The following is a 50035-nucleotide window of genomic DNA, read 5'->3' on the forward strand; positions in this document are numbered from 1 at the left end:
CGCGCTCGCCGGCGTCGGGGGATACGAGGGCGCGCTGGCCCACGATCGCAGCAGTGCGGGCATCGCCGCCGTGCGCGGCTATCTCGGCGAACTGGCCGCCCTGCACACCGAACTCGTCGCCGCCGGGGCCTACTCCGGCCCGGCGATCGTGACCGCGGGTGGCAGCGCCTATCCCGAACTCGTCGTCGAGGAACTGGCCGGACTGGCCGACGCGACCACCACGGTCGTCCTGCGCAGCGGCGCCTACCTCGTCCACGACGACGGCTTCTACGCCGGCATCTCCCCGCTGGCCGCGCCCGCCGTCGACCCCGGCCTGCGGGCCGCGATGCACGGCTGGGCCCGCGTGGTCTCCCGGCCGGAACCGGAACTGGCGCTGCTCGACGGCGGCAAACGCGACTTCCCCTTCGACGAGGGCCTGCCGGTCCCGCAGCTGGTGGTCGGCGGGGCGCTGCCCGCGGGCGCGCACGTCAGCGCGCTCAACGATCAGCACACCTTCCTGTGCCTGCCCGGCGCCGATGCCGCCGATCTGCCGGTCGGCAGCATCGTGCGGCTCGGGCTGTCGCATCCGTGCACGGCGTTCGACAAGTGGCGGCTCATCCCGGTGATCGACGACGCCGCGGCGCAGCGCCCGCGTGTGGTCGACCTGATCCGTACCTTTTTCTGACCGATGACCATGACCGACTTGCTGTTTCGCGACATCGACATCGTCGACGGCACCGGCGACCCGCACCGTCGCGGCGACGTCCTGGTCCGGGCCGGGCGCATCGCCGAGGTGGCGGCGCCGGGATCGATCGATGCCACCACCGCGCGAGTGATCGCGGTGCGGCCTGGCTCGGTGCTGAGCCCCGGATTCATCGACATGCACGCGCATTCGGACCTCTACCTGCTGACCCACCCCGAGCACTTCCCGAAGATCACCCAGGGCGTCACCACCGAGGTGATCGGCCAGGACGGCCTGTCCTACGCCCCGATCGACGACGCCGCGCTCGCGGTGGTGCGCAAGCAGATCGCCGGGTGGAACGGCAACCCAGCCGACTTCGATTTCTCCTGGCGCACGGTCGGGGAGTACCTGGACCGGCTCGATCAGGGCATCACGCCCAATGCCGCCTACCTGGTGCCGCAGGGCACGCTGCGCCTGCTCGTCGTCGGCAGCGACCGGCGTCCGGCCACCACCGCCGAGATCGACCGGATGTGCGCGCTACTGGCCCAGAGCCTCGACGAGGGCGCGGTCGGCATGTCCAGCGGGCTCACCTACACCCCCGGCATGTACGCCGACACCGGCGAACTCGCCGCGCTGTGCGCGGTCGTCGCCTCCTACGGCGGCTTCTACGCCCCGCACACCCGCTCCTACGGCGCCGGCGCGCTGGAGGCCTACGCGGAGATGATGGGACTGGCGAAGGCCACCGGCTGCGCGCTGCACCTGACCCACGCCACGATGAACTTCGGCGTGAACCGCGGCCGCGCACCGGAATTCCTCGCGCTGGTCGCCCGGGCCCGGGCCGACGGCTGCGACGTCACCCTCGACACCTATCCCTACCTGCCCGGCTCGACCACGCTGTCGGCGCTGCTGCCGAGCTGGGCGATGTCGGGCGGGCCGGATGCCGCGCTGGCCCGGCTCGACGACCCCGCCGAACGCGCGAGGATCACCGCGGACGTGAACGTCCACGGGTCCGACGGATGCCACGGCGTCACCGTCGAATGGGAGACCATCCAGATCAGCGGCGTCGGCGACGACGCGCTGTCGGCCTACGTCGGACGCACCGTCGACCGGATCGCCGCCGACGAGAACCGGGCGCCGGTCGAGGTCTTCTTCGATCTGTTGCGCCGCGACCAGCTGGCGACCACGATCCTGCAGCACGTCGGCCACGAGGAGAACGTGCGCGCGATCATGGTCGACGCGGGCCACATGGGCGGCAGCGACGGCCTGCTCGTCGGCGCCCGGCCGCACCCGCGCGCCTGGGGTACCTTCCCGCGCTACCTGTCCCGCTACGTCCGCGAGCTCGGCGTGCTCGGGCTGGAGGAGTGTGTGCACCACCTCACCGGCAGGCCCGCCGCCCGGCTGCGACTGGCCGAACGCGGGCTGATCCGTCCCGGGCACGCCGCCGACCTGGTCGTCTTCGACCCGGCGACGATCCACGACACGGCGACCTTCGACCATCCCCGACAACAGGCACGTGGCATCCAGCATGTGCTGGTCAACGGCGAATTCGCGCTGGAGAACGGCAGCGCGACCGGAGTGCGTGCCGGTCGCGCGCTGCGGATGGACGCCACCCGAGAGGAGACCCGATGAACCCGCTGCAGAGCTCGTCGTCCGAAGCGCTGGCGGTGATCCGCGCCGACCGCGCGCTCACCGTGGTGCGCGCACCGGCCATCCCCGACCCGGTCGCGCTCGCCGAAGCCCTGGCCGGTGCGGGCATCCGCGCGGTCGAGCTCACCTTCACCACCCTCGGTGTGCTCGACGCTGTGCGCAAGGCCTCGGCGGTGAGCGCCGCCGTGATCGGCGTCGGCACCGTGACCACCCGCGATCAGGCCGAAGCCGCGATCGAGGTGGGGGCGAAGTTCCTGGTGACGCCCGCGCTGCGCCCCGAGGTGGCCGAGGTCGCCATCGCGCACGGCATTCCGGTCGTGATGGGTGCGTTCACCCCGTCGGAGGTGCTCGCGGCCGTCGAGATGGGTGCGGCCGCGGTCAAGATCTTCCCGGCACGCGCGCTCGGCCCCGCCTATCTGAAGGATCTGCTCGGTCCGTTCCCGCACGTGTTCCTGATCCCCTCCGGTGGCGTCAACTCCCACAACGCCCGCGATTTCCTGCGGGCGGGAGCGATCGCCGTCACCGCGGGCACCGAAGTGGTCGCCCCGCTGGACGTCGCGAGTTCGCGCTGGTCCCACATCGGCTCCAAGGCCGCTCGCTTCGTCCATTCGCTTGATTGAGAGGTATCCCCATGGGCGCCACTGTCGACTGGTTGCGCACCACCACCCCCGGGTTGCTGGTGCTGTGCGGTCTCGCGATCGCCGTGCTACTCATCGCCATCATCAAGGTCAAACTGGAGCCGTTCGTCGCGCTGCTGCTGACCGGTCTGTTGCTGGCACTGGCCGCCGGACTCCCGGTTTCCCAGATCGTCGGCACACCGCTGAAAGCCGGTGAGTCACTGCTGGAAACCGGCTTCGGCGGCATCCTCGGGCACATCGCCGTCATCATCGGTCTGGGCACCGTGCTCGGCGCGATCCTCGAACGATCCGGTGGCGCCGACGTGCTCACCGACAAGCTGCTGAAGACCTTCGGCGAGAAGGGCGCTCCCGTCGCGATGGGTCTGCTCGGCCTCATCTTCGGCATCCCCGTCTTCTTCGACATCGGCATCTTCGTGCTCGCGCCGCTGGTCTACGTCGCCGCCAAGCGTGGCGGGCGCTCGCTGGTGCTCTACGCCATGCCGATGCTGGCCGGTCTGTCGATGACGCACGCCTTTCTGCCGCCGCACCCCGGTCCGGTCGCGCTGGGCGGTCTGCTCGGGGTGAGCCTGGGCTGGCTGATCGTGATGGGATTCGTCTGTGGCATCCCGGGTTTCCTCGCCGCCGGCATCGTGTGGGGCACCTGGATCGGAAAGCGCGTGCAGGTCGACGTGCCCGCCGAGTTCCTGCCGCTCGAGCCGCCCGGCGCGGGCACCGGCGACGGTGCCGACGGTGCCATCGGCGCCGATTCCGTCGGCGGATCCGGCGGCACGGCCGTGCTGACCAAGTCGCCGCCCTCGGTCGCCCTGATCGGGTCGATCATCGCGATCCCGCTGGTACTGATCCTCGGCGCCACCTTCGGTTACCAACTGCTGGACAAGGATTCGGCGCTGCTGCAGGTCCTCACCTTCTTCGGCACGCCGGCGGTCGCGCTGCTCATCACCGTGCTGGTGGCGTTCTATCTGCTCGGTATCCGGCGCGGCTCGACCGTGCAGGAACTGAGCACCATCACCGCCGAATCGCTCAAGCCGGTCGGCATGGTGCTGCTGGTGGTCGGCGCGGGCGCCTTCTTCGGCAAGGTCATCTCCGCCACCGGTATCGGCACCGCGCTCGCCGACACCATGTCCGCGGCCGGGTTGCCGGTGATCGTGCTGTCCTACCTGATCAGCTGCGGTCTGCGGATCGCCCAGGGGTCGGCGACGGTCGCGATCGTCACCACCGGTGGCATCGTCGCGCCCCTGGTGACCGAGCAGGGCTACTCGCAGATGTCGATCGCGTTGATCGCCATGGCGATCGCGGCGGGCTCGATCATCGCCAGCCACGTCAACGACGGCGGCTTCTGGATCATCTCGAAGTACTTCAACATGACCGTGAAGCAGACGTTGCAGACCTGGACCGTCCTCGAGACCATCCTCTCGGTGGTGAGTTTCGCGGTGGCGGCGGTGCTGTTCGCCGTCGTCAGCTGACGGTCAGGGCGCCGACCAGTCGGCGCAGCGCGGCGCGGGGATCGGTCTCGGTTCCCGCGCCGCCGAGCCGGTGCACGACGACTCCGTCGAGATAGTCGACCAGGATCGACGTGTCCCCGGGGTCGATCCCGACCTGCGCCGCCATCCCGATCGCCCATTCCCGGAGCCGGTGATGCCCGCGCTGCAGTGATGCGTGCAGTGCGGGCATCGTCTGCGCCTCGCCGAACAGTGCGAACCTGGCCAGGGTGCGGGTCCGATCGGGGCCGGTGGCGTGCAGGATGAACAGGGCGAGGCCCTCGACGAGGTGCTCGATCGTGGCGGGGCCGAGCAGGCGGTTCAGCGTCGTCCAGTCGGTGCGGTCGCGTTCCTCGAGCCGTTCGGCGACCCCGACCAGCAGCGCTTCGCGGGTGCGGAAGTAGTTCGACGCCGATCCGCTGGGGACGCCCGCCGCTTCGTCGGCCGCGCGGTGGGTGAGTGCTCGCGGCCCCCGGGTGCCCAGCACCTCGATCGCGGCGTCGAGTATCTGTTCGCGTTTCGTGGCCACCCGGAGAGACTACACCCGTAGTGATGAACACTACATCGGTAGTCGAAGTCACTACGGCAGTAGTACGGTGATCCGGTACCTGCAACGAGGGGAGAAGGCGATGTCCACGGCAATCGTCGTCGGGGGTGGAATCGGGGGACTGGCCACCGCGCTGGCGTTGACGCGGCGGGGCTGGTCGGTGGAGGTGCTGGAACGCGCGCCGGAGATCGCCGAGGTCGGCTCGGGAATCTCGTTGTGGTCCAACGCTTTGCGCGCGCTCGACGCGCTCGGCATCGGGTCGGTCGTGCGGGCGCAGGCGATCGGGGACGTCTCGGCCGGAATTCGCGATGCGCGGGGCCGCCGGCTCTCGCGCACCGACGCGGCGACCCTGCGCGAGCGTTTCGGCGCTCCGGTGATGATCCACCGCGCCGCACTGCTCGACATCCTGCGCGACGCGCTGCCCGGGGACGCCGTGCGGACGGGCGTCTCGGTGTCGGCGGCCGAGCCCGGCGGAACGGTGGTCCACTCCGCGGGGGTGTCGCGCGCGGATCTGGTCGTCGGCGCGGACGGCATCCACAGCGTGGTCCGGCGCGCGGTCTGCGGTGAGGTGCGGGCCCGGTACGCCGGGTACACCGCCTGGCGCGCCGTGGTCGACCTGCCGGAGCGGCTGACCGAGTTCGGTGAGACCTGGGGTCGCGGAGCGCGGTTCGGGATGGCTCCGCTCGCCGACGGTCGCGTCTACTGCTTCGCCGTCTACAACGCGCCCGAACACGCGCCGGGCACCTTTGCCGAGGTTCGTGCCCGCTTCGCCGACTGGCATCACCCGATCCCCGCGCTGCTGGCCGCCGCCGACGCGGACACGGTGCTGCACAACGACATCTACGACATCCCCGCACTCCCGGCATTCACCGCGGGTCGCATCGCCCTGATCGGCGACGCGGCCCACGCGATGACGCCGAACCTCGGCCAAGGCGGCTGCCAGGCACTCGAGGACGCGGTGGTGCTGGCCCGTCTGGCCGGCGAACCCGACGGCCTGACCCGCTACGACCGGGAGCGCCGCCCCCGGACCCGGATGATCGCCGCCCGCTCCGCCCGCATCGGCACCGTCGCCCAGCTCTCGGCGGCGCCTGTGGTCGCGCTGCGAGACACCGCGTTGCGGCTCACGCCCGCCTCCGTTTCGCTGCGGGCGATGGGCGAGATTCTCGACTGGACGTGCTGACCGGCCCGACCACCCGTGATCGGCCGCACGGCCGTCGGCCGATCGAGTTCGGACGGCGCTACGTGGACAGCGGGGCGTCGACTGCGCTCGGTCTCGGCGGGCGGCGCGCCATGTCGTCGCGCGCACGCTCCTTCTTCGCTCGGGTGCTTCGCGTCAGCGCGATTCGGTGGCCGATGCGGGGGCGACGAGGGTCTCAGATCGATGCTTGGTAGCGCGCGTGCATGGCGGCCGCCGTGGTGGCCAGCGCGGTGCGGAGTTCGGGTGGGGCGAGGACTTCGAGGTGTTCGCCGAGGGGGAGGAGGGCGTGGGCGAGGATGTCGTAGGACTCGCCGGGAATGGTGATGTCGACCCAGCCGGTCTCGTCCGGCGGGCTCGCCGACGCCAGTGCGTCGCGGACCGCGGCCGCGTCGTTCATCAAGCGCAACAGGCTCAGATGGTCGGCCGAGACGCGGCACCGCGCATGAACGCGCAGGATGGAGCGGGCGAACTCGTCCGCCGCCGCCGCCCAGTGCGCGGTGAGATCGAAATCCGCAGGGCGGGTGAAGGATTCGCCGGTAGGCGTGGCCGAGACGATGCGGCTCGCCCGGTAGGAGCGGATGTCGGTGCCCTCGCGGGCGACCAGGTACCAGGTGCCCGCCTTCATGACCAGGCCGAGCGGATCGACCGTGCGCTCGACGATCTTGTCGCGGCGCCGGTAGCTGATCGCCAGGCGGCGGTCGTGCCACAGCGCGTCCGCGACGTCCGCCAGCGCGGGGGTGTCGTCCGGGCGGTGGAACCAGCCGGGCATGTCGATGTGGACGCGCTCGGCGATGCGGGTGGCGCGACCGCGCAGTTCGGGCGGCAGCGCGGCCAGCATCTTGAGCTGGGCGGTGGCCAGCACGGTGCCGAGACCGAGGTCGGCGGCGGCGCCGGGCAGTCCGGCCAGCAGGACGGCGTCGGCCTCGTCGGAGGTGAGGCCGGTGAGCCGGGTCCGGTATCCGTCGACCAGCCGCACTCCGCCGCCGCGGCCCGGCTCGCTGTACACCGGCACCCCGGCCGCCGAGAGCGCCTCGACATCGCGGTACACGGTGCGCACCGACACCTCCAGCTCCCGCGCCAGCTCGGTCGCGGTCGCCCCGCCCTTGGCCTGCAACAGGAGCAGTAGCTGCACCAACCTGCTCGCTCGCATGTTCTCGACACTAGCCGCAAACCTTGACACAGGATGTCAAGGTTGCGTCGTACTGTTCGACTATGACCACATGGAGCCAGTTCACCGAGGAAGCACCGCGAATCTCCGCCCTGTTCCTGCGCAGGCACCAGGCGACCGGCAATCTGTGCATGCTCGGCACCGTGCGCGCCGACGGGTCGCCCCGGATCAGCCCGATCGAGCCGACCATCTTCGAGGGCATGCTGGTGCTGGCCGGCATGCCCCACACCAGGAAGTTCGACGACCTCGCCCGCGACCCGCGCTTCTGTCTGCACACCGCCACCGTCGACACCAAGGTCACCGACGGTGACGCCAAACTGTTCGGCACGGTCACCGACATCACCGACGAATCCGTGCACGCCCGCTTCGCCCAGAAACTGTTCGACGACAGCGGTTTCGACATCCGCGGCGAGAAGTTCGACCACTTCTTCGTCGCCGACCTCACCGGAGCCTCCACCGTCGAGGTCGACGACGACCACCTCGACATCACCGTGTGGAAGCCCGGCGCGGGCGAACAGGTGGTCCGCAAACACTGACCGCGCTAGTCGGTGTTCGCCGCCGCGAGCAGGGCCTGGATGCGTCGGTAATCGGGTGGGGTCGACGGTTCACTGAGGTCGCCCCTGACCGTGCGGGCCAGCCCGACCGCTGCGCCGAGGGCGGCCCGGTACAGAGCCGACCCGGTGCTGATCCGGCGGACACCCAGTGCCCCGAGGGTATCGATATCGGGGCCGGCCGGTGCGTACAACGTGTTCAGCGGGAGCGTCGTCGCGGCGACGAGCGTGCGCAGCGTGGTCGGGTCGGTGACACCCGGAACGAACAATCCGTCGGCGCCCGCCGCCGCATACAGCCGTGCCCGATGGACCGTCGAGTCCTCGTCGATGCCGAACCAGTACGTGTCGACCCGGGCGTTGACGAACAGGTGTGGTGTCCGGTCCTTGATGATGGTGATGAGGTCGGCGTGCTGGTGCGGCGCGGCCAGCCGGGTGTTGTCGCGCCCGTCCTCGATATTGATTCCGGCGACACCGAGGTCGGCCAGCCGGGCGACATAGTCGGCCACCTCCGCGGGATCCTCGGCGAACCCGGCTTCGATATCGACACTCACCAGGACCGGCAAACGCGTCAATCGTGCGGCGAGGGCGAAGGTTTCGTCCGCCGATGCGGCCTTTCCATCGGGCAGGCCCGCGGCCGCGGCTACCCCGAGACTGGTGGTGGCGATCACCGGGAATCCCGCATCCACGAGCAGGGCGCCGGAGGTGAAGTCCCAGGCATTGGGAAGAACGAGGGGACGCCCGCCGCGGTGGAGGGCATGGAAGGCATTCGAAGACACCGTGTTTCGGCCTCGCGATCGGTGTTTCGTCGCCCCGCCGTTTCCTGTGGCGACCGAGGTGTTGCCCGGGCTTGCATTGAGCGAATCGTGTGTGTCGGCGGGATGGTGTGGCTCGGCGGAGTGACGCGGGTCGGCCGGGTGGCGTGCGGTTTCGGATGCGAGGATCCCGCCGGCGAGGGCGACCGCGAGTTCGCTCCCGGGGCACCGGTGCGGTCCCGCGCCGAAGCCCAGGCCTGGGTGCCGCAGATCTAGTTCGGTCACCACGCCGTCGACGAGACGCCGGGTGGCGCGCAGCGGCGGTGTGGTGGCCATGATCAGCGCGGGCCGGTCCGCCGGGGCACCGAGGTGTGACGCGCGGGCGGCCGCGATCAATTCGCCGGTGGCCGCGCACGCCTGGACCAGGATGCAGATCCGTGCCGCGATTCGCTCGTCCTCGGTCGGGGGCTCGCTCCCGGACTCCTCGTCATCGCCCGGGCCTCGGTCCGCGTGCACCGGACTCGCTGTCCGGTCCGGAAAGGCCTCGTCGTCGACCACCGCTGCGCGGGCGGCGACGTGTGCGCGGACCGGCTGATGCAGCGCTCCGGCCGGCGATGTGCCGGTGTGTGGGGAGGCATTCGCCGGCTCCGCGCACAACGCCACGAGTTCCCCCACCGCCGCATCCGCCGCCGGGGTGATCGGTTGGTGGGGTTGATAGGCGTCGGCGACGGCGCACACCGCCGTGACCGCACTCTCCGGGATCCCCATCGCGGCGAGCAGCACTCGGACATGGGCCAGTGGCTGCCCGGCCCTGGCCGCGGCCTCGGCGCGGAGGACTAGGGGATCGAGTCGATCCAGCTCGCGTTGCAGCGCTGCCCGGCGGCGCCGATGGACGGGGCCGTCGCAGAACCGGGGCACGTGCGCCCGCAGCCACGCGATGCCCGGTCCGGGCGCAACGGGCACCGGCGGCATCGGCGCGGTGGACAGAAGTTCGCGGACGAGCTCGGGATCGCTGATCACGCCGTCGACGGTAGGTCCGCGACCTTTCGATGGCCGCCGAACAATCGCGGTCGCATGATGGGGAGATGCCTGCCCGCGCCGCCGTCCTCGCCGACTGGGCCGCCGTCCTCGCCGACCGGACCAGAGCCCACATGTGCCTGGCCCTGCTCGACGGCCGCGCCTGGACCGCGGGCGAACTGGCCCGCCTGACCGGCGTCGCGCCCTCTACCGCCACGGCCCACCTGGACCGCCTGAGTACCGCGGGTTTGATCACCGAACGCAAACAGGGCAGGCACCGCTATGTCGAACTGGCGAGCCCCGCGATCGCCCAACTCCTGGAAACCCTGCTGGCGGAACTCGATCCGACCCCCACCCCGCCGAAGAACCTGCGCGCCGCGACCGCCGACGCGGCGCTGGCCCGCGGCCGAACCTGCTACAACCACCTGGCCGGTCGCCTCGGCGTCACCATCACCGACGCCATGACCCACCGAGGCCTCCTCGACCCGGACAGCGCCCACACCCTGACCCCCGAGGGCATCACCTGGCTGACGGAAACCCTCGGCATCGACGAGCCCACCCTCACCCGCGCCCGCCGTCCCCTCACCCGCCCCTGCCTGGACTGGACCGAACGCCGCACCCACCTGAGCGGCCCCGCCGCGGTCCTCCTGCGCCGCCGCCTCCTGACCCTCGGCTGGATCGCCCCGTCCGGCACCGGCCGCGCCGTCCGCGTCACCCCCGCCGGAGAAGCCGGCCTGGCCGAAACCCTCGGCCTGGACCTCGCCGACCTACGCTGACGCCCCGGACCCGGCTTCTCAGTCGAACACCTGCTGATCGCGCCACGCGGAGACTCGCTCGGCCGCCTCCGCCGGTACCTGAACTCCGCGACACCGAAGAATCAGCAGCACATCCTTGGCCCGAGCAGCACCAAACCTTCGTCCCGGCCTACTTCTCGCAGGGTCTGAGCAAGGGGTCCGTGGAAGCTAGACGAGTTCGATGAACCCGCACCGTACTCGCGATCGAGCGGCTGATCACCGGTGTTCACCGAATTCCGGCGAGCCGGGCCGACGACGCGCTCAGGCATCGCGCAGGGAATCTCGTCGGTGGCGGAGGTAGTCGCGTTCGATGTCGTTGGGGGTGAGGGCCAGCGCGGTGTCGTAGGCGGTGATGGCTTCGGCGAAGCGGCCTGCGCGACGGAGGAGGTCGGCGCGGAGAGCGTGGTAGAGGTGGTGGTCGGGGAGGTCGATGGTGGTGAGTTCGGCCAGGGCGGCGGTGGGGCCGTGGACTTCGGCGAGGGCGACGGTGCGGTGCAGGGCGACGACGGGGGTGGGGGTGAGGGTGTACAGGTGGTCGTAGAGAGTGAGGATCTGGGGCCAGTCGGTGGCGGCCGCGGTGGGGGCGTCGGTGTGGACGGCGTTGATGGCGGCTTGGAGCTGGTAGGGGCCTGGGGCGTTGCGGCGCAGGCATTCTCGGAGCAGGGCCCGCGCCTCGGCGATGAGATCACCGTCCCAGCGGGTGCGGTCCTGGTCGGGCAGCGGGATCAGGCGCCCACCGTCGGTGCGCGCGGCCCGGCGGGCTTCGGTGAACAGCAGGAGCGCGAGCAAGCCCATGATCTCCGGCTCGCCGGGCAGGAGATCGGTGAGCAGTCGAGCGAGCCGGATCGCTTCGGCGCACAGGTCGGCGCGGATCAGATCGGGGCCCGCGGTCGCCGAATAGCCTTCGGTGAACACGAGATACACCACGGCGAGCACGGCGGGGAGCCGCGCGGGCAGTTCGGCGTCGGCGGGCACCCGGTAGGGGATGCGGGCGTCGCGGATCTTGCCCTTGGCGCGGACGAGCCGTTGCGCCATCGTCGATTCCGAGACCAGGAACACGCGCGCGACCTCGGCGGTGGTGAGTCCGCCGAGCAGCCGCAACGTCAACGCGACCCGGGCGGTGGGAGCCAGCGCCGGATGACAGCAGGTGAAGATCAGGCGTAGCCGATCGTCGGGGAATCCGTCGGTGGGTCCGGCCGGGTCCGCGTGCAGCAGAGCGGCTTCGGCGTGCCGGTCGGCCCGGGTCGCCTCGCGGCGGAGCCGGTCGATCGCGCGGTTGCGGGCCGTGGTGATGATCCAGCCCGCCGGGCTCGGCGGCACACCGTCGACGGGCCAGCGCACCACCGCGGCGGCGAACGCCTCCTGCACTGCGTCCTCGGCGACGCCGATGTCGCCGAAGACGCGGATCAGCGACGCGACCGCGCGCCCGTAGTGCTCGGCGAAAACCGCCTCGATGTCCATCTAGCCGCTCGCCACCGGCCGCACCTCGATCGGCAGAGTGAGCACCGCGGCCAGCCGGCCCGCCCAGTCCAGGGCCTCGTCCAGGTCGGCGGCCTGGATGACGGTGAAGCCGCCGATATGTTCGGTGCCCTCGGCGAAGGGGCCGTCGGTGATCAGTACCTCGCCCTCCTTCGCTCGTACGACGGTCGCGGTGCTCGCCTCGTGCAGGCCGACCGCGAACACCCAGGCGCCTGCCGCCCGCATCTCCTCGTTCAGCGCGGACAGTTCGTCGAGGATGGCGTCGATGTTCGCGGGCGCCGGTCCGTCGGGCTGGTAGACGCACAGCAGGTATTGCTTCATGATCGTCCTTTCGCGTGGTGGGGCTTCATCTCCTAGACGAACGGGACGACGCCGTTTCGACAGGCGCGGGTGATCCGATTCTCGTCCGGACCTCCAGCGAGGTGTCCCGGTTCGCCCGACTCGCCGTGCCACGATGAGGCGCATGGAGCTGCTCGCCGCCGCCGACGGCCCGTCGCCGATCGTCTCGCTGTTCTGGATCGCGCTCGTCGCGGTGCTGGCGCCGCTGCTGTCGCGGGCGCTGCGCGGGTTCGTGCCGGATGTGGTGATCCTGCTGGTGGCGGGCACGGTCCTCGGGCCGTTCGCGCTCGGCTGGGCCACCGCGGACGGCGGGGTCGACCTGATCAAGGAACTCGGGCTGGGCATGCTGTTCCTGCTCGCGGGCTACGAGCTGGATCCCCGGTTGCTCGGCGGCAAGTCCGGGCGGGTCGCCTGGCTGGTGTGGCTGGCCGGTCTCGTCTTCGCGTTCGGACTGGTCACCGTGCTGGCCGACAGTGAGTCGACGACCGAGCACATCGCGGTCGCCATCGCGATGACCTCGACCGCGCTGGGCACCCTGCTGCCGATCATCAAGCAGGCCGGGCTGCTCGACACCGCGCTGGGCCGGGCGGTGCTCGCGCACGGCGCCGTCGGTGAGCTCGGCCCGATCGTGGCCATGTCGGTGCTGCTGAGCAGCCACGATATCGGCGCCGCGCTGGTGGTGCTCGCCCTGTTCGTGCTGGCGGCGCTGCTGGTCGGGGTGATCCCGGTGCGGCTGTTCGGGCGCATCCCCGACCTCGGGGCGGCACTGGCCAGGATGGACGGCGGCACCTCCCAGCTGCCGGTACGCGGGTCGATCCTGTTGCTGCTGGTGCTCATGGTGGTGGCCGAACGCTTCGACCTCGATGTGGTGCTCGGTGCGTTCGCCGCGGGCATGGTGCTGCGCAGGCTCATCGCCGCGGGCCACCCGCGGGTCGACGAGCAGCTCGAGACCATCGGCTTCGGGCTGCTGATCCCGGTGTTCTTCGTGGTCTCGGGCATGGCGATCGATCTGTCCGCCGTCGCGGACCGGCCGCTGCTGTGGGTGTCGTTCGTGGCGGCCATCGCGGTGGCTCGCGGGTTGCCGGTGTGGTTGAGCGAGCGGTTCGTCCCGCACGGGCGCAATCTGGCATCGCCGCACGAGCGCGCCCAGCTCGCCCTGTTCGCCGCCACCGGCCTGCCGATCATCGTCGCCGTCACCCAGGTGGCGGTGTCGACGGAGCTGATGAGCGCGGATACCGCGTCGGTCCTGGTCGCCGCCGGCGCGACGACAGTGCTGCTGTTTCCGCTGGTCGCGCGGCTGATCGGGGGGAAGGCGCCGCTCGCGACCGCACCTGCCCATGAATGAGCTTGCATAGTCGTGCATAATCATCACATGGTTGATTCGTCGGGAGGACCCGCACTGCGGGTGGCGGTTGCCGGTGCGAGTGGATACGCCGGTGGCGAAGTGTTGCGTCTGCTGCTGGCCCACCCCGAATACCGAACCGGGCGCCTCGAGATCGGGGCGCTGACCGCCGGATCCAACGCGGGCACCGCCCTGGGCGCGCTCCAGCCGCATCTGCTGCCGCTGGCCGACCGCGTCCTGCAGGAAACCACCCCCGACGTCCTGGCCGGGCACGACATCGTGTTCCTCGGCCTGCCGCACGGCCAGTCCGGCGCCATCGCGCAGGCACTGCCCGAGTCCACGGTCGTCATCGATTGCGGCGCCGACTTCCGGCTCACCGATGCCGCCGCCTGGGAGAAGTACTACGGCAGCGCCCACGCGGGCAGCTGGCCCTACGGCCTGCCCGAGCTGCCCGGTGGCCGCGCGCGGCTCACCGGCGCCCGGCGCATCGCCGTGCCCGGCTGCTACCCGACCGTGTCCAGCGTCGCGCTGGCGCCGGCCATCGCCGCGGGCATCATCGAGCCTGCCGTCAACGTCGTCGCCGTCAGCGGCACCTCGGGCGCGGGCCGCAAGCTCGATATCGGCCTGCTCGGTTCCGAGGTGATGGGCAGCGTCCGTGCCTACGGCATCGCCGGCGCGCACCGGCACACCCCCGAGATCGCGCAGAACCTGAAAGCCGCGGGCGGCGTGGATGTCTCGGTGTCGTTCACCCCGGTGCTCGCCCCGATGCCGCGCGGCATCCTGGCCACCTGCACCGCCCCGGTGAAGGTCGACGCCGCGCAAGCGCGGGCCGTCTACGAGAAGGCCTACGCCGACGAACCCTTCGTGCACCTGCTGCCCGAAGGCGTCCTGCCGCAGACCGGTGCGGTCCTGGGCTCCAACGCCATCACCCTGCAGGTCGCCGTCGACACCGACGCGGGCCTGCTCGTGGTGATCGGCGCGATCGACAACTTGACCAAGGGCACCGCGGGCGCCGCGGTGCAATCGATGAATCTGGCCGTCGGATTCGACGAGACCGCAGGACTTTCCACCGTAGGAGTGGCACCGTGACGACCCCTGATCCGCACACGACGGACCACGGCAATTTGATCCACACCCAGGGCGTCACCGCCCCGCTCGGCTTCCGCGCCGCCGGTATCGCGGCGGGCATCAAGGCCAGCGGCAAGCCCGACCTCGCGCTGGTGCTCAACGAGGGCCCCGAGTACGCGGCGGCCGGCGTGTTCACCAGCAATCAGGTCAAGGCCGCGCCGGTGCTGTGGTCGCAGCAGGTGCTGAAGTCGGGTCGCGTGCGCGCGGTCATCCTGAACTCGGGTGGCGCGAACGCGTGCACCGGCCCCGGCGGTTTCCAGGACACCCACCGCACCGCCGAGGAACTCGCCGCGGCACTGAGCAATTGGGGCACCGAGACCGGCGCGGGCGAGATCGCGGTCTGCTCGACCGGCCTGATCGGTGACCGGCTGCCGATGGACAAGCTGATCCCCGCCGTCACCGAGATCGTGCACGAGATGGGCGGCGGCATGTCCGGCGGCTCCGACGCCGCGCACGCCATCATGACCACCGACACCGTGCCGAAGGAATCGGCGTTCCATCACGAGGACAAGTGGAACGTCGGCGGCATGGCCAAGGGCGCGGGCATGCTCGCCCCGTCGCTGGCCACCATGCTCGTCGTACTCACCACCGATGCGGTAGCCACCCCCGAGCAGCTCGACCAGGCGCTGCGTAAGGCCACCAAGTACACCTTCGACCGGCTCGACGTCGACGGCTCCTGCTCCACCAACGACACCGTGCTGCTGCTGGCCAACGGTGCCAGCGGCGTCGCCCCGTCCCAGGAGGACCTCGAGGCCGCCGTCTTCACCGTGTGCGACGACCTGGCCGCCCAGCTGATGGCCGACGCCGAGGGCGTCACCAAGCGGGTACGGGTCACCGTCAGCGGCGCGGCCTCCGAGGACGAGGCCCTCACCGTCGCCAGGGCGGTCGCGCGCGACAGCCTGGTCAAGACCGCGCTGTTCGGCTCGGACCCGAACTGGGGCCGGGTGCTCGCGGCCGTCGGCATCGCCCCGGTGACGCTGGACCCGAACCGGATCGCGGTGTCGTTCAACGGCAATCCGGTGTGTGTCGACAGCGTCGGCGCGCCCGGCGCGCGCGAGGTCGACCTGTCCGGCGAGGACATCGACGTGCTGATCGAGCTCAATGTCGGCGAGGGCACCGCGATGGTGCGCACCACCGACCTCTCGCACGCCTACGTCGAAGAGAACTCGGCGTACAGCTCATGAGCAGCGGTGTGGTGCAATCCCTGTCGGCGCTGGACAAGGCGCATGTGCTCGCCGACGCGCTGCCGTGGCTGCAGAAGTTCCGGGACAAGGTCGTCGTCGTGAAGTACGGCGGCAACGCCATGGTCGACGACGAACTCAAGGCCGCCTTCGCCGCCGACATGGCGTTCCTGCGCACCGTCGGCGTGCACCCGGTGGTGGTGCACGGCGGCGGCCCGCAGATCAACGCGATGCTGAAGAAGCTCGGCATGGCGGGGGAGTTCCGCGGCGGCTTCCGCGTCACCACCCCCGAGGTGATGGACGTGGTGCGGATGGTGCTGTTCGGCCAGGTCGGGCGCGAGCTCGTCGGGCTGATCAACGCGCACGGCCCGTACGCGGTCGGCATCTCCGGTGAGGACGCGCACCTGTTCACCGCGACCCGGCGCACCGTGACCGTGGAGGGCGTCGCCACCGACATCGGCCTGGTCGGCGACGTCACCGAGGTCAACCCCGGCGCCGTGCTCGACCTGATTGATGCCGGGCGCATCCCGGTGGTGTCCACCATCGCGCCCGACGCCGACGGCGTGGTGCACAACATCAACGCCGACACCGCCGCCGCCGCGCTGGCGGAGGGGATCGGCGCGGAGAAGCTCGTCGTCCTGACCGATGTCGAGGGCCTCTACACCGACTGGCCCGACCGCTCCTCGCTGACCAGCGAGATCGACGCGACGGCGCTGGCGGAGTTGCTGCCGCGCCTGGATGCGGGCATGGTGCCGAAGATGGAGGCGTGCCTGCGCGCCGTTCAGGGTGGGGTGCCCAGCGCCCATGTGATCGACGGCAGGGTGCCGCATTCGGTACTACTGGAGTTGTTCACCGGAGAAGGAATCGGAACGATGGTGACCGCATGAGTGAAGTAGAGAAGCTGCAGCAGCGGTGGTCGGCCGCGATGATGAACAACTACGGCACCCCGAAGGTCGCGCTGGTGCGCGGCGCGGGCGCGGTGGTCTACGACGCCGACGGCAAGCGCTACGTCGACTTCCTCGGTGGCATCGCGGTGAACAGCCTCGGCCACGCCCATCCCGCCATCCTGGAAGCGGTCACACAGCAGCTGGGCACGCTCGGCCACGTGTCGAACATCTATGCCAGCGAACCGGTGATCGAGCTGGCCGAGAAGCTGCTCGCGCACTTCGGTGACGGTGAGGGCAAGGCGTTCTTCTGCAACTCCGGCACCGAGGCCAACGAGGCCGCGTTCAAGATCGCCCGGCTGACCGGCCGGTCCAAGATCGTCGCCGCCGAGGAGGCCTTCCACGGCCGGACCATGGGCGCGCTCGCACTCACCGGGCAGCCGTCCAAGCGCGAGCCGTTCGCGCCCATGCCGCCCGGTGTGGTGCACGTGCCCTACGGTGACGCCGCCGCGCTGGAGGCCGTCGTCGACAGCGACACCGCCGCGGTGTTCCTGGAGCCCATGATGGGCGAATCCGGGGTGGTCGTCCCGCCGTTCGACTATCTGGCCCGGGCTCGCGAGATCACCTCGCGGGCGGGCGCGCTGCTGATCCTCGACGAGGTGCAGACCGGAATCGGCCGTACGGGAACGTTTTTCGCGCACCAGGCGGCGGGCATCGTGCCCGACGCGATCACCCTGGCCAAGGGGCTCGGCGGCGGTCTGCCGATCGGTGCCGTGCTGGCGCAGGGCCGGGCCGCCGAGCTGCTCACCCCGGGCATGCACGGCACCACCTTCGGCGGCAACCCGGTGTGCGCCGCGGCGGCGCTGGCCGTGCTGCGCACGATCGATGCCGAAGACCTGCTCTCCCATGTGGAATGGGTCGGCAAGAAGCTCAGCGACGGGATCGCGCTGCTCGAGCATCCCGAGATCGATCACGTCCGTGGCGCGGGTCTGCTGATCGGCATCGTGCTGCGCGACGACATCTCCGCCTTTGTGGACGAGCGGGCGCGGGAGGCGGGCTACCTGATCAACCCCGCCAAGCCGAACGTGATCCGGTTGGCACCGCCCCTGGTGCTCACCGAAACCCAGGCCGACAACTTCGTCGCCGACCTGCCCGAGATCCTCGACAAGGCCGCCGCCGATGCGAAGGGAGCCAGCAAGTGACCCTGCGCCACTTCCTGCGCGACGACGATGTGACCCAGGCCGAACAGGCCGAAATCCTCGCCATCGCCGCGGATCTGAAGAAGAACCCGTTCGCGCACCGGCCGCTCGACGGTCCGCGCGGGGTCGGGGTGATCTTCGAGAAGAACTCCACCCGCACCCGGTTCTCGTTCGAGCTGGGCATCGCCCAGCTCGGCGGGCACGCGGTCGTCGTCGACGGCCGCGACACCCAGCTGGGCCGGGAGGAGACCCTCGGCGACACCGGCAGCGTGCTCTCGCGCTATGTCGAGGCCATCGTCTGGCGGACCTTCGAACAGTCGCGCCTCGACGAGATGTCGTCCACCGCGACGGTTCCCGTGGTGAACGCGCTGTCCAACGAGTTCCATCCCTGCCAGGTGCTCGCCGATCTGCAGACGATCAGCGAGCGCAAGGGAGCCCTCGCCGGGCTTCGTCTCACCTACTTCGGCGACGGTGCCAACAATATGGCGCACTCGCTGCTGCTGGGCGGGGTCACCGCGGGCATGCACGTGACCGTCGCCGCGCCCGCCGGTTTCGAGCCGTTGCCGTGGATCCTCGAGGCCGCCGCCAAGCGGGCCGCGGAGACCGGCGCGACGGTGAGCGTCACCGACGATCCGGTGGCGGGCGCGACCGGCGCGGACGTGCTCGTCACCGACACCTGGACCTCGATGGGCCAGGAGAACGACGGCCTCGACCGGGTCGGCCCGTTCCGTCCGTTCCAGGTCAACGACGCCTTGCTCGCCGCCGCCGATCCGGAAGCCATTGTGATGCACTGCCTTCCGGCGCACCGCGGTGAGGAGATCACCGACGAGGTGCTCGACGGCCCGCACAGCGTGGTCTGGGACGAGGCCGAGAACCGGCTGCACGCCCAGAAGGCGCTGCTGGTCTGGCTGCTCGCGAAAGCCGCCGCATGAGACCGCGAACCGGGGCCGGCGTGGGGGTCGGTCGATGAGCGCGCCCGAGAAGGGGTCGCCCGCCATCGCCCGCACCCGCGCCGGCCGCCAATCGCGCATCGTGGAGCTGCTGTCCGCGCATTCGGTCCGCAGCCAGACCGAACTGGCGACGCTGCTGGCCGCCGAGGGCATCGAGACCACCCAGGCGACCCTGTCGCGTGACCTCGACGAACTCGGCGCGGTCAAGCTGCGTGCCGCCGACGGTGGCGCGGGTGTCTACGTCGTGCCCGAGGACGGCAGCCCCGTCCGCGGCGTCACCGGCGGCACCGGCCGCCTCTCCAAGCTCCTCGGCGACCTGTTGGTCTCCACCGACGCCAGCGGCAATCTCGCCGTCCTGCGCACCCCACCCGGCGCCGCCCACTTCCTGGCCAGCGCCCTCGACCGCGCCGCCCTGCCCTTCATCGTCGGCACCATCGCCGGCGACGACACCATCGCCGTCATCGCCCGCGAGCCCCTCACCGGCGCCGAACTCGCCGCCCGCATAGAAGAATTGGCCTGATCCTTCTCGCCCCCGCGCGATCGACTGCTCGCGCACGCGCTGGCCGTCGGCCTGGCCCGTTGCCCAGGCAGTCCGCGCAGATGCCGAACCGGTTGCCCGGATAAGCCGGCTATTGCCTGGATGCGCCGTCCGGCCAGACGACGTCCACCGGGATGCCGTGGGCGCGGGCGGAGGCGACGACGGTGGCGGTGCCGCCGCGTTCGCCATCGTCGCCGTCCCAGACTGCGAGGAGGCGATCGCAGTCGGCGACGAGGATCTGGTTGGCGGCTTCGTAGGCGCTCCTGCCCGCCGTCTCGAAGTCCATCACCCGCACCGTGCTCGCACGGTCGATCAGGGCGTCGAACTGGGACGCGTGGTCGGGCTTCACCTCGGCCGAGCGGTAGTCGCGCGAGGGCAGGACGACTTCCAGGCGGCCGCCGGCCGCCAGCACGGCCTCGGCGAAGATCGAGTCCGCGCCGCGGGCCAGGCAGGTGATCCCGATCAGGTCGGGGCAGTCGGTGAGCAGGGCCGAGATCGCTTCGCGCACCAGGGTTTCGGTGGTGGGCGTGAGGTTCATGTGGCCGGTGACGCTGATCCGCATCAGGTCATCCTGCCGGCGCAGCCGGGGCGCGCAGGCCGGCCAGGGCGATCTCGGTGAGCAGGGGAGCCGACTCGGGGGCGGCCTGGCAACCGGCGCCGATGCCGTGGCCGAGCCGCAGGATGTCGCGCGGGCCGACGTCACGGCGCACGAGCCCGGCCTCCTGGACGGGGACCAGGACGGATTCGGCGGACTCGGCCAGCAGGGTCGAGCAGGCGGTGAAGACGTCGGAGGTGCGGTCGATCGCGGCCTTGAGGGTGGCCGCCAGGCCGTGCCGGTGCAGGATGTAGGAGACCAGCTCGCCGAACCACTCGGTGAAAGCGTCCGGGGGAGTGCGGGTTTCGCGCAATTCGGCGGCGCGGGCGGCCAGCGCCTCGATATTGGCGCGGTAGACCGCCTCCATCAGCGCCGTGCGACTCGGGAAGTGGCGGTACAGCGTGCCAGGGCCGACGCGGGCGCGGCGGGCGATGTCGTCGAGGGGCGCCTCGATGCCGTGCTCGGCGAAGGCGTCGCGCGCGCATTCGACGATGCGTTCGTAGTTGCGGCGCGCGTCGGCGCGCATCGGCCGCGACGGTGCGTCCACTCGATCCTCCACTGGAAACGGATGAAGTCTCCGTTTAGGCTTGCGGAAGCGGAGACTTTCTCCCTATGCTAGCTCTGTCATAAACGGAGACTCTCTCCGTTTAGCTTCCCCTTCGATGGAGCTCACTTGACCACCACCACACTTGCTGCGAACGCCCAGGTCGCGCGTGCCCGGCCGGGCATCGTCCTGGCCACCCTGCTGACCTGCCAGCTCATGATCATTCTCGACGTCACCGTGATGAACGTGGCCCTGCCGCGCATCCGCACCGACCTGGAGTTCAGCGCCACCGGCCTGTCCTGGGTGATGAACTCCTACACCCTCGTCTTCGGCGGTCTGCTGCTGCTCGGCGGCCGCGCGGGCGACCTGTTCGGCAGGCGCAGGCTGTTCATCGTGGGCACGACGCTGTTCACCCTCGCCTCGCTGGCGGGCGGGCTCGCGCCCTCGGCGGGCTGGCTGCTCGCGGCCCGGGTCCTGCAGGGCATCGGCGGCGCGATGGCCGCGCCCAATACCCTTGCGCTGCTGACGACTACGTTCACCGAGCCCAAAGCACGCATCCGCGTCCTCGCGTTGTTCTCCGGCATGTCCAGCGCCGGATTCGCCATCGGGCTCATCGTCGGCGGGCTGCTCACCGAATGGGTCGGCTGGCGCTCGGTGCTGTTCATCAATGTGCCGTTCGGACTGCTCATCGTGCTGCTCGCGCTGCGCTATCTGCCCGACGCGCCGCGGCGAGCCGCCCAGCTCGACCTGCCCGGCGCGGTGACCGCGACGGCCGGTGTCGCCGCGCTGGTCTACGGGTTCATCAGCGCGGCCGCGGAGGGCTGGGGCGCGCCGGGCACCGACATCTCCCTGGCGGTCGGCGCGGCACTGCTGGCGGCGTTCGTGGCGATCGAACTCCGTGCGCCGCAGCCCTTGCTGCCGCTGCACCTGTTCGCCGACCGCAACCGGGCCGCCGCCTATCTCAACATGTTCCTCGGGCCGATGGCGGGCATGTCGATGTTCTTCTTCCTGACCCAGTATCTGCAGGATGTGCGCGGGATGAGCGCGCTGGCAACGGGATTCGCCTTCCTGCCGACGGCGGGACTGATGTTCGCGATGATCCGGCTGATTCCCCGGTTACTGGCCCGCTTCGGCCCGAAACCGGTGACCGTGACGGGCACCATCGCGATGACGACCGGGCTCGTACTGCTGACCCGGCTGTCGGCCGACAGCGGCTACTTCCCGCTGCTGTTCGTTGCGATGCTCGCCATGGGCTGCGGTATCGGGCTGGCCTTCTCGCCGCTGAACGTGATCATCATGTCCACGGTGTCACCGGAAGAGGCGGGCGCGGCAGGCGGTGCGTTGCAGACCATGCAGCAGACCGGCGGCGCGCTGGGTCTGGCCGTCCTGGTGACGGTCTTCGGCACCGCGGCCCGCGAGGCGGGCGGTTCACCGACGCACGCCCTCGTCGGCGGGATGACCGCCGCGTTCGGCGCCGCCGCCGTGATCGCGGCCCTGACCTTCGTGGTCGCCCTCACCTTCCGCAGTATCCGATCATCGCAGTAGACCGAAAGCCTTGATCCACCTCGACGAGCGGGACGCGCGACAGGTGACCAGTGCTCGACCACGAAACCGGCTGTCTGCGTGCGGGAGTCCTAGTCGAGGTGGGTGAGCGCGCCGAGGAAGAGGGCGACGAGCGGGCCCCGCGGCCGACGCGCCCTACCGGGTGGTGGCCCGCCCGTCGTCGAGGTCGCGCGCCGGGAGTGTCAGAGCCGTCGCCAGGTCCAGGCCACGTGGACATCCAGCGGCGTGTCCGGCGTGACCATCCGGGGATCGGTATTCAGGCCGTTGGGCGGACCCGACTGGGCCTCCACCGACAGCGACTCCGTCGGCAGGGTCCACACGACGACATCGGTGACGGGCGCGGCGATCGTGAATTCCAGGAAGCCGGGCCAGGTGAGGCGCGCGAGGACACCGTCGGGCATCCCGAAGCAGTCGTCCCACGGCGGGGGAGACGGCGGGAGGCGGCGGCCCGTGGGCAGATAGTCCGGCCCACGCTCGTATTGCCACCCCGGCTGGAACTCGAGGACCAGCGGCCCGGACGCCGCGGCGACCTCGCGCAGGAACCACGGATGCCAACCACCCTGGGCGGGAAAGGGATCGGCGTCGGTGGTGATGCGCAACTCGAGGGTGAGGCCGGTGTCGGTGAGGGCGAACCGCTGGGTGACGGTACCCGCGAACGGCCACGGATCGGTCAGCCGGTGCCGCAGCGTCGCCTCGGTCGCCGAGGCGGACACGACATCCCACGCGCCCTCGCGCGCGGTGCCGTGAATGCTGTGCGGCGGATTGTTGATCGGCATCCGATAGGTCCGGTCACCGACGGTGAAGGTCCCGTAGCCGAGCCTGCCCGCCCAGGGCGCCATGACGAAACACCCGGTCCCTGGGTCCTGGCGGAGCAGCTCGGTCCCGTCGACGGTGAGGCTGTGCAGCGCGCCGCCGTCTCCCGGAGCGATGGTCAGACCAGCGGTGCCCGCGTGGAGACGCACGTCGTCGGCGGCCATGCCGGGGAGGTTAGCGGCGCGCTCCGCTCAGCGGCGGGAGCCCACGCCGGGTCAGTTGAACGGATACTGCCCGCCGCCCGCGCCGCCGCCCGGAGAGTCCGGAGTGGCGACGTCGATGATGTCCTGGACCAGGGCGACGAGGGCACGGCCGACATCGAGCACACCGTTGCCGAGAGTGGAGAATTCCTGTGCGACGTAATGGAGCATCTTGTTCGTCCTCACGTTGGCGAGCCGAATAGTGCTCTCCCAGAGTGCCACACACCGCCGGCAGGGGCACTACATTGCACACGTGCCCGAGAGTTCCGCGACCGTCCGATTCCAGCCCGTGCCCGATCCCCGGCCCGACGACAAGCCCTGGCCGGACATGGTGTGGCCGGTGCCCGACGGCGCCCGGTTGCGCGGCGAGACGGTGCGGCTGACCACGGTCGATCCGTCGGCGGACGCCGGTGAGCTCTTCGCCGCCCTCGACGCGGACGCGGTCTGGGCGCACCTGCCCTGGCGCCCACGCGCGGCGAGCGAATTCGCCGATCATCTCCGGGAATTGAACGCCCACCCCGACTGGCATGTCTGGATCGTCCGCGCGCGCACCGAGATCGGCGATCGAGCGGCGGGCGCGGTGCTCGGCGTCACGTCCTACCTGGATGTCCGCCCGCGGGACGCGGCGCTGGAAATCGGATTCACCGCCTACACGCCGTCGGTCTGGGGCGGTCCGGTCAACCCGGAAGCCAAACTGCTGCTGCTGGAATACGCGTTCGACGAGCTCCACGTGGGTCGGGTGCAGCTGAAGACCGATGTGCGCAACCACCGTTCGCAGCAGGCGATCGCGCGGCTCGGGGCGCAGTACGAGGGCACGCTGCGGCGTCAGTTCCGGCGCGAGGACGGGACCGTGCGCGACAGCGTGCTGTTCTCGATCACCGCCGAGGACTGGCCGCGGGTGCGGGCCGGGCTCACCGAGCGCCTGCGCGCGACCGGGCGCTGCTGACCGCGCGGCGGCTCAGGAGGCGAGGAAGTTCAGGATGGCGAGCGCCAGCGGGGCGCTCAGGTCGAACAGCACGCGGCCGACGTGCAGGCCCGCGGTGGCACCCGCTTCGTAGTTGTCGGACAGGAACTGCAGGATGGTGTCGACCATGGATGCTCCCGGGGTGGTGAGGGCGGGGATCAGGCGAAGAAGCCCTGGAGGATCGGCGTTCCGAGGTCGATCACCGTCTTGGCGACCGTCAACCCCAGATTGCCCAACCCGATGACGACGGCCCCGATGAGGTCGTAGTTCGCCTGGGCGAAATCACGTAGCTGCTGCATGTCCACTCCTCGACCCCGACCGATGGGTAGTTGGTGTGACCAGCGTCTCACAGTTGATGCTTGCTGCCAAGTTGCTGACGCGATGTCACCGCAGGTAGCAGGCGATTTCGTGGGAATCGGACGAGGTCGGGCGCGACGTCACTACCCCCGGGTATGAATGAGATTGCATCATCGTGCATAATCATTTGCAGCAGCGGCGCGAGCCGACCGGCGGCCGGAGCATTCATACTGCTCCAGGCAGCCCGTGCAGCGGAACGACCACACACTTCGAGGAGCACAACAGACATGTCCGATCGCGTCGTACTCGCCTACTCCGGTGGGCTTGACACCTCCGTCGCCATCAGCTGGATCGCGAAGGAGACCGGTGCCGAGGTGGTGGCCGTGGCCATCGACCTGGGCCAGGGCGGCGAGGACATGAACGTGGTGCGCCAGCGCGCCCTGGACTGCGGCGCCGTCGAGGCCATCGTGGTCGACGCGCGCGACGAGTTCGCCGACGAGTACTGCCTGCCCACCATCCAGGCCAACGCGATGTACATGGGCCAGTACCCGCTCGTGTCGGCCATCAGCCGCCCGCTGATCGTCAAGCACCTGGTCGAGGCCGCGAAGTTCCACAACGCGACCACCGTCTCGCACGGCTGCACCGGCAAGGGCAACGACCAGGTCCGCTTCGAGGTCGGCATCGGCGCGCTCGCGCCCGATCTGGAAGTCATCGCCCCGGTCCGCGACTACGCCTGGACCCGCGAGAAGGCCATCGCCTTCGCCGAGCAGAACAACCTGCCGATCAACGTCACCAAGAAGTCGCCGTTCTCCATCGACCAGAACGTGTGGGGCCGCGCGGTCGAGACCGGCTTCCTCGAGGACCTGTGGAACGCGCCGACCAAGGACGTCTACGACTACACCGCCGATCCGACGGTGAACTTCGAGGCGCCCGACGAGGTCATCATCACCTTCGACAAGGGTGTGCCGGTCGCCATCGACGGCCGCCCCGTCACCGTGCTGCAGGCCATCGAGGAGATGAACACCCGCGCCGGACGCCAGGGTGTCGGCCGCCTCGACATGGTCGAGGACCGGCTCGTCGGCATCAAGAGCCGCGAGATCTACGAGGCCCCGGGCGCCATCGCGCTGATCACCGCGCACCAGGCCCTGGAGAACGTCACCATCGAGCGCGAGCTGGGCCGCTACAAGCGCCAGGTCGAGCAGCGCTGGGGCGAGCTGGCCTACGACGGCCTGTGGTTCTCCCCGCTCAAGCGCGCGCTGGACGCCTTCGTGCAGGACAGCCAGCAGCACGTCACCGGCGACATCCGGATGGTGCTGCACGGTGGTTCGGCCGTGGTCAACGGCCGCCGCTCCGAGCAGTCGCTCTACGACTTCAACCTGGCCACCTACGACGAGGGCGACACCTTCGACCAGTCGCTGGCCAAGGGCTTCGTGCAGATCCACGGCCTGTCCTCGAAGGTCGCCGCCCGCCGCGACCTCAACCAGAAGTAGTACGAGAGCACGTCGTAGTCTCGACACCGGCCGGTCCACGCGGACCGGCCGGTGCCGTGCCCAGCCATGCCCGCCAGCCGACCGGAGGAAACCGCGACCATGACCCATAGTGGAACCAACGAAGGTGCGCTCTGGGGTGGGCGATTCGCGTCCGGCCCGGCCGAGGCGATGGCGGCGCTGAGCAAGTCGACCCATTTCGACTGGGCGCTGGCTCCCTATGACATCCGCGCCTCCAAGGCGCACGCCCGCGTCCTGCACAAGGCCGGGCTGCTCTCCGACGACGACCTGACCGGCATGCTGGCCGGCCTGGACGCCCTCGCCGCCGACGTCGCCTCGGGCGCCTTCGGGCCCGCCGAGTCCGACGAGGACGTGCACGGCGCGCTCGAGCGCGGCCTGATCGAGCGGGTCGGCACCGAACTCGGTGGCCGGTTGCGCGCGGGCCGCTCGCGCAACGACCAGGTCGCGACCCTGTTCCGGATGTGGCTGCGTGACGGTGTGCGCCGCGTCGCCGCCGGCGTGCTCGATGTGGTCGATGCCCTGGTCGCCCAGGCCGCCGCGCACCCGGACGCCGTGATGCCCGGCAAGACCCACCTGCAGGCCGCGCAGCCGGTGCTGCTCGCCCACCATCTGCTCGCGCACGCCCATCCGCTGCTGCGTGATCTGGAGCGCCTGCGCGACTTCGACAAGCGCGCCGCGATCTCCCCGTACGGTTCGGGCGCGCTGGCGGGTTCCTCGCTGGGCCTCGACCCCGAGCAGATCGCCGCCGAACTCGATTTCACCGCCTCGGCCGCCAACTCGATCGATGCGACCTCCTCCCGGGACTTCGCGGCCGAGGCCGCGTTCGTGCTGGCCATGATCGGCGTCGACCTGAGCCGGATGGCCGAAGAGATCATCATCTGGAGCACACCGGAATTCGGGTACGTCACCCTCGCCGACGCGTGGTCGACCGGCTCGTCGATCATGCCGCAGAAGAAGAACCCGGACGTCTCCGAGCTGACCCGCGGCAAGGCGGGCCGCCTGATCGGCAACCTGACCGGTCTGCTGGCCACCCTGAAGGCCCAGCCGCTGGCTTACAACCGCGACCTGCAGGAGGACAAGGAACCCCTGTTCGACTCGGTCGCCCAGCTCGAACTGCTGCTGCCCGCCATCGCGGGCCTGGTCGCCACCCTCACCTTCCACACCGACCGGATGGCCGAGCTCGCCCCCGCCGGCTTCACCCTCGCCACCGACATCGCGGAATGGATGGTGCGCCGAGGTGTTCCGTTCCGGGTCGCGCACGAGGCCGCGGGCGCCTGCGTGCGGGCCGCCGAGGCGCGCGGCGTCGGTCTCGACGAACTGACCGACGAGGAATTCGCCGCCGTCGACGCGTCGCTGACCGCGGGGGTACGCGACGTGCTCACCGTCCAGGGCTCGATCGCCTCCCGCAACGCCCGCGGCGGCACCGCCGGTGTCCGCGTCGCCGAACAGCTCGACGAGGTCCGCAAGAACGCCGAAGACGCCCGCGCCTGGCTGAACTGACCGCGGGCGTGTCACCGCCGCGCGGCGGTTACCCTGCGGCCATGACCCTGGTCCTGCTGGCACTGGCCATCGCCTCCGAAGTCACCGCGACGGTGTCGCTGAAGCTCTCGGACGGTTTCACCAAGCTCGTTCCCTCGATCGTCGTGGTCATCGGCTACGCCACCGCGTTCTACTTCCTGTCCCAGGCGCTGAAGCGGGGCATGGCGATCGGGGTGGCGTACGGGATCTGGTCGGCGGTGGGTGTCGCGGCGATCGCGCTGATCGGGGTGCTGTTGCTGGGGGAGCGGCTGACCCTGGTGCAGGTCGGCGGGATCGGGCTGGTGATTCTCGGTGTGCTCGCGCTGGAACTCGGTGGCGCGCACTGACGTCGGTGCGCTACAGCTCCGCGCGGACCCGGAAACCCGCGTCGCGCAACGCCTCCAGGACGTCGTCGCGGTGGGCGGGGCCGCGCGTCTCGACGGTGAGCGAGACCTCCACCTCGTCGACCTCGAGCCACATCCCGGTGCGTGAGTGGACGATGTCGACCACGCTCGCCCCGGCGCGCCCGACCACCCCGAGCAATGCCGACAGCGCGCCCGGCCGATCGGCGATGGTCACTCGCATCGCCAGGTAGCGGCCCGCCGCGCTGAGGCCGTGCCCGATCACCCGGGTGAGCAGCAGCGGATCGATATTGCCGCCGGACAGGATGGTCACCACCGGGCCGGGCAGCGCGCGGTCGCTCAGCGGGGACAGCAGCGCGGCCACACCCGCCGCGCCCGCCGGTTCGACGATGAGCTTGGCCCGTTCCAGGCACAGCAGCAGCGCCTTCGACAGCGCGTCCTCGTCGACGGTCACGATCTCGCCCACCAGCTCCGCGACGTGCGCGAACGGCACCGCGCCGGGCAAGCCGACCGCGATGCCGTCGGCCATCGTCGCCATGCGCGGCACCCGGACCGGCTTGCCCGCCGCCAGGGAATCGGGCCAGGCCGCGGCCTCTGCCGCCTGCACCCCGATCACCGTGACCCGCGGCGCGAGCGCGTGCAGCGCCACCACCACACCGGCGAGCAGGCCGCCACCGCCGGTCGGTACGACGACGGTGCCGACGTCGGGCACCTGCTCGAGGATCTCCAGCGCCACCGTCGCCTGACCGGCCACGATATCGGGATGATCGAACGGGTGGATCAGCGTCGCACCCGTCCGCTCGGCGAATTCCTGTGCGGCGAGCAGGGATTCGTCGATGGTGTCGCCCACCTGATGCACCTCGGCGCCGTAGGCGCGGGTCGCCACCAGTTTGGGCAGTGACGCGCCGATCGGCATGAACACCGTCGAGGTGATGCCGAGCTCGGCGGCCGACCACGCGACACCCTGCGCGTGATTGCCCGCGCTGGCCGCCACCACCCCGCGCGCCCGCTCGGCCGCCGGGAGATTCGCGATCCGGTTGTAGGCGCCACGCGGCTTGAACGAGCCGGTGCGCTGCAGGTTCTCGCATTTGAGCAGCACCTGCGCACCGACCCGTTCCGACAGCACCCGCGACCCCACGGTCGGCGTGCGCCGGATCACCGGCGCCAACAGCCGCGCGGCCGCCTCGATCCGCTCGAGTCCGACGGTCTCCATGGCCACATCGTGCCAGCCGGGCGTGGGGACCGGTGATCACCACGCGCCGGTGGCGATGGCGATGACGGCTAGGCGGCCTTGGCGATGTTGTGGGCCATGGTGCCGAGGCGGGTGAGCCGGGCGTCGCCGAGGGGCGTGAGTTTGCCGCCGAGCCGGTTGGTGACGAAGGCCAGCGACATCCCGGTCTCGGGGTCGGCGAAGGCGCCGGAGCCGCCGAGGCCGAAGTGGCCGAAGGCCGAGATCGGTGCGGCCTTGGACGGTTTCATCGGGACTCCGTGGAATCCGAGGGCCCACGGAATGCGGAAGGCCAGCACGTAATCGGGAGTGAAGACCTGGCGGGTGGCGACGCGGCGGATCGACCCCGGTTCCAGGATGCGGGTGCCGTCGAGTTCGCCGTCGTGCGCCAGCGCCGCGTAGACCCGGGCCAGTGCGCGCGCCGAGAACACACCGTTGACCCCGGGCATGACCGAGTCGTGCACGCGCGGATCGACGATGAGGTCGGCGAACCCGCGCGGGGTGGTCTCCGCGGCCGCCGCGTACCTGGTGCGGGTGAGCAGATCCGAGCCCCGGTCCCAGTCCATGCCCGCGGCCCGCAAGCGCGGAAACGTGGTGGCGATGCGGTGGCGCTGGTCCGTCGGTACCCGGAACCAGAGTTCCTCGGCGCCGAGGGGTTCGGCGAGTTCGGTGCGGACCACGTCGACGAATTCGCGTCCGGTCACCCGGCGCACCAGTTCGGCGGCCAGATGCCCGTAGCTGATCCCGTGATAGCCGCTGGTGACCCGGTGCCGGGGATCGGGAGTGGCCGCGGCCAGCGCGGCGGTGACGGCCTCGTCGTCGAGGAAGCGTTCCACGGGCCCGGGCAGCAGGCCGCGCAACCGATGCAGGCCCGCACGGTGGGTGAGCACGTCGCGCACCGTGATGTGTCCCTTGCCCGCCGCCGCGAACTCGGGCCAGTACTCGGCCACCGCGGTGTCGTAGTCGAGGTGGCCGCGCTCGGCGAGCTGATGGATCACGGTGGAGGCGACGCCTTTTCCGGTGGAGAAGGCCAGCGCGACCGTGTCCGACGCCCACGGCACCCCGGGACTCGCGTACCCCGCCCAGACGTCGACGACCGGCTCGCCGTGCAGGTACACGCACAGCGCGCCGCCACCGTGCGACGGTTTGCGGAAGAGGCGGTCGAACATCGCGACCAGGCTGACGAAACGGCGATCCACCGACTGCGTTGTCGAAACTCCCATCGTTCGAGCATGCCACCCCGCACACAGGACCGGTCGGTACGGTGATCGTTTCCTGACCGTCACATAGCGGACAGCGCTCGCAATACATCGTCCATAGCATGTGGGTATGCCCCCGAGAAGACGATCGGCGCTGCTCGCGAGGCTCGTGGTGGACGAGCCCGGCCGCCCCCAGGTGATCCTCGGCGAACTGCGCCGGGTGATCCTCGACGGCGCCGTGCCACCGACCACCGTGATTCCGCTGCGTGAGGTGGCCGTGCTGTTCGGCGTGAGCCACATCCCCGTGCGCGAGGCGCTCAAGACGCTGATCGGGGAGGGGCTGGTCACCCATCGCCCGCAGCGCGGCTACCAAGTGGCCCAGCTCACGCCCCGGGAATTGCGTGAGATGTACATCGTGCGCGACACCTTGGAAACCGCCTCGCTCGCGGCCGCCGCGACCAACGCCGGCGAGGCCGAACGCGCGCATCTGCTCGCGGTGAACGAACTCCTCGAGCGTGCGATCCTCGACGACGACCCGGAGACCTATCAGCGCCAGTCGCGCAGCTTTCATGTCGCGCTGACTCGCCCGTCGCGGATGTTCCGGCTGCTGCACATGCTCGAAGCCGCCTGGAACGTCACCGAACCCGTGCAATCCATGGTCCACATCGATCGGTGTGACCGGGAGCGATTGCACTCCGACCACATCGCGATGCTCGACGCGTTCCTGGCCCGCGATGTCGAGCGACTGCTCGCGGTCGCCGACGAACACCATCGGCGCCTGGAATCGGTGATCGCGACCCTGCCGACCGACACCGGATTGCTCGCGCCCGAAGATATATCTTCCGTGCAATAGCCGGGAAATTGTCGGGAAACCGAAGGGCAACTGCTGATACTTACCGTCAGCGAAGCAGATTCACCCTTCGGATGGGAACGACCATGACCGATACCATCACCTCCTCGGCGGGTGTACCCGCCGGTGATCCACCCGCCTACGATCCCCGGCTGACCAACGAGGATCTGGCGCCGCTGCGCACGCAGAACTGGGGCACCTACAACATCTTCGCGTTCTGGATGTCGGATGTGCACAGCGTCGGCGGATATGTCACGGCCGGTAGCCTTTTCGCACTCGGCCTGGCCAGCTGGCAGGTGCTGGCGGCCTTGCTCATCGGTATCACCATCGTCTATTTCTTCTGCAATCTGGTGGCCAAGCCGAGTCAGGTGACCGGCGTGCCCTATCCGGTGATCTGCCGCAGCGCTTTCGGGGTGCTCGGCGCGAATATCCCGGCCATCATCCGCGGGTTGATCGCGGTCGCGTGGTACGGGATCCAGACCTTCCTCGCTTCGGCGGCGCTGGATGTCGTGCTGGTGAAACTGTTTCCGGGATTGGCGCCGTACGCCGTCACCGCCGACTATGGGTTCCTGGGCTTGTCGCTGCTCGGCTGGGGTAGCTACCTGCTGCTCTGGGTGGTGCAGGCGTGCGTGTTCTGGCGCGGCATGGATTCGATCCGCAAGTTCATCGACTTCTGTGGTCCTGCTGTGTATGTCGTGATGTTCGTGCTGTGCGGATATCTCATCGCGAAAGCCGGCTGGGGCGCGATCGACCTGAACCTGGGCGAGGTGACCTACACGGGCTGGGCGTCGGTGCCGGTGATGCTCGGCGCGATCGCGCTGGTGGTGTCCTACTTCTCCGGGCCGATGCTGAATTTCGGTGACTTCTCCCGCTACGGCAAGAGTTTCCAGGCCGTGAAGACCGGCAATCTGCTCGGCCTGCCGGTGAATTTCCTGGTGTTCTCGTTGCTGGTCGTGATCACCGCGTCGCTGACGGTGCCGGTCTACGGTGAATTGATCACCGATCCCGTCGCCACCGTCGCCAAGATCGACTCCACCTTCGCTATCGTGCTCGGTGCGCTCACCTTCACCATCGCCACCATCGGCATCAATATCGTCGCGAACTTCATCTCGCCCGCGTTCGATTTCTCGAATGTGAGCCCGCAGCGGATCAGCTGGCGCGCGGGCGGCATGATCGCCGCGGTCGGTTCGGTGCTCATCACGCCGTGGAATCTGTACAACAATCCCGATGTCATCCATTACACGCTCGAAGTGCTCGGCGCTTTCATCGGCCCGCTGTTCGGCGTGCTGATCTGCGACTACTACCTGGTGCGCAAGCAGAAGGTGATCGTCGACGATCTGTTCACCATGTCCGAGCAGGGGACCTACTGGTATCACAAGGGCTATCACCCGGCCGCAGTCGTCGCGACCGCCGTCGGCGCCCTCGTCGCGGTGTTCCCGGTGCTGGCCAACAGCCTGCCCGGCATGCATACCGCCGCCCAGTACAGCTGGTTCATCGGCTGCGGTCTCGGCTTCCTCGCCTACTACGCGCTGACCGCGGGCAAGCGCGCGGCGGCCGCCCAGCAGGTCGGTGCCTGATGCGGATCCGGGTCGTCAACCCGAACACCACGCGAGCGATGACCGAGACGATCGAGCAGTGCGCCCTGGCCGTCGTGGGCCCGGGCACGCTGCTCGACGCGGTCACCTCCGAGACCGGTCCGGCCTCCATCGAGAGTCACTACGACGAGGCGATGAGCGTGCCCGGGCTCCTCGCGGCGATCCGGCGCGGCGAAGCCGACGGCGTGGACGGCTACGTCATCGCCTGCTTCGGCGATCCGGGGCTGGACGCGGCCAGGGAACTGGCGGCGGGCCCCGTGATCGGGATCGCGGAGGCGGCGATGCACACCGCGAGCCACCTCGGCCGCGGGTTCAGTGTGGTGACGACCCTCGGCCGCACCCTCGGCCGGGCCGCGGATCTGGCCGAACGCTATGGCATGCAGCGGTTCTGCCTCGGCATCCACGCCTGCGAGCTCCCCGTGCTCGCGCTCGACACCGACCCGGACGCCCGCAAGATCGTGACCGAGGCGTGCCGGACCGCCGTGTCCGCCGACGGATCCGACGCGGTCGTGCTCGGTTGCGCGGGGATGGCCGACCTGTGCGCGCACATCAGCGCCGAGATCGGCGTCCCGGTGATCGACGGCGTGGCGGCGGCGACCCTGACCGTGCAGTCACTGGTGACGCTCGGCCTGCGCAAGTCGGGCAGGGGAGAGTTCGCCACGCCGCCGCCGAAGACCTACACCGGACTGCTGGAGTCGTTCGGCTCCTGAGCGCCGGGTCAGACCCCGATGGCTTCGGGGGTGAGCTCCGCCAGCACGGCATCGAGATCGTCGACGTCGACGACCAGGCGGGTGAAGTCGGGTCCGTCCAGGTCGATGCGGACGGCGCTGCCGCCGAAGGTGGTGTCCCAGAACTCTTTTCGGCCCTTGCCGCGATAGACGCCGGCCGCGATCACCCCGGGGATGAAGGTGCCGGGGGCGCGGACCCACGGCGGGCGCAGGTCGACCTCGGCGGGGCGGATGCCGGTGATGGCGGCGCGGTCGATCACGACCTGCTGGCGCAGGGCGAGCAGGCGATGCCCGCCGAGTACATGGACCGTCACCGTGTCGTCGTTGATCTCGACCTCGACCATCGCTACCTCACTCGCCGTCGGTGGAACCGTTCCCTGTTCAGGGTCCCCGTCCGGCCTGGTCGGCGACTGTGGCGAGCCTGTGATTTCACCAAGAACATAAAACATCGGCAGATATAGATATGCGCATCTAACTTTTGGATACCTCCTGGGAGTAGGCGGACAGCGTCCTGGCCGGACAAGCCGCAAGGAGGGGAGGGGTTAGGCCTGGCCGGCGGCGTGCGCCCGGTCGGCGATCTCGAGCACCTCGGCCAGCCACGGCGTGTACCGGCCCGGATGTTCGGCGAGGTCGGCCCGCAGGCTGCCCGGGGCGATCCACGCCCAGGTGGCGACCTCGGCCGGGTCGGGCTGCGGCGGCACCTCACCGGCCACGCCGATCAGGACGTGGTCGTACTCGTGCTCGACCCGGCCGGTGGTCTCGTCGCCGGCGCGATAGCGGAAAGCGCCGACCTCGGTGAGTTCGGCGGCCATGCCGAATTCCTCGCGCAACCGGATGGCGGCGGCTTCGAGCACCGGCTGACCGGGCGCGGGGTGCCCGCAGCAGGTGTTGGCCCACTGCAGCGGGAAGCGGGTCTTGACCGCGGCGCGCTGCTGGATCAGCACGTTGCCGTGGCGATCGAACAGCAGCACCGAGAAGGCGCGGTGGAGCGTGCCCGGTGGCCGATGAGCATCGGCCACCGAGCACGCTCCGATCGCCACACCCGCGTCGTCGACCAGCTCCACGGGCAGGGCTTCGCGGTCGGTCGACGGTTCGGCGAGCTGTTCGGTCACCTGGCCACCTTATCGGCGACGATCATCAGGTACTGGAAGCTCCCCTCGCGGTAGGCGGTGAGGAAGGGCTGCTCGACGCCGGTGGCGAGCTCGGAATGAGTGCGCAGCTCCCAGTAGGGGATGGTGTCGGGCGTGAGGTCGACCACGGTGGTGGGGACCAGACCGTTGTCGGACAGGGCGCGGAAATACTCGCTGCGCGGATGGATCATGCAGCCGTAGTGCGCGTCGATCCAGCTGACCGAGGCCGAGCGGCCCCCGGTCACGTCGTTGGAGCAGCCGGTGATGCACACGTACCGGCCGCCGGGTTCCAGCAGCCGGCTGAACTCGTCGTACAGATCGAACAGGTCGACGTACATGGTGGTCTCGTTGGTCCAGATGCCGCGCACCGATTCGTCGGCGAAGCCGGTGTCGAGCATGTTGCGGAAGTGGAACCGGACCCGGTCGCCGACGCCGCGGGACGCCGCCTGGTCGTTGGCGAAGCCCACCTGGTACTCGGAGATGGAGACCCCGTCGACCTGGCAGCCGAAGCGATCCGCCGCCATGAAACTGGTGCCGCCGCGGCCCGAGCCGCCGTCGACGAGGCGGTCCGCGGTCTGGATCGGACCGAGATGGTCGAGCAGGTAGTCGGCCTGGGCGGTCTCGAGCCGGTGCAGTTCCCGCACGATGCGGTCCTGCCTGGTCGACTCCGCTCCCTCGATGACCGACCAGTCGGGGGCGCCGATGCCGTAGTGGTGGTGGTAGAGACCATCGACCTCGCCCAGTTTGGTGTTGACCCGGTCGTCGTTGGGATTGTTGTTCCAATACGCCGCGACGGAGCGCTGGTAGGTGGTGCGCAGGACAGTGCTGTCGGTGCGGGGGTTCGCGATGGTCATCGGTCGTCCTCTCCTGGTGCGATGTCGTGGTATCGGCGGCTGCCGGCGTGCCAGGCGCGGTTGCCACCCATCCAGGCCCACAGGCCGGCCAGAAAGCGGCGCAGCTGGGGTGAGCCCGCGGCGGCGAGCGGGGCCGCTTCCCGTTCGAAGCGGTGCATGAGCTCGTCGTGGATCTGTGCGGTCCGCAGGACCGCCTCGGCGCGGCTACAGCCCTCCTCGGCGGCCAGGACCGTCGGCAGATTGAACTCCCTGCCGCCCGAAAGGTCCTCGCGCGCCATCGAATACAGGTCGTTCACCATCTGGGCGGCCAGCGCCGCGGTGGTGGTGACCCGTCGGACGGCCGGATCGGTGTACTCGGGGGCACCGAGCTCGTAACCCCCGACGACGTCGATCGGCGCCATACACGGCAGGAAGCTGTGCGGCTGCCGGTTGGTCAGGTACTCCCAGACCGGGGGCATCCGGTCCGCGGCGCGCCAGCCGGCCTCGGCGCCGAGCGCGATGAACCAACCCGCGATCTCGGTGCGTAACCTGGCCAGCTGCGCCGGGCTCGCGTACCCCGCCAGGCACGCGAAGGAGGTGCGGAAGGCGCGCAGGATCGGGTCGGTCTGCATGGCCTGTTCGAGCCGGGGCGCGTACCGCGCGGGCAGGTGCGCCGGGTCCATCGCGGCCGCGGCGAGCTCGAGCCGGGGGCCGAGTTCGGCGGCGGCGCTGGACGGGGTGCCGTCGGGTGCGGTGTCGCCAGGGGCGTCCTCCTCGCAGTAGTAGTCGTCGACCGACCATTCCGCGACCGCGCAGCGGGCGGCCCCGAGGAGCAGATCGGGGTCGTCGCAATCGGGATGGGCGAGCATGATCAGCCGGCCGAAGTCGGCCTTGCCGAGTTCGTCGAGTCGTCCTTCGTAGAGGCCGATCTCGGCGGCCCAGGCGAGCAGGCCGACATTGACGGCCTCGGCCAGGGCGGGGTCGTCACGTTCGGGTGGTGGACAGTAGAGAGCCGGAATCTGCTGTGGTGCGGTGGGTGTCGTCTCGACGGCGGCACTGCGCCAGAGACTGGTGGTGCCGATTCCGGTCGGGCCGGGTAGCCGGCGCGGACCTGCCGATGGACGCACCGCCGGTGGAACACGCTGCGGGAGAACGGCGGCCGAGGTGCCGAGCCGGGCGAACAGGACCGCGGGTGCGGTCGCGTCGTGGAGCAGGGCGGCCACCGTGCCCGCGAGCTCGGTACTCGCGTGGGGCGCCGCCGCCCTGGTGAGGATCGACACGGCGCGCGCCGCTCAGTCGGCCCGGCGCGCGACGAGGACGTCGTCGAGAACGCCGAGCGCGTCGGGGACCAGCACAGCGGCCGAGTAGTAGCAGCTCACCAGGTACGACATGATCGACTGGTCGTCGATCTGCTTGAACCGGACGTTCAGGCTCGGCTCGTACTCGTCGGGGATACCGGTCTGGTGCAGCCCGACCACACCCTGGTCCTTCTCCCCGATGCGCATCGCCATGATGGAGGTGGTCTGGGTGCCGCTGACGGGGATCTTGCCGCAGGGCAGGATCGGCACGCCGCGCCAGCCGGGTACGCGATGGCCCTGGAACTCCACCGGGTCGGGATACAGTCCGCGGCGCGAACATTCGCGACCGAAGGCCGCGATCGCCTTCGGGTGCGCGAGGAAGAACTTGGTGCCGCGGCGCATGCTCAGCAGCTCGTCCATGTCGTCGGGGGTCGGCGGTCCGGACTCGGTCGTGATGCGCTGCTTGAGATCGCAATTGTTCAGCAGGCCGAACTCCGGGTTGTTCACCAAGTCGTGCTCGCGGCGCTCGTAGAGCGCTTCGACAGTCAGCCGCAGCTGCTGGTCGACCTGGTTCATCGGGTCGTTGAACAGATCCGCGACGCGGGTGTGGATGCGCAGCACGCTCTGCGCCAGGCTGAGCTCGTACTCCCGGGGACTGGCGTCGTAGTCGACGAAGGTGCCCTCGAGCAGGGGCTCCCCGGAATGGCCCGAGGAGATCTCGATATCGGCCTCGCCCTTGGAATTCTGTGTCCGCTGCGGCGTCCGCGCGGCATCGGTGCGAATGCGGGCGAGGTCGGGATTCGTTTCCAGGAATTGTTCGAACGATTGTCTGGGCAGACACAGAATCGTCGTTCTGGTCACCGTTTTCACGGTGTCGGGCCAGATCGCCGACGGGTCGGTGAGCATGTCCTCGCCGTAGTAGTCGCCGCCCGACAGCATGCCGAGTTTGGTGGCCTCGCCGTATTCGCCGGAGCCGATCCTGGCGAGTTTTCCGTGGACTACCAGAATCACCTGATCCATCGGATTGCCGAATTCGGCCACCACGGCGCCGGGGTCGAGATCGTATTGGACGAAATTGTCGGCCAGCGGGCGCAGCAATTGATCGTCGTCGACATCGCGCAGCGGGGGCAGTTCGCGCAATTCCTGGGGGATCACCCTGGCGCCCGCACCGTCGACGATGAACTCGACCTCGCCGTTGCCGACGGTATGGGTGAGCCGGCGATTGACGCGGTAGATACCGCCCGCGACCTGCACCCACGGCAGGGCGCGGGACAGCCACCGGGAGCTGATGCCCTGCATCTGCGGCTCGGATTTGGTGGTGTGCGCCAGCTGATGCGCCGCGGTGGTGCTGAGGCTCTTACGGACGGAATTGTCTGTGGGCAGCGGCATTTCGATGGTCATGGAGATCCTCACCTCGGGACGGAAATCGGCACGGCCGATCGGCCTGTGCGGCGCGACGGTGCGCGACAGGCTGGGGGTGGGCAACGATGCGAATCGAATGGTCCTGCGCGGATGAAACCGGGCTTGTGAAACGGTGTTACACGAAATGAGAAGCGTGTCAGTGCGTTCCGGACGAGATCGATGGTAGGTGGTCGGTGGCGCGGTTCGCGAGTTATTCGCGAAAACATGGCTGTGACCGGGAGATCCGTTGCGGGGGAGGCGATTGCGGCGCACCAGATGTCCTGGGATGAATCGCGGATCGATGCCGGGATCGGATTCGGAGTAGTTATCGTCGGACCATGTTCACCTGGATATACGAGCTACCGATCTGGCTGGACTTCCTGCTCATCACCGGCACGGCCGTGGGGCTCACCGTGACCGCGATTCTGCTCAGCAGACAGGCGGTGCGGCGCGCGTTCGGGCCCGAGACCGGCTGGAACGAGACCGTCACCATGGTGCTCACCGTCGGTGGGGTGTTCTACGGGTTGCTGCTCGGGCTCATCGCGGCGGCGACCTACGAGTCCTACGACGTGGCGCAGAGCCGCGTCGCCGACGAGGCCGCCGCGGTCGGCACCCTGTATCGGGAGGTGAGTGCCTACCCGGAGCCGTATCGGGAGTTGCTGCGCGACGATCTCGCCGACTACACCCGCGACGTGCTCGACGTCGTCTGGCCCGCGCTGCGGGAGGGCGAGGAGCCGATGGGCGGCACCGCGCTGGTGACCAGGTTCCAGGGTCACCTGCTCGAGTTCCGGCCGGCGAGCAGTGCCGAGGAAATCCTGCACGCCGCCACCATCGACCAGTTCGCTCGCTTCGATTCCGACCGCAGGCACCGGATCAATGCCACCAAAGGCGGCATTCCGGACGTGCTCTGGTGGACGATCCTGGTCGGCGGCGCGGTGAACCTGGTGCTGCTGTGCCTGTTCTGCCTGGGGAAACACGCCCATCTGGTGCTCGGTGGACTGTTCGCGTTCTTCCTCGGTGCGATGATCTTTCTGATCGCCGCGCTGGACTATCCGTTCCGCGGTGATCTCAGTGTGAGCAGGGAGCCGTTCGACAGCGTCTACGTGAACGTGATGGGCCGCTGAACCGCCACGGTGTGACCCGAATCGCCGCAACATGCGGCCTGTCACAGCCGACACATAATGGAGGTCCGGTGTGGTTAGCTCATATGAGCACATCGGGGTGTGTGAGGTGTGTCACTTTCAGCAGGTAGGCCAGGTGGGAACGGTGGATATCAGTCCAAAAGGTGTGGTCGGTTCTATGCAGCGGTTGCTGGCTACCGCGCAGAACGGGCTGGAGGTGATCCGCTTCGGCGGATTGGCACACGACGTCGAGTCCTCGCCCTTCGAGGTCGTCGAGCGCCGACGTATGTACCGGTTGCGCCATTACTTCCCCGACGACATGACGCCCGGCCGTCCGGTGGCGCTGCTGGTGCCGCCGTTGATGGTGAACGCCGACATCTGGGATGTCAACGCCGCGGGCGGCGCGGTCGGCATTCTGCACGCCAGCGGAATCGACTGCTGGGTCATCGATTTCGGCTCGCCGGCCACCGAGGAGGGTGGCTGGGAGCGTGACCTGGCCGACCATGTGCTCGCGGTGGACTCGGCCATCGACACCGTGTGCGAGGCCACCGGCGCGCAGCTGCACCTGATGGGCTACTCGCAGGGCGGCATGTTCGCCTACCAGACCGCCGCCTACCGGTACGGCAAGGGCGTGGCCTCCATCGTCACCTTCGGCAGCCCGGTCGACATCGTCGCGGGCATGCCGTTCGGGCTGCCCTACGGCGTGGTCTCCGAGGTCGCCGACTTCCTGGCCGACCACGTGATGCACCGGCTGCCGATCACCGAGTCGATGGTGCGCATCGGCTTCCAGATGCTCGACCCGGTCAAGACCGCCAAGTCGCGGATCGACTTCCTGCTGCAACTGCACGACCGGGAAGCGTTGCTGCCCAAGGAACGTCAGCGCCGCTTCCTCAACAGCGATGGCTGGGTGGGGTATTCGGGCCCCGCGGTCGCCGATCTGCTCAAGCAGTTCGTCGCGCACAATCGGATGATGCTGGGCGGCTTCGTGATCCGCGATCACCCGATCTCGCTGGCCGAGCTGCGCTGCCCGATCCTGGCCTTCGTCGGCGAGGTCGACGACATCGGCCAGCCGGGTGCCGTGCGTGGCATCGTGCGGGCCGCGCCCAACGCCGAGGTCTACGAAGCCAGTTTGGTGGCAGGGCATTTCGGTCTCGTCGCCGGTTCGACGGCGACCAATCACACCTGGCCGATGGTGCGTGACTGGATCGCCTGGATGGACGGCAACGGCTCGCTGCCCGAGCAGATCGTGCCCATGCGCGAGCACGTCGCGAGCAACGCCCCGCGCACCGCCGCGACCCGGGTGGTGCACACCGCGGCGTCGCTGGCCGAGGCGGGCGCCGGCGTCGGCAAGGCACTGGAAGGCATCGCCGGCAACACCATTCGTGGTTCGCTCGAGATGGCGGGCGAGGCCGCGCGGGCGCTGCCACGCCTGACCCGGCTCGGCATGATCCAGCCGCACACCCGCATCTCGCTGGGCAAGCTGCTGCACGAGCACGCCAAGCGGGCGCCGCAGAAGGACCTGTTCCTCTTCGACGACCGGGTGCACACCAATGCCGCGGTCGAGGTGCGCATCGACAATGTGGTGCGCGGTTTGATCTCGGTCGGTATCCGGCCCGCCACCCGGGTCGGCGTCGTCATGGAGACCAGGCCGAGCGCGCTGGCCGCCGTCGCCGCGCTCTCGCGCCTCGGCGCCGTCGCGGTCCTGCTGGCCCCCGGCGCCGAGCTGGACCGGGCCATGGAGCTGACCGGCGTGCAGACGCTGATCACCGACCCGGAGAACCTGCGCACCACCGCCGCGACCGGGGCCAGGGTGCTGGTGCTCGGCGGTGGTGACGCCCGGCGGCTCGCGCTGCCGGCCACCGACCGGGTGATCGATCTCGAGCAGGTCGACCCGTCCACGGTGCGGGTGCCCGCGTGGTACCGCCCCAACCCGGGCCTGGCGCGCGAGCTCGCGTTCATCCTCGTCATCGGCACCGGTGACCGGCTGGAGGCGAAATACATCACCAACCATCGCTGGGCGCTGTCGGCGTTCGGCACCGCGAGCGCGGCCGACCTCGACCGCCGCGACACCGTGTACTGCCTCGCGCCGCTGCATCACTCGTCGGGGCTGCTGGTGAGCCTCGGCGGCGCGATCGCGGGCGGTAGCCGGATCGCGCTGGCCAGGCCGATGGACCTGGAGCCGGGCCGTTTCGCCGAGGAAGTGCATCGCTACGGCGTCACCGTCGTCACCTACACCTGGACGATGCTGCGCGACCTGCTCGACGCGCAGGTCTTCCCGGCCGGGCACAACCACCCGATCCGGCTGTTCATCGGCTCCGGTATGCCCGCTGGGCTGTGGCGGCGCACCGTGGAGCAGTTCGCCCCGGCCCGGGTGCTGGAGTTCTACGCCTCCATCGACGGCGACGTGGTGCTGGCCAATGTGCCGGGCGCCAAGATCGGCTCCAAGGGCAGGCCGGTGCCGGGCACCGCGCATGTCGAGCTGGTCGCCTACGACCCGGTCACCGAGCAGATTCTCGTCGGCGACGACGGTTTCGCGCGGCGCTGCGCCGACAACGAGCCGGGTCTGCTGCTCGGCAAGTCGGTCGACGGCGGTGACCTGTCCGACGGTGGGTTGCGCGGGGTGTTCCGCGCCGGGGACGCCTGGTGGCCGACGGAGAACCTGTTCCGGCGCGACAGCGACGGTGACTACTGGTTGGTCGACCGCCGCGACACGGTGATCCGCACCCCGCGCGGACCGGTGTTCACCCAGCCGATCGTGGACGTGCTCAACGACATCACCCCGGTCGACATGGAGGTCGCCTACGGGCTGCCGACGCCGTCGGGCGTCCTGGCCGCGGCCGCGCTGAGCGTGCGCAAGGGCTTCCGGATCGAACCGGGTGACGTCACCGAGGCGATGCGTGCGCTGGCCCCCGATCAGCGACCCGATCTGGTCTACGTCGTCGACGAGATCCCGCGCAGCACCAGCTTCCGGCCCTCGGCCACGGCGGTGCAGGCCGCGGGTCTGCCGAAGGCGGGGCCGAACACCTGGATCTACCACCGGGAGACCGACACCTACGAGGTGCTCACCGACGCGGCGGCCGCCACCCTGTTCGGCGGCCACTGACTCGGGTATCCGGGCCGATCGGTCGACTCGGGTAGATTGCCCGCGGCACTGATCGGCATCCCCGCGTTCCGGCGTGGGCGGACTCGGAGGTTCGGTAGTGATCGGTTCACGGACGCTCTCGGCACGACTGGCGGCCCCGGTGGCCGTGCTCGCCGCCATGTTCGCGGTCGGTGCGCCGGTCGCGGTCGCCCAGGACGGGCAGGCCGGGCCCGAGTTCTTCACGCCCGCGGCGGATCTGGTGCCGGGCGAGCACGGCTCGGTGATCCGGTCGCGTCCGCTCACCGGCGATCCCGGGGTGCCGGGTGCGCGCAACCACCTGGTGCTGTACCGCTCGGTGGACATGCGGGGCAACCCCGTCGCGGTCTCGGGCACCCTCGCGGTGCCCCAGGGCGAACCGCCCGCAGGCGGTTGGCCGCTGATTTCGTGGGCGCACGGCACCACCGGCACCGCCGACGTGTGCGCGCCGTCCCGTGACACCGGCGCGACGTTCCCCGCGCACGACTACACCGCCCTGGCCCGCGAGGTCCAGGCGCGGTGGGTGGCCGCCGGTTACGCGGTGGCCCAGACCGACTACCAGGGGCTCGGCACGCCGGGCCCGCACGGCTATCTGATCGGGGAGGCCGAGCAGCGCGCCGTCGCCGATATGGCCACGGCGGCACGGGTGATCGCGCCCGAGATCGGCAGCGGGTGGGTGGCGATGGGGCACTCGCAGGGCGGACAGGCCGCGGTGTTCGCGAACGCGCGGTCCCAGGAGTGGGCGCCGGGGATGCGGCTGCTCGGTGCGGTGGCGATGGCGCCCGCGTCGCACCTGGGGCCGGTGGTGCGTGGGCTGGGGCTGATCGGCCGGGCCGGTGCCGCGGCGGACGTGGTCCCGGCCGGGGCGGTGGCGTTCCTGCCGCTGTTCCTCCGTGGCGCCGAGACCGTCGCCGCGATCGATCCGGCGACTTTCCTTGCGCCGCAGGCCTTGTCGATGCTCGGACAAGCCGACGACCGCTGCATCGGGCAACTGCGGGCGGCCGATTCCTGGGGCGGACTCGACCCGGGCACGGTGTTCACCGAGGATCCGCGGGTCGACGCGCTCGCCGGGGTACTCGACGCCAACGACCCCAGCTCGCTGCCGCTGACCACCCCGCTGCTGGTGCAGCAGGGTTCCGGCGACACCGTGGTGCTGCCGCTCGCGACCGATGCCATGGTCGCCCGGCAGCGGGCGGCCGGTCACGCGGTGGACTATCACACCTACCCCGGCGTCGATCATCGCGGCCTGCTCGCCGCGGGCTACGGCGCCGCGCTGGCCTGGGTGAACGCGCGCTTCGGCCGCTGAGACCCGGCTGGTGCCGGGCGACTACACCTGGAACTCGGTGACCGCGTCGATGACGCGAGCCTGCTGCGCCTGCGACAGCAGCGGCCACAGCGGTAGCCGCACGATCGTCGCCGAGAAGTTCGCCGATCGGGTGCACGGCACCGGCGTGCGGCCGTACTTGAGCCCGGCCGGGCTGGAATCGAGCGGAATGTAGTGGAACGGCGCGACGATGCCGCGCTCGGCGAGGTGGCCGATGATGCGGTCGCGGCTCTCCTCGGTCGGCATCCGCAGGTAGAACAGGTGCGCGGTGTGGCCGCGGTCGGCGGGCACCGTCATGGGGCGCACATCGTTGCGGGCCGCCCACTCCGGCAGCGCCGCCGCGTAGGTGTCCCACACCCGGTGCCGCTGCCGCTGGATGGTGTCGAACTCGGCCAGCTGGGCGTCGAGGACCGCCGCGTTGAGCTCGCTGGGCAGGTAGCTGGAGCCGATGTCCTGCCAGGAGTACTTGTCGACCTGACCACGCAGGAAGCGGGCGCGGTCGGTGCCCTTCTCGCGCATGATCTCGGCGCGACCCATCAGGATCTCGTCCGAGAGCAGCAGCGCGCCGCCCTCGCCGCAGTGCACGTTCTTGGTGTCGTGGAAGCTCTGGGTACCCAGCGTGCCGATGGTGCCGAGCTGCCTGCCGCGCCAGGTGCCGCCGAGACCGTGCGCGTTGTCCTCGATGATCGCCAAGCCGTGCTGGGCGGCCAGCGCGAGCAGCGGCTCCATGTCGGCGGCCACCCCGCCGTAGTGCATGACGACGATCGCCTTGGTGCGGTCGGTGATCGCGGCCGCCGCGGCCGCCGGATCGATGTTGCCGGTCGAATCGTCGATGTCGACGAACACACATGTCGACCCGCGCAGCGCCATCGCCGTGGCCGCCGAGGTGAACGCGAAACTCGGGACGATCACCTCGTCCTCGGGGCCCAGTTCCAGCAGCAGCGCGCCGAGTTCGAGAGCGTGCGTGCACGAGGTGGTGAGCAGCGCGTGCCCGGCGCCGGTGATGGCCTTGATCTTCGCCGTCGCCGACTTGGTGAACGTGCCGTCACCGTGACTGTGATCGGAGTCGAGCACGGCCAGCAGATTGGCGCGCTCGGCGGCGGCGCGGAACGGCCTGCTGAAGATGATGCGCTCGTTCACTCGTGGTGACCCTTCTCCGCCGCGGCTGCCGGCGCCACGGCGTCGACTCGATGAGGCACAGCCGGCGCATGCATCGTATCCGGGCGCGGAGTCGGGGTCTCGACGGTCAGGTACAGCGGCTTGCCGACCAGGATGTGCAGCGCCACACCGAGATACTCGGCGATCAGGCCCAGTGAGAACAGGGTCGCCCCCGAGCACAACAGCAGCACGACGATGATCGACGCCCAACCCTCGGGATCGTGGTTGTCCTGGGTCAGCGCCTGCACGATGACCACGGCGGCCATGATCACCCCGGCCAGCGCCAGGGTCACCCCGAGCATGCTGACCAGGCGCAGACCACGGGTGCCGCTGCACAGCACCATCTTCCAGAACAGCGAGAACAGTCGGCGGTAGTTGTAGCCGGACTCCTCGCGGCCTTCGGCACGCAAGACCACCGGCACCTGCACGGCGTTGCCGACCACCCAGGTCAGCGCCACGTCCAGGTACACACCGTTGGCGGCGACCTCGGCCAGCTGACGGCCGATGTCACCGCGGATCAGCCGGAAGCTCTCGAAGCGCGTCGAATCCGGGAACGCGAACACCGTCGCGAGCACGATCTTGGCTCCGCGCGAGGTGAGGTTGCGCAGGAAACCGTGCGGGCGGGTGTTGGTCGGCTTGGAGTAGACCAGGTCCGCGCGCGAGGCCAGCGCCGCGTCGAGGAAATCGGCGATGAACGCCGGGTCGTGCTGACCGTCCTCGTCCATGGTGACGATCCAGTCGCCGCGCGCGGCCGCCATCCCCGCGATCGTGGCGGCGTCCTGGCCGAAGTTGCGGCTCAACCAGACCGGGCGCACCTGCGGGTAGGTGCGGGCCAGCTCCTGCAGCACCACGTCCGACCGGTCGGGGCCGTTGTCGTGCACGAGGATGATCTCCTCGACCGCGAACCGGGCGCCGGCGGCGGACGTCGACGGACCGGTCAGCCGATCCAGCTCGGCGACCAGGGCAGCGATCGTCTCCTCGCCGCGATACACCGGCACGACCACCGACACCGAATGCACCGGGCGCGATCCGTCGCGGTCGGGCGCACCGGCACGCAGGACGGCGCCGGGGCGGGACGAGGGTGCGGGAGGAAGCGGCATCGTCGACTTTCGTGTGTTTTTGGCGGCGGGCGCCGAGGACAGCAGAGACTCCTGCGGTGGTGCGCACTTTAACACCGGAATGCGACACCTCGTGGTGTGGCCAGGGGCGATCGGGGACACCCGGTCCAAGCCCCGTGCGACGGTGCCGATGTGGTCGCTTGCCTGTAGGGTCTGGTCCTCGTGGTGGAAAGTAGAACCCCTCCCCGTCGTGCCGTGTACCTGTGGGGCTTGATCACCTCCCTCGGAGTGATCGCGGGCTTCGGCGCGGTTCTGCTGGCCAACGCCAGACACTTCTACACCGACGACACCGAATCCCAGTACGTGCCGCTGTGGGTGATGCTCGGCAGGCGGCTGCGCGACGGCGATCTGCCGGTGATGGTGCCCGAGCACTGGATGGCCGGAAACTACGCGATCGAGGAAGCGGGACTGCTGAATCCGCCGCAGTTGCTGATCGATCTGATCGCGCCCTCGGTGGACAATCTCGTGCTGTACGCGACCGTGGTGAAGCTGATCTTCGCGATCATCCTCGGTCTCGGCGTCTACCGGATCTGCCTGGCCTACGGCGCGAAGGTGCAGTGGGCCGCGCTGGCCGGCGTCTCGATCCCGTTCACCGGGTGGCTGCTGTTCTTCGACGAGGCCAGCTGGATGACCGCGTTCACCGGCACCGCCTGGATGGTGCACGCGTGGGCCTCGGGCGTGCGCTACGCGCGGGGCCGGGGCGGGCCGATCCCGGTGTTCGTCTACCTGTACCTGGCGATCTCGGTGCAGTACATCTTCCCCGCGGTCGAGGCCGGTCTGATGATCGGCGCCGTCGCGGTGGGCGAGCTGATCTACCAGAAGGCCTGGCGGCCCCCGCTGAAGCTGCTGATGGTCTCCGGACTGGCCGCGCTCGCCGGGCTGGCGACGTATCTGCCGTCCATGCTGTCGGCGAAGGTGACCTGGCGCGGTACCGCCCAGATCAACAACGACCAGTTCCTCACCGTGCCGTGGTCGGAATCGCTGAACGCGAGCCTGCCTTCGACGCTGCCCGCCTTCACCTCGTGGTGGGGCTATGTGCAGCCGCTGCCGGTGGTCTACATCGCCTGGTTCCTGATCCCCGCGCTGGCGTTCATCGACTGGGGCCGGGCGCGGGCCGCCTGGCGCGAGCTCAGCGGTATCGCGCTGTTCGCGATCGCGGCGCTGATGTGGACCGCCGGCCCCGGCACGATCGGCCCGCTGCGCTGGCCGGCGCGCGTGCTGCCGATGGTCGCACTGGGTCTGCTGCTGCTGGTCTGCGTGCTGCTCGGACGGTTCGCCACCTTCAAGGACTGGCGTTCGCGCGGCATCGCCGCGGCGGTGCTGATCGGGCTGCTGTGGGTGCGCTCGTTCTCGGCCGACCCGCACAACTGGCTGGTCCACATCGGCGCCGCGCTGGTGCTGGCCGCGCTCGGCGCGGGCGTGGTGTGGCTGGCGGTGAACAGGGGCACCTCGGCGGCGGTCGCAGTGGCGATCGTCGCGGTCTTCCCGATCGCCTACTTCCAGGTCGACCGGGCGCAACCGACGCCGATGAGCTGGAACCTGCCCAGCGACCGCGCCGCGGCCATGGCGGCGTTCCCCGACTTCGCGGGCACCACCCTGCAGTTGGGTGATCGCGCGCTGATCCAGCCGGGGGAACGCACGCTCGACGGCGCCTACGGCTCGCTGGTGTTCGGCAACTACGCCAAGGATCTCGAGCTCACCTACGTCAGCGGCTACACCCCCAACGGGCACTACTGGTTCGGCGACATGCTCTGCATGCGCTGGGACACCAGCGTCTGCCCCGACGCGTACCGGCGCGCGTTCGCGGTCGAGCCGTCGACCGGCAAGACCATCGTCGACCTGATGAACGTCGACCGTGTCGTCCTGCAGCGCGCGCTCTACCCGGACGCGCGCGCCCAGGAAGCTCCCACGGGCTGGAAGTGGGTCGACTACCCGGGCCACGAGAAGTACATCGCGGTGCTCGAACGCGAGAACGGTCTGATCTCCACCCGCAACGGCCGCGTCTCCGCGGTCGAGGGCGGTACCGCGGTCTCGGTGTCGGAGACCGACACCACCAGCCGGGTCCGGGTCAGTTCCGACAACGGCGGCCGGGTGGTGTTCGCCCGGCTGGGCTGGCCGGGCTACCGGGTGAGCATCGACGGCAAGGACGTGCCGTTCAAGGTCGTCGCCAAGAGCTTCGTCGCGGTCGACATCCCGGCAGGCACCCGTAACGGCGACCTCGAGCTGACCTGGCGTCCGCCGGGCTGGAAGATCGGCGGCGCCGCCATCGCGCTCGGGTTGCTCGGCCTCGGGCTGTTCCAGTGGCTCTACGTGCGCGGACGCAAGCCCGAGGACGAACCGGACGCGCCCACGGCCGAGTCGATCCCGACCGAGGACGCCGAGCTCGCGGACGCGGTGCGATGACCACCGAGGCGGCGTCGGCCGGCGGCGTGCTCGAGACGCCGGGCCCGCTGCTGCGGGTCGTCAAGCGTCAGGAGCTGGCGTTCGCGATCGTCGGCGGGTTCAACACCCTGCTCGGCATGGCGCTGGCCGTGTTCTGGCTGGGCGTGCTCGGCGACGGCAGGCCGGGTCTGGCGGTCGTGGCCGCGTACGCGGTGAGCACGGTCGTCGCCTTCGTGCTGCACCGGACGCTGGTGTTCCGGGTGCGCGGGCACCTGCTGCGTGACTTCGTCGCCTTCTGCGGGGTGAACGCGGGCGGATTGGTCCTCAACGTGATCCTGGTCGAGGTGGCCGTGACGGCCTTGGGGTTCCCGGCCGCGCCCGCCTCGGTGATCGTGATGGGTCTGGTCGCGGTGCTCAGCTTCTTCGGGCACCGCTACATCTCGTTCCGGCGGGCGCGGTAGGTTAGGGACATGGCGCACGAATCCACCCTCGACGCAACCCTGCTCGGCCTGCTGGCCTGCCCTCAGGACAAGGGCCCGCTGCAGCTGGTGCGCACCGAAGCGGACGCGAGCGTGCTCTACAACCCGCGCCTGCGCCGCGCCTACCCGATCGACAACGGCATCCCGGTACTGCTGATCGACGAGGCGCGCGACGTGAGCGACGCCGAACACGAGTTCTTCACCGCTCAGTCCTGAGCGGAACGGCGAACAGCGCCGCGGCCCCGGCGATCAGCGCGATCCCGGTCAGCAGCAGCGCCGCTCGTCCACCCCACACCTGCGCGAGTACCCCGATCGCCACCGTCGACAGGGCGACGACGGCGCTGTTGGTGACGGTCCAGGCGGTCAGCACGCGGGTGGTGACCCCCGGTGCGATCCGTTCGAGCCGGTAGGTCGCGAACACCGGGGTGAACACCGCCATCGCCGCCACGATCCAGGTCTGGATCACCAGCACGACGACCATCCCCGCCACGCCGGGCGGTGTCCACGCCAGAAAGATCGACGCGCCGACCCGCGCGATCCCCGCACCGCGCAGGACCGCGGCCGCGCCGACCCGGCGCACCAGCGGCCCGGTCAGCCGGGTCGCCGCGAGACCGCCGAGACACGGCAGCCCCAAGACGATGCCGTACTGCCAGGTCGCGAAGCCGAGATCGCGGATGAGCAGCACCGTCAGCACGGGCGCGCTGCCCATGATCAACCCGCTGACCAGGCAGGTGTGCACGCACAGCCGGCGCAGCGCCGGATCCGCGCGGATGATCCGCAGGCCCGCCCCGGTCCCGCCGAGGACCGCCGACCCGGCCGCGACCGACTCGCGGGCCCGGATCCCGGCCAGCGCCCAGGCCGACCCGAGATAGCTGACCGCGTCGATCACCACCGTGATCACCGGCCCGAAGATTCCGAACAGCACCCCGCCGACGGGCGGCCCGGTCGCGGTGACCGCCCACTGTGTCGCCTCGAGCCTGCTGTTGGCCGACAGCAGCAGCTCCGGCGGCGCCACCGCGCGCAGCAGCGCACCACGCGCGGCGGTGAACACGATCGTCGCCGCGGCGGTGACAGCCGCGACCACCACCAGCAGCCCGTACCCGAGCATCCCCAGCCACCACGCCACGGCCACGCTCGCCAGCACCGCGCACCGCACCAGATCGGCGCCGATCAGCACCGCGCGCTTGGGCGCGCGTTCGGCCCAGCCACCCAGCGGCG

The 50035-nt window shown here is 70.1% G+C and carries 48 protein-coding genes and 1 pseudogene; 28 read left to right on the forward strand and 21 right to left on the reverse strand.

Annotation, left to right across the window (positions count from 1 at the left end; genetic code table 11):
* The 4 genes and pseudogenes from V8688_RS15405 to V8688_RS15420 all read left to right on the forward strand — a co-directional run.
* Positions 1-664, forward strand: a pseudogene (locus tag V8688_RS15405) (amino acid deaminase); the annotation flags it as partial.
* Between the two features lie 9 nt (positions 665-673).
* On the forward strand, positions 674-2290 hold the full coding sequence (locus V8688_RS15410; RefSeq protein WP_218718201.1) for a D-aminoacylase: 1617 nt from the start codon (positions 674-676) through the stop codon (positions 2288-2290).
* The gene (locus tag V8688_RS15415; protein ID WP_218718181.1) at positions 2287-2928 is read left to right on the forward strand and encodes a bifunctional 4-hydroxy-2-oxoglutarate aldolase/2-dehydro-3-deoxy-phosphogluconate aldolase; all 642 of its coding nucleotides are present in this window, start codon (positions 2287-2289) and stop codon (positions 2926-2928) included. The genes V8688_RS15410 and V8688_RS15415 overlap by 4 nt, the downstream gene beginning before the upstream one ends.
* Before the next feature lie 11 nt (positions 2929-2939).
* Entirely contained in the window at positions 2940-4409 is a 1470-nt protein-coding gene (locus V8688_RS15420) for a gluconate:H+ symporter (protein ID WP_218718180.1), read from the forward strand.
* On the opposite strand, the gene V8688_RS15425 is transcribed toward V8688_RS15420, so the two are convergent.
* Positions 4402-4953, reverse strand: coding sequence for a TetR family transcriptional regulator (locus V8688_RS15425; protein ID WP_218718179.1), 552 nt, complete (start codon positions 4951-4953; stop codon positions 4402-4404). The two genes, V8688_RS15420 and V8688_RS15425, sit on opposite strands and share 8 nt — an antisense overlap.
* A 100-nt stretch (positions 4954-5053) precedes the next feature.
* Between V8688_RS15425 and V8688_RS15430 the strand changes: the two genes are divergently transcribed.
* The gene (locus V8688_RS15430; protein WP_218718178.1) at positions 5054-6151 is read left to right on the forward strand and encodes an FAD-dependent oxidoreductase; all 1098 of its coding nucleotides are present in this window, start codon (positions 5054-5056) and stop codon (positions 6149-6151) included.
* Between the two features lie 193 nt (positions 6152-6344).
* Here V8688_RS15430 and V8688_RS15435 read toward each other — a convergent pair whose 3' ends face one another.
* Positions 6345-7319 (reverse strand): YafY family protein, encoded by a 975-nt coding sequence (locus V8688_RS15435; RefSeq protein WP_342801093.1) that lies wholly within the window; start codon positions 7317-7319, stop codon positions 6345-6347.
* Between the two features lie 62 nt (positions 7320-7381).
* On the opposite strand from V8688_RS15435, the gene V8688_RS15440 reads away from it, so the two are divergent.
* Positions 7382-7873, forward strand: a complete 492-nt coding sequence (locus V8688_RS15440; protein ID WP_218718176.1) for a pyridoxamine 5'-phosphate oxidase family protein — start codon at positions 7382-7384, stop codon at positions 7871-7873.
* Between the two features lie 5 nt (positions 7874-7878).
* Here the strand turns inward: V8688_RS15440 and V8688_RS15445 are convergent, their stop codons facing one another.
* Positions 7879-9660, reverse strand: a complete 1782-nt coding sequence (locus V8688_RS15445) for an isocitrate lyase/phosphoenolpyruvate mutase family protein (RefSeq protein WP_342801094.1) — start codon at positions 9658-9660, stop codon at positions 7879-7881.
* A gap of 65 nt (positions 9661-9725) precedes the next feature.
* Here V8688_RS15445 and V8688_RS15450 point away from each other — a divergent pair, with 65 nt between their 5' ends.
* Positions 9726-10433, forward strand: coding sequence for a winged helix-turn-helix domain-containing protein (locus tag V8688_RS15450; RefSeq protein WP_342801095.1), 708 nt, complete (start codon positions 9726-9728; stop codon positions 10431-10433).
* Between the two features lie 279 nt (positions 10434-10712).
* Here the strand turns inward: V8688_RS15450 and V8688_RS15455 are convergent, their stop codons facing one another.
* Together V8688_RS15455 and V8688_RS15460 are read right to left on the reverse strand one after the other, a co-directional pair.
* Positions 10713-11912, reverse strand: coding sequence for an RNA polymerase sigma factor (locus V8688_RS15455; RefSeq protein WP_342801096.1), 1200 nt, complete (start codon positions 11910-11912; stop codon positions 10713-10715).
* Positions 11913-12251, reverse strand: a complete 339-nt coding sequence (locus V8688_RS15460; RefSeq protein ID WP_218718173.1) for a YciI family protein — start codon at positions 12249-12251, stop codon at positions 11913-11915.
* A 142-nt stretch (positions 12252-12393) separates the two neighbouring features.
* On the opposite strand from V8688_RS15460, the gene V8688_RS15465 reads away from it, so the two are divergent.
* The 7 genes from V8688_RS15465 to V8688_RS15495 are packed head-to-tail and all read left to right on the forward strand — an operon-like array spanning position 12394 to position 19473.
* Positions 12394-13614, forward strand: a complete 1221-nt coding sequence (locus V8688_RS15465) for a cation:proton antiporter (RefSeq protein ID WP_218718172.1) — start codon at positions 12394-12396, stop codon at positions 13612-13614.
* Positions 13615-13641: 27 nt separating this feature from the next.
* Positions 13642-14700, forward strand: a complete 1059-nt coding sequence (gene argC, locus V8688_RS15470; RefSeq protein ID WP_218718171.1) for an N-acetyl-gamma-glutamyl-phosphate reductase — start codon at positions 13642-13644, stop codon at positions 14698-14700.
* Positions 14697-15923 carry a bifunctional glutamate N-acetyltransferase/amino-acid acetyltransferase ArgJ gene (gene argJ / locus V8688_RS15475; RefSeq protein WP_342801097.1) on the forward strand — a complete coding sequence of 409 codons (1227 nt, stop codon included), beginning with the start codon at positions 14697-14699 and terminating at the stop codon, positions 15921-15923. The genes argC and argJ overlap by 4 nt, the downstream gene beginning before the upstream one ends.
* Positions 15920-16807 (forward strand): acetylglutamate kinase, encoded by an 888-nt coding sequence (gene argB / locus V8688_RS15480; RefSeq protein WP_218718170.1) that lies wholly within the window; start codon positions 15920-15922, stop codon positions 16805-16807. The genes argJ and argB overlap by 4 nt, the downstream gene beginning before the upstream one ends.
* Positions 16804-18006, forward strand: coding sequence for an acetylornithine transaminase (locus tag V8688_RS15485; protein ID WP_218718169.1), 1203 nt, complete (start codon positions 16804-16806; stop codon positions 18004-18006). Before argB ends, V8688_RS15485 begins: the two co-directional genes overlap by 4 nt.
* Positions 18003-18935, forward strand: coding sequence for an ornithine carbamoyltransferase (gene argF, locus V8688_RS15490; RefSeq protein WP_316574110.1), 933 nt, complete (start codon positions 18003-18005; stop codon positions 18933-18935). The genes V8688_RS15485 and argF overlap by 4 nt, the downstream gene beginning before the upstream one ends.
* A gap of 34 nt (positions 18936-18969) precedes the next feature.
* The gene (locus tag V8688_RS15495; protein WP_218718167.1) at positions 18970-19473 is read left to right on the forward strand and encodes an arginine repressor; all 504 of its coding nucleotides are present in this window, start codon (positions 18970-18972) and stop codon (positions 19471-19473) included.
* Between the two features lie 109 nt (positions 19474-19582).
* On the opposite strand, the gene V8688_RS15500 is transcribed toward V8688_RS15495, so the two are convergent.
* Both V8688_RS15500 and V8688_RS15505 read right to left on the reverse strand, forming a co-directional pair.
* Entirely contained in the window at positions 19583-20053 is a 471-nt protein-coding gene (locus V8688_RS15500) for a hypothetical protein (protein ID WP_218718166.1), read from the reverse strand.
* A gap of 4 nt (positions 20054-20057) precedes the next feature.
* Positions 20058-20633, reverse strand: coding sequence for a helix-turn-helix domain-containing protein (locus V8688_RS15505; RefSeq protein WP_308248457.1), 576 nt, complete (start codon positions 20631-20633; stop codon positions 20058-20060).
* Between the two features lie 126 nt (positions 20634-20759).
* On the opposite strand from V8688_RS15505, the gene V8688_RS15510 reads away from it, so the two are divergent.
* On the forward strand, positions 20760-22175 hold the full coding sequence (locus V8688_RS15510; protein WP_218718165.1) for an MFS transporter: 1416 nt from the start codon (positions 20760-20762) through the stop codon (positions 22173-22175).
* A gap of 200 nt (positions 22176-22375) precedes the next feature.
* On the opposite strand, the gene V8688_RS15515 is transcribed toward V8688_RS15510, so the two are convergent.
* Together V8688_RS15515 and V8688_RS15520 are read right to left on the reverse strand one after the other, a co-directional pair.
* Positions 22376-23170, reverse strand: coding sequence for an aldose 1-epimerase (locus V8688_RS15515; protein ID WP_218718164.1), 795 nt, complete (start codon positions 23168-23170; stop codon positions 22376-22378).
* A 51-nt stretch (positions 23171-23221) separates the two neighbouring features.
* Complete coding sequence (locus V8688_RS15520) at positions 23222-23377, reverse strand: hypothetical protein (RefSeq protein ID WP_218718163.1); 156 nt, start codon at positions 23375-23377, stop codon at positions 23222-23224.
* An 82-nt stretch (positions 23378-23459) separates the two neighbouring features.
* Here V8688_RS15520 and V8688_RS15525 point away from each other — a divergent pair, with 82 nt between their 5' ends.
* A complete protein-coding gene (locus V8688_RS15525) occupies positions 23460-24152 on the forward strand; it encodes a GNAT family protein (protein WP_308248456.1) in 693 nt (230 codons plus the stop codon).
* A 12-nt stretch (positions 24153-24164) separates the two neighbouring features.
* Here the strand turns inward: V8688_RS15525 and V8688_RS15530 are convergent, their stop codons facing one another.
* Both V8688_RS15530 and V8688_RS15535 read right to left on the reverse strand, forming a co-directional pair.
* A complete protein-coding gene (locus V8688_RS15530; protein ID WP_255587635.1) occupies positions 24165-24299 on the reverse strand; it encodes a hypothetical protein in 135 nt (44 codons plus the stop codon).
* Between the two features lie 29 nt (positions 24300-24328).
* Complete coding sequence (locus V8688_RS15535) at positions 24329-24469, reverse strand: hypothetical protein (RefSeq protein ID WP_218718162.1); 141 nt, start codon at positions 24467-24469, stop codon at positions 24329-24331.
* Positions 24470-24754: 285 nt separating this feature from the next.
* Here V8688_RS15535 and V8688_RS15540 point away from each other — a divergent pair, with 285 nt between their 5' ends.
* The 3 genes from V8688_RS15540 (at position 24755) to V8688_RS15550 (ending at position 27840) form a co-directional block, all read left to right on the forward strand.
* On the forward strand, positions 24755-25957 hold the full coding sequence (locus V8688_RS15540) for an argininosuccinate synthase (protein WP_218718161.1): 1203 nt from the start codon (positions 24755-24757) through the stop codon (positions 25955-25957).
* A gap of 99 nt (positions 25958-26056) precedes the next feature.
* A complete protein-coding gene (gene argH / locus V8688_RS15545; protein WP_316574114.1) occupies positions 26057-27475 on the forward strand; it encodes an argininosuccinate lyase in 1419 nt (472 codons plus the stop codon).
* 41 nt (positions 27476-27516) lie between these two features.
* Positions 27517-27840, forward strand: coding sequence for a multidrug efflux SMR transporter (locus V8688_RS15550; RefSeq protein WP_316574115.1), 324 nt, complete (start codon positions 27517-27519; stop codon positions 27838-27840).
* Positions 27841-27850: 10 nt separating this feature from the next.
* Here the strand turns inward: V8688_RS15550 and ilvA are convergent, their stop codons facing one another.
* On the reverse strand, positions 27851-29068 hold the full coding sequence (gene ilvA / locus V8688_RS15555) for a threonine ammonia-lyase (protein WP_342801098.1): 1218 nt from the start codon (positions 29066-29068) through the stop codon (positions 27851-27853).
* A gap of 68 nt (positions 29069-29136) precedes the next feature.
* The gene (locus tag V8688_RS15560; protein WP_342801099.1) at positions 29137-30306 is read right to left on the reverse strand and encodes a serine hydrolase domain-containing protein; all 1170 of its coding nucleotides are present in this window, start codon (positions 30304-30306) and stop codon (positions 29137-29139) included.
* A gap of 106 nt (positions 30307-30412) precedes the next feature.
* Between V8688_RS15560 and V8688_RS15565 the strand changes: the two genes are divergently transcribed.
* From V8688_RS15565 to V8688_RS15575, 3 genes are all read left to right on the forward strand, one after another.
* Positions 30413-31135, forward strand: coding sequence for a GntR family transcriptional regulator (locus tag V8688_RS15565; RefSeq protein WP_218718156.1), 723 nt, complete (start codon positions 30413-30415; stop codon positions 31133-31135).
* A gap of 83 nt (positions 31136-31218) precedes the next feature.
* The gene (locus V8688_RS15570; protein WP_342801100.1) at positions 31219-32709 is read left to right on the forward strand and encodes an NCS1 family nucleobase:cation symporter-1; all 1491 of its coding nucleotides are present in this window, start codon (positions 31219-31221) and stop codon (positions 32707-32709) included.
* Positions 32709-33437, forward strand: coding sequence for an aspartate/glutamate racemase family protein (locus V8688_RS15575; RefSeq protein WP_218718154.1), 729 nt, complete (start codon positions 32709-32711; stop codon positions 33435-33437). The genes V8688_RS15570 and V8688_RS15575 overlap by 1 nt, the downstream gene beginning before the upstream one ends.
* An 8-nt stretch (positions 33438-33445) precedes the next feature.
* Here the strand turns inward: V8688_RS15575 and V8688_RS15580 are convergent, their stop codons facing one another.
* The 5 genes from V8688_RS15580 to V8688_RS15600 all read right to left on the reverse strand — a co-directional run bounded on the left by V8688_RS15580 (position 33446) and on the right by V8688_RS15600 (position 38117).
* Positions 33446-33799 carry a hypothetical protein gene (locus tag V8688_RS15580; RefSeq protein ID WP_218718153.1) on the reverse strand — a complete coding sequence of 118 codons (354 nt, stop codon included), beginning with the start codon at positions 33797-33799 and terminating at the stop codon, positions 33446-33448.
* A gap of 198 nt (positions 33800-33997) precedes the next feature.
* A complete protein-coding gene (gene idi / locus V8688_RS15585; protein ID WP_316574117.1) occupies positions 33998-34567 on the reverse strand; it encodes an isopentenyl-diphosphate Delta-isomerase in 570 nt (189 codons plus the stop codon).
* Positions 34564-35439, reverse strand: coding sequence for a geranyl diphosphate 2-C-methyltransferase (locus V8688_RS15590; protein ID WP_342801101.1), 876 nt, complete (start codon positions 35437-35439; stop codon positions 34564-34566). Before V8688_RS15590 ends, idi begins: the two co-directional genes overlap by 4 nt.
* Positions 35436-36698: a family 2 encapsulin nanocompartment cargo protein terpene cyclase gene (locus tag V8688_RS15595; protein ID WP_342801102.1), complete on the reverse strand. Its 1263-nt coding sequence runs from the start codon at positions 36696-36698 to the stop codon at positions 35436-35438. Before V8688_RS15595 ends, V8688_RS15590 begins: the two co-directional genes overlap by 4 nt.
* Positions 36699-36710: 12 nt before the next feature.
* Positions 36711-38117 carry a family 2B encapsulin nanocompartment shell protein gene (locus V8688_RS15600; RefSeq protein WP_342801103.1) on the reverse strand — a complete coding sequence of 469 codons (1407 nt, stop codon included), beginning with the start codon at positions 38115-38117 and terminating at the stop codon, positions 36711-36713.
* A gap of 338 nt (positions 38118-38455) precedes the next feature.
* Here V8688_RS15600 and V8688_RS15605 point away from each other — a divergent pair, with 338 nt between their 5' ends.
* The 3 genes from V8688_RS15605 to V8688_RS15615 all read left to right on the forward strand — a co-directional run bounded on the left by V8688_RS15605 (position 38456) and on the right by V8688_RS15615 (position 43662).
* Positions 38456-39241: a hypothetical protein gene (locus V8688_RS15605; RefSeq protein ID WP_342801104.1), complete on the forward strand. Its 786-nt coding sequence runs from the start codon at positions 38456-38458 to the stop codon at positions 39239-39241.
* Between the two features lie 142 nt (positions 39242-39383).
* Entirely contained in the window at positions 39384-42341 is a 2958-nt protein-coding gene (locus V8688_RS15610) for an AMP-binding protein (protein ID WP_342801105.1), read from the forward strand.
* A 97-nt stretch (positions 42342-42438) separates the two neighbouring features.
* Entirely contained in the window at positions 42439-43662 is a 1224-nt protein-coding gene (locus V8688_RS15615) for a lipase family protein (RefSeq protein WP_342801106.1), read from the forward strand.
* A 21-nt stretch (positions 43663-43683) separates the two neighbouring features.
* Here the strand turns inward: V8688_RS15615 and rffA are convergent, their stop codons facing one another.
* Both rffA and V8688_RS15625 read right to left on the reverse strand, forming a co-directional pair.
* A complete protein-coding gene (gene rffA / locus V8688_RS15620) occupies positions 43684-44820 on the reverse strand; it encodes a dTDP-4-amino-4,6-dideoxygalactose transaminase (protein WP_218718145.1) in 1137 nt (378 codons plus the stop codon).
* A complete protein-coding gene (locus tag V8688_RS15625; RefSeq protein ID WP_218718196.1) occupies positions 44817-45857 on the reverse strand; it encodes a glycosyltransferase in 1041 nt (346 codons plus the stop codon). The genes rffA and V8688_RS15625 overlap by 4 nt, the downstream gene beginning before the upstream one ends.
* A gap of 294 nt (positions 45858-46151) precedes the next feature.
* Here V8688_RS15625 and V8688_RS15630 point away from each other — a divergent pair, with 294 nt between their 5' ends.
* From V8688_RS15630 to V8688_RS15640, 3 genes are read left to right on the forward strand one after another with little or no spacing between them, the layout of a single operon-like run.
* Positions 46152-48359 carry a hypothetical protein gene (locus V8688_RS15630; RefSeq protein WP_342801109.1) on the forward strand — a complete coding sequence of 736 codons (2208 nt, stop codon included), beginning with the start codon at positions 46152-46154 and terminating at the stop codon, positions 48357-48359.
* Complete coding sequence (locus V8688_RS15635; RefSeq protein WP_342801107.1) at positions 48356-48799, forward strand: GtrA family protein; 444 nt, start codon at positions 48356-48358, stop codon at positions 48797-48799. The genes V8688_RS15630 and V8688_RS15635 overlap by 4 nt, the downstream gene beginning before the upstream one ends.
* Before the next feature lie 9 nt (positions 48800-48808).
* Positions 48809-49033 carry a Trm112 family protein gene (locus V8688_RS15640; protein WP_218718142.1) on the forward strand — a complete coding sequence of 75 codons (225 nt, stop codon included), beginning with the start codon at positions 48809-48811 and terminating at the stop codon, positions 49031-49033.
* Here V8688_RS15640 and V8688_RS15645 read toward each other — a convergent pair.
* A partial coding sequence (locus V8688_RS15645; RefSeq protein WP_342801108.1) for an MFS transporter occupies positions 49017-50035 on the reverse strand: 1019 nt, incomplete at its 5' end. The two genes, V8688_RS15640 and V8688_RS15645, sit on opposite strands and share 17 nt — an antisense overlap.

Origin of the sequence: Nocardia sp. No.11 (assembly GCF_038752175.1) — a bacterium.
Taxonomy (GTDB): domain Bacteria; phylum Actinomycetota; class Actinomycetes; order Mycobacteriales; family Mycobacteriaceae; genus Nocardia; species Nocardia canadensis.

Excerpts from the sequence above, each read along its gene's own strand:
- ilvA (WP_342801098.1), bottom strand. The coding sequence starts at position 29,068 with ATGGAGACCGTCGGACTCGAGCGGATCGAGGCGGCCGCGCGGCTGTTG.
- V8688_RS15565 (WP_218718156.1), top strand. The coding sequence starts at position 30,413 with ATGCCCCCGAGAAGACGATCGGCGCTGCTCGCGAGGCTCGTGGTGGAC.
- V8688_RS15635 (WP_342801107.1), top strand. The coding sequence starts at position 48,356 with ATGACCACCGAGGCGGCGTCGGCCGGCGGCGTGCTCGAGACGCCGGGC.
- V8688_RS15580 (WP_218718153.1), bottom strand. The coding sequence starts at position 33,799 with ATGGTCGAGGTCGAGATCAACGACGACACGGTGACGGTCCATGTACTC.
- V8688_RS15640 (WP_218718142.1), top strand. The coding sequence starts at position 48,809 with ATGGCGCACGAATCCACCCTCGACGCAACCCTGCTCGGCCTGCTGGCC.
- V8688_RS15415 (WP_218718181.1), top strand. The coding sequence starts at position 2,287 with ATGAACCCGCTGCAGAGCTCGTCGTCCGAAGCGCTGGCGGTGATCCGC.
- V8688_RS15495 (WP_218718167.1), top strand. The coding sequence starts at position 18,970 with ATGAGCGCGCCCGAGAAGGGGTCGCCCGCCATCGCCCGCACCCGCGCC.
- V8688_RS15455 (WP_342801096.1), bottom strand. The coding sequence starts at position 11,912 with ATGGACATCGAGGCGGTTTTCGCCGAGCACTACGGGCGCGCGGTCGCG.
- V8688_RS15465 (WP_218718172.1), top strand. The coding sequence starts at position 12,394 with ATGGAGCTGCTCGCCGCCGCCGACGGCCCGTCGCCGATCGTCTCGCTG.
- V8688_RS15600 (WP_342801103.1), bottom strand. The coding sequence starts at position 38,117 with ATGACCATCGAAATGCCGCTGCCCACAGACAATTCCGTCCGTAAGAGC.
- V8688_RS15550 (WP_316574115.1), top strand. The coding sequence starts at position 27,517 with ATGACCCTGGTCCTGCTGGCACTGGCCATCGCCTCCGAAGTCACCGCG.
- V8688_RS15540 (WP_218718161.1), top strand. The coding sequence starts at position 24,755 with ATGTCCGATCGCGTCGTACTCGCCTACTCCGGTGGGCTTGACACCTCC.
- V8688_RS15410 (WP_218718201.1), top strand. The coding sequence starts at position 674 with ATGACCGACTTGCTGTTTCGCGACATCGACATCGTCGACGGCACCGGC.
- V8688_RS15420 (WP_218718180.1), top strand. The coding sequence starts at position 2,940 with ATGGGCGCCACTGTCGACTGGTTGCGCACCACCACCCCCGGGTTGCTG.
- V8688_RS15560 (WP_342801099.1), bottom strand. The coding sequence starts at position 30,306 with ATGGGAGTTTCGACAACGCAGTCGGTGGATCGCCGTTTCGTCAGCCTG.
- V8688_RS15440 (WP_218718176.1), top strand. The coding sequence starts at position 7,382 with ATGACCACATGGAGCCAGTTCACCGAGGAAGCACCGCGAATCTCCGCC.
- V8688_RS15535 (WP_218718162.1), bottom strand. The coding sequence starts at position 24,469 with ATGCAGCAGCTACGTGATTTCGCCCAGGCGAACTACGACCTCATCGGG.
- V8688_RS15450 (WP_342801095.1), top strand. The coding sequence starts at position 9,726 with ATGCCTGCCCGCGCCGCCGTCCTCGCCGACTGGGCCGCCGTCCTCGCC.
- V8688_RS15460 (WP_218718173.1), bottom strand. The coding sequence starts at position 12,251 with ATGAAGCAATACCTGCTGTGCGTCTACCAGCCCGACGGACCGGCGCCC.
- argB (WP_218718170.1), top strand. The coding sequence starts at position 15,920 with ATGAGCAGCGGTGTGGTGCAATCCCTGTCGGCGCTGGACAAGGCGCAT.
- V8688_RS15520 (WP_218718163.1), bottom strand. The coding sequence starts at position 23,377 with ATGCTCCATTACGTCGCACAGGAATTCTCCACTCTCGGCAACGGTGTG.
- V8688_RS15590 (WP_342801101.1), bottom strand. The coding sequence starts at position 35,439 with ATGACCATCGCGAACCCCCGCACCGACAGCACTGTCCTGCGCACCACC.
- V8688_RS15530 (WP_255587635.1), bottom strand. The coding sequence starts at position 24,299 with ATGGTCGACACCATCCTGCAGTTCCTGTCCGACAACTACGAAGCGGGT.
- V8688_RS15435 (WP_342801093.1), bottom strand. The coding sequence starts at position 7,319 with ATGCGAGCGAGCAGGTTGGTGCAGCTACTGCTCCTGTTGCAGGCCAAG.
- argC (WP_218718171.1), top strand. The coding sequence starts at position 13,642 with ATGGTTGATTCGTCGGGAGGACCCGCACTGCGGGTGGCGGTTGCCGGT.
- V8688_RS15605 (WP_342801104.1), top strand. The coding sequence starts at position 38,456 with ATGTTCACCTGGATATACGAGCTACCGATCTGGCTGGACTTCCTGCTC.
- argH (WP_316574114.1), top strand. The coding sequence starts at position 26,057 with ATGACCCATAGTGGAACCAACGAAGGTGCGCTCTGGGGTGGGCGATTC.
- V8688_RS15430 (WP_218718178.1), top strand. The coding sequence starts at position 5,054 with ATGTCCACGGCAATCGTCGTCGGGGGTGGAATCGGGGGACTGGCCACC.
- V8688_RS15515 (WP_218718164.1), bottom strand. The coding sequence starts at position 23,170 with ATGGCCGCCGACGACGTGCGTCTCCACGCGGGCACCGCTGGTCTGACC.
- V8688_RS15500 (WP_218718166.1), bottom strand. The coding sequence starts at position 20,053 with ATGCGGATCAGCGTCACCGGCCACATGAACCTCACGCCCACCACCGAA.
- V8688_RS15570 (WP_342801100.1), top strand. The coding sequence starts at position 31,219 with ATGACCGATACCATCACCTCCTCGGCGGGTGTACCCGCCGGTGATCCA.
- V8688_RS15485 (WP_218718169.1), top strand. The coding sequence starts at position 16,804 with ATGAGTGAAGTAGAGAAGCTGCAGCAGCGGTGGTCGGCCGCGATGATG.
- V8688_RS15575 (WP_218718154.1), top strand. The coding sequence starts at position 32,709 with ATGCGGATCCGGGTCGTCAACCCGAACACCACGCGAGCGATGACCGAG.